This window comes from Azospirillum aestuarii, assembly GCF_016632405.1.
GTDB classification, from domain to species: Bacteria; Pseudomonadota; Alphaproteobacteria; order Azospirillales; family Azospirillaceae; genus Azospirillum; species Azospirillum aestuarii.
In genome coordinates this window covers 852,648-908,077 of record NZ_JAEPIV010000001.1, presented here as the reverse complement: position 1 = coordinate 908,077, position 55,430 = coordinate 852,648, and the positions used below count along the sequence as shown (strand labels likewise).

General features: G+C 68.9%; 53 protein-coding genes (2 of these 53 cut by a window edge). 35 read left to right on the top strand and 18 right to left on the bottom strand.

Features of this window, described 5'->3' with window-relative positions; all coding sequences use genetic code 11:
* The 4 genes from JJL56_RS04175 to JJL56_RS04160 all read right to left on the bottom strand — a co-directional run.
* Positions 1-772, bottom strand: the 5' portion of a protein-coding gene (locus JJL56_RS04175; protein ID WP_145623454.1) for a hypothetical protein. 230 nt of this gene lie to the left of the window's left edge; only the first 772 of its 1,002 coding nucleotides appear in the window; the start codon lies at positions 770-772; the stop codon falls past the left edge of the window.
* A 30-nt stretch (positions 773-802) separates the two neighbouring features.
* Positions 803-1,798, bottom strand: a complete 996-nt coding sequence (locus tag JJL56_RS04170; protein ID WP_145623455.1) for a hypothetical protein — start codon at positions 1,796-1,798, stop codon at positions 803-805.
* Positions 1,799-1,908: 110 nt separating this feature from the next.
* Complete coding sequence (locus JJL56_RS04165; protein ID WP_200484255.1) at positions 1,909-2,748, bottom strand: 23S rRNA (adenine(2030)-N(6))-methyltransferase RlmJ; 840 nt, start codon at positions 2,746-2,748, stop codon at positions 1,909-1,911.
* Positions 2,749-2,831: 83 nt separating this feature from the next.
* Positions 2,832-3,497, bottom strand: coding sequence for a transglycosylase SLT domain-containing protein (locus JJL56_RS04160; protein ID WP_145623457.1), 666 nt, complete (start codon positions 3,495-3,497; stop codon positions 2,832-2,834).
* A 579-nt stretch (positions 3,498-4,076) separates the two neighbouring features.
* On the opposite strand from JJL56_RS04160, the gene JJL56_RS04155 reads away from it, so the two are divergent.
* Positions 4,077-5,378: a tetratricopeptide repeat protein gene (locus JJL56_RS04155; RefSeq protein ID WP_211111743.1), complete on the top strand. Its 1,302-nt coding sequence runs from the start codon at positions 4,077-4,079 to the stop codon at positions 5,376-5,378.
* Between the two features lie 30 nt (positions 5,379-5,408).
* Here the strand turns inward: JJL56_RS04155 and JJL56_RS04150 are convergent, their stop codons facing one another.
* Positions 5,409-6,347 carry a LysR family transcriptional regulator gene (locus tag JJL56_RS04150; protein ID WP_200484253.1) on the bottom strand — a complete coding sequence of 313 codons (939 nt, stop codon included), beginning with the start codon at positions 6,345-6,347 and terminating at the stop codon, positions 5,409-5,411.
* 127 nt (positions 6,348-6,474) lie between these two features.
* Here JJL56_RS04150 and wrbA point away from each other — a divergent pair, with 127 nt between their 5' ends.
* Positions 6,475-7,077 (top strand): NAD(P)H:quinone oxidoreductase, encoded by a 603-nt coding sequence (gene wrbA / locus JJL56_RS04145; RefSeq protein WP_094302591.1) that lies wholly within the window; start codon positions 6,475-6,477, stop codon positions 7,075-7,077.
* A 64-nt stretch (positions 7,078-7,141) separates the two neighbouring features.
* Positions 7,142-8,089, top strand: coding sequence for a glutathione S-transferase family protein (locus JJL56_RS04140; RefSeq protein ID WP_200484252.1), 948 nt, complete (start codon positions 7,142-7,144; stop codon positions 8,087-8,089).
* Positions 8,090-8,122: 33 nt separating this feature from the next.
* On the opposite strand, the gene JJL56_RS04135 is transcribed toward JJL56_RS04140, so the two are convergent.
* The 3 genes from JJL56_RS04135 to JJL56_RS04125 all read right to left on the bottom strand — a co-directional run bounded on the left by JJL56_RS04135 (position 8,123) and on the right by JJL56_RS04125 (position 9,437).
* A complete protein-coding gene (locus tag JJL56_RS04135) occupies positions 8,123-8,503 on the bottom strand; it encodes a hypothetical protein (RefSeq protein ID WP_200484251.1) in 381 nt (126 codons plus the stop codon).
* Between the two features lie 98 nt (positions 8,504-8,601).
* The gene (locus JJL56_RS04130; RefSeq protein ID WP_247889278.1) at positions 8,602-8,973 is read right to left on the bottom strand and encodes a response regulator; all 372 of its coding nucleotides are present in this window, start codon (positions 8,971-8,973) and stop codon (positions 8,602-8,604) included.
* A 74-nt stretch (positions 8,974-9,047) separates the two neighbouring features.
* Positions 9,048-9,437, bottom strand: coding sequence for an Hpt domain-containing protein (locus JJL56_RS04125; protein WP_200484250.1), 390 nt, complete (start codon positions 9,435-9,437; stop codon positions 9,048-9,050).
* 26 nt (positions 9,438-9,463) lie between these two features.
* Between JJL56_RS04125 and JJL56_RS04120 the strand changes: the two genes are divergently transcribed.
* On the top strand, positions 9,464-10,543 hold the full coding sequence (locus JJL56_RS04120) for an NAD(P)/FAD-dependent oxidoreductase (RefSeq protein ID WP_247890918.1): 1,080 nt from the start codon (positions 9,464-9,466) through the stop codon (positions 10,541-10,543).
* A 335-nt stretch (positions 10,544-10,878) separates the two neighbouring features.
* A complete protein-coding gene (locus tag JJL56_RS04115; protein ID WP_014198714.1) occupies positions 10,879-11,070 on the top strand; it encodes a hypothetical protein in 192 nt (63 codons plus the stop codon).
* Between the two features lies 1 nt (position 11,071).
* On the opposite strand, the gene JJL56_RS04110 is transcribed toward JJL56_RS04115, so the two are convergent.
* Entirely contained in the window at positions 11,072-11,440 is a 369-nt protein-coding gene (locus tag JJL56_RS04110) for a chaperone modulator CbpM (RefSeq protein WP_200484249.1), read from the bottom strand.
* Between the two features lies 1 nt (position 11,441).
* Positions 11,442-12,350: a DnaJ C-terminal domain-containing protein gene (locus tag JJL56_RS04105; RefSeq protein ID WP_200484248.1), complete on the bottom strand. Its 909-nt coding sequence runs from the start codon at positions 12,348-12,350 to the stop codon at positions 11,442-11,444.
* A 233-nt stretch (positions 12,351-12,583) separates the two neighbouring features.
* Between JJL56_RS04105 and JJL56_RS04100 the strand changes: the two genes are divergently transcribed.
* From JJL56_RS04100 to JJL56_RS04045, 12 genes are all read left to right on the top strand, one after another.
* The gene (locus JJL56_RS04100; protein WP_145623467.1) at positions 12,584-13,588 is read left to right on the top strand and encodes a zinc metalloprotease HtpX; all 1,005 of its coding nucleotides are present in this window, start codon (positions 12,584-12,586) and stop codon (positions 13,586-13,588) included.
* Between the two features lie 158 nt (positions 13,589-13,746).
* Positions 13,747-15,750 (top strand): PP2C family protein-serine/threonine phosphatase, encoded by a 2,004-nt coding sequence (locus JJL56_RS04095; protein ID WP_200484247.1) that lies wholly within the window; start codon positions 13,747-13,749, stop codon positions 15,748-15,750.
* A gap of 204 nt (positions 15,751-15,954) precedes the next feature.
* Positions 15,955-16,530 (top strand): cytochrome b, encoded by a 576-nt coding sequence (locus JJL56_RS04090; protein WP_145623469.1) that lies wholly within the window; start codon positions 15,955-15,957, stop codon positions 16,528-16,530.
* Between the two features lie 274 nt (positions 16,531-16,804).
* A complete protein-coding gene (locus JJL56_RS04085) occupies positions 16,805-18,592 on the top strand; it encodes an autotransporter domain-containing protein (protein WP_200484246.1) in 1,788 nt (595 codons plus the stop codon).
* Positions 18,593-18,721: 129 nt separating this feature from the next.
* Positions 18,722-19,549 (top strand): universal stress protein, encoded by an 828-nt coding sequence (locus tag JJL56_RS04080; protein WP_145623471.1) that lies wholly within the window; start codon positions 18,722-18,724, stop codon positions 19,547-19,549.
* Positions 19,550-19,642: 93 nt separating this feature from the next.
* Positions 19,643-19,894 carry a hypothetical protein gene (locus JJL56_RS04075; protein ID WP_014198724.1) on the top strand — a complete coding sequence of 84 codons (252 nt, stop codon included), beginning with the start codon at positions 19,643-19,645 and terminating at the stop codon, positions 19,892-19,894.
* 167 nt (positions 19,895-20,061) lie between these two features.
* On the top strand, positions 20,062-20,253 hold the full coding sequence (locus JJL56_RS04070; RefSeq protein WP_145623472.1) for a DUF2934 domain-containing protein: 192 nt from the start codon (positions 20,062-20,064) through the stop codon (positions 20,251-20,253).
* A gap of 33 nt (positions 20,254-20,286) precedes the next feature.
* Positions 20,287-20,694: an Hsp20/alpha crystallin family protein gene (locus JJL56_RS04065; protein WP_200484245.1), complete on the top strand. Its 408-nt coding sequence runs from the start codon at positions 20,287-20,289 to the stop codon at positions 20,692-20,694.
* 11 nt (positions 20,695-20,705) lie between these two features.
* Entirely contained in the window at positions 20,706-23,123 is a 2,418-nt protein-coding gene (gene lon, locus JJL56_RS04060; RefSeq protein ID WP_247890917.1) for an endopeptidase La, read from the top strand.
* 91 nt (positions 23,124-23,214) lie between these two features.
* Positions 23,215-24,090, top strand: a complete 876-nt coding sequence (locus JJL56_RS04055) for a DUF2076 domain-containing protein (RefSeq protein ID WP_200484243.1) — start codon at positions 23,215-23,217, stop codon at positions 24,088-24,090.
* 159 nt (positions 24,091-24,249) lie between these two features.
* Entirely contained in the window at positions 24,250-24,783 is a 534-nt protein-coding gene (locus JJL56_RS04050; protein ID WP_145623475.1) for a MarR family transcriptional regulator, read from the top strand.
* 78 nt (positions 24,784-24,861) lie between these two features.
* A complete protein-coding gene (locus JJL56_RS04045) occupies positions 24,862-25,266 on the top strand; it encodes a NifB/NifX family molybdenum-iron cluster-binding protein (protein ID WP_200484242.1) in 405 nt (134 codons plus the stop codon).
* A 4-nt stretch (positions 25,267-25,270) separates the two neighbouring features.
* Here JJL56_RS04045 and JJL56_RS04040 read toward each other — a convergent pair whose 3' ends face one another.
* Positions 25,271-25,963: a sensor histidine kinase gene (locus JJL56_RS04040; protein ID WP_145623477.1), complete on the bottom strand. Its 693-nt coding sequence runs from the start codon at positions 25,961-25,963 to the stop codon at positions 25,271-25,273.
* Positions 25,964-26,207: 244 nt separating this feature from the next.
* On the opposite strand from JJL56_RS04040, the gene JJL56_RS04035 reads away from it, so the two are divergent.
* Positions 26,208-27,230, top strand: a complete 1,023-nt coding sequence (locus JJL56_RS04035; protein WP_200484241.1) for an esterase-like activity of phytase family protein — start codon at positions 26,208-26,210, stop codon at positions 27,228-27,230.
* A 59-nt stretch (positions 27,231-27,289) separates the two neighbouring features.
* Here JJL56_RS04035 and JJL56_RS04030 read toward each other — a convergent pair whose 3' ends face one another.
* Positions 27,290-27,880 (bottom strand): LabA-like NYN domain-containing protein, encoded by a 591-nt coding sequence (locus JJL56_RS04030; protein WP_145623479.1) that lies wholly within the window; start codon positions 27,878-27,880, stop codon positions 27,290-27,292.
* Between the two features lie 297 nt (positions 27,881-28,177).
* Between JJL56_RS04030 and rpoZ the strand changes: the two genes are divergently transcribed.
* The 10 genes from rpoZ (at position 28,178) to JJL56_RS03980 (ending at position 37,784) form a co-directional block, all read left to right on the top strand.
* Positions 28,178-28,624, top strand: coding sequence for a DNA-directed RNA polymerase subunit omega (gene rpoZ / locus JJL56_RS04025; RefSeq protein WP_145623480.1), 447 nt, complete (start codon positions 28,178-28,180; stop codon positions 28,622-28,624).
* Positions 28,625-28,729: 105 nt separating this feature from the next.
* Positions 28,730-30,901: a RelA/SpoT family protein gene (locus JJL56_RS04020; protein WP_200484240.1), complete on the top strand. Its 2,172-nt coding sequence runs from the start codon at positions 28,730-28,732 to the stop codon at positions 30,899-30,901.
* 26 nt (positions 30,902-30,927) lie between these two features.
* On the top strand, positions 30,928-31,350 hold the full coding sequence (locus JJL56_RS04015; RefSeq protein WP_145623482.1) for an HIT family protein: 423 nt from the start codon (positions 30,928-30,930) through the stop codon (positions 31,348-31,350).
* A gap of 98 nt (positions 31,351-31,448) precedes the next feature.
* Positions 31,449-32,201 carry a pyridoxine 5'-phosphate synthase gene (locus JJL56_RS04010; RefSeq protein WP_200484239.1) on the top strand — a complete coding sequence of 251 codons (753 nt, stop codon included), beginning with the start codon at positions 31,449-31,451 and terminating at the stop codon, positions 32,199-32,201.
* On the top strand, positions 32,198-32,665 hold the full coding sequence (gene acpS / locus JJL56_RS04005; RefSeq protein ID WP_145623484.1) for a holo-ACP synthase: 468 nt from the start codon (positions 32,198-32,200) through the stop codon (positions 32,663-32,665). Before JJL56_RS04010 ends, acpS begins: the two co-directional genes overlap by 4 nt.
* Positions 32,662-33,432, top strand: a complete 771-nt coding sequence (gene lepB / locus JJL56_RS04000) for a signal peptidase I (protein ID WP_145623485.1) — start codon at positions 32,662-32,664, stop codon at positions 33,430-33,432. The genes acpS and lepB overlap by 4 nt, the downstream gene beginning before the upstream one ends.
* A 61-nt stretch (positions 33,433-33,493) precedes the next feature.
* A complete protein-coding gene (gene rnc / locus JJL56_RS03995; RefSeq protein ID WP_145623486.1) occupies positions 33,494-34,243 on the top strand; it encodes a ribonuclease III in 750 nt (249 codons plus the stop codon).
* Positions 34,236-35,264 carry a GTPase Era gene (gene era, locus JJL56_RS03990; RefSeq protein ID WP_145623487.1) on the top strand — a complete coding sequence of 343 codons (1,029 nt, stop codon included), beginning with the start codon at positions 34,236-34,238 and terminating at the stop codon, positions 35,262-35,264. The genes rnc and era overlap by 8 nt, the downstream gene beginning before the upstream one ends.
* Positions 35,265-35,343: 79 nt before the next feature.
* The gene (locus tag JJL56_RS03985; protein ID WP_145623488.1) at positions 35,344-36,759 is read left to right on the top strand and encodes a YcjX family GTP-binding protein; all 1,416 of its coding nucleotides are present in this window, start codon (positions 35,344-35,346) and stop codon (positions 36,757-36,759) included.
* Entirely contained in the window at positions 36,756-37,784 is a 1,029-nt protein-coding gene (locus JJL56_RS03980; RefSeq protein ID WP_200484238.1) for a YcjF family protein, read from the top strand. The genes JJL56_RS03985 and JJL56_RS03980 overlap by 4 nt, the downstream gene beginning before the upstream one ends.
* Positions 37,785-37,788: 4 nt before the next feature.
* On the opposite strand, the gene JJL56_RS03975 is transcribed toward JJL56_RS03980, so the two are convergent.
* Positions 37,789-39,273, bottom strand: coding sequence for a tetratricopeptide repeat protein (locus JJL56_RS03975; protein ID WP_200484237.1), 1,485 nt, complete (start codon positions 39,271-39,273; stop codon positions 37,789-37,791).
* 222 nt (positions 39,274-39,495) lie between these two features.
* Here JJL56_RS03975 and JJL56_RS03970 point away from each other — a divergent pair, with 222 nt between their 5' ends.
* Both JJL56_RS03970 and JJL56_RS03965 read left to right on the top strand, forming a co-directional pair.
* Positions 39,496-40,053 carry a hypothetical protein gene (locus JJL56_RS03970; RefSeq protein WP_200484236.1) on the top strand — a complete coding sequence of 186 codons (558 nt, stop codon included), beginning with the start codon at positions 39,496-39,498 and terminating at the stop codon, positions 40,051-40,053.
* Positions 40,054-40,105: 52 nt separating this feature from the next.
* A complete protein-coding gene (locus tag JJL56_RS03965) occupies positions 40,106-40,318 on the top strand; it encodes a hypothetical protein (protein WP_186452807.1) in 213 nt (70 codons plus the stop codon).
* Positions 40,319-40,433: 115 nt separating this feature from the next.
* Here the strand turns inward: JJL56_RS03965 and JJL56_RS03960 are convergent, their stop codons facing one another.
* On the bottom strand, positions 40,434-41,060 hold the full coding sequence (locus tag JJL56_RS03960; protein WP_145623492.1) for an ATP-dependent Clp protease proteolytic subunit: 627 nt from the start codon (positions 41,058-41,060) through the stop codon (positions 40,434-40,436).
* 260 nt (positions 41,061-41,320) lie between these two features.
* On the opposite strand from JJL56_RS03960, the gene JJL56_RS03955 reads away from it, so the two are divergent.
* Positions 41,321-42,181 carry a glycosyltransferase family 2 protein gene (locus JJL56_RS03955; protein WP_200484235.1) on the top strand — a complete coding sequence of 287 codons (861 nt, stop codon included), beginning with the start codon at positions 41,321-41,323 and terminating at the stop codon, positions 42,179-42,181.
* On the opposite strand, the gene JJL56_RS03950 is transcribed toward JJL56_RS03955, so the two are convergent.
* Positions 42,139-42,954, bottom strand: coding sequence for a phosphodiesterase (locus JJL56_RS03950; protein ID WP_200484234.1), 816 nt, complete (start codon positions 42,952-42,954; stop codon positions 42,139-42,141). The genes JJL56_RS03955 and JJL56_RS03950 overlap by 43 nt on opposite strands.
* A 166-nt stretch (positions 42,955-43,120) precedes the next feature.
* Here JJL56_RS03950 and JJL56_RS03945 point away from each other — a divergent pair, with 166 nt between their 5' ends.
* The 3 genes from JJL56_RS03945 to JJL56_RS03935 all read left to right on the top strand — a co-directional run bounded on the left by JJL56_RS03945 (position 43,121) and on the right by JJL56_RS03935 (position 47,879).
* Positions 43,121-43,489 (top strand): hypothetical protein, encoded by a 369-nt coding sequence (locus JJL56_RS03945; protein WP_200484233.1) that lies wholly within the window; start codon positions 43,121-43,123, stop codon positions 43,487-43,489.
* A 142-nt stretch (positions 43,490-43,631) separates the two neighbouring features.
* Positions 43,632-44,753, top strand: coding sequence for an efflux RND transporter periplasmic adaptor subunit (locus JJL56_RS03940; protein WP_200484232.1), 1,122 nt, complete (start codon positions 43,632-43,634; stop codon positions 44,751-44,753).
* A gap of 3 nt (positions 44,754-44,756) precedes the next feature.
* Entirely contained in the window at positions 44,757-47,879 is a 3,123-nt protein-coding gene (locus JJL56_RS03935) for an efflux RND transporter permease subunit (protein WP_200484231.1), read from the top strand.
* Between the two features lie 53 nt (positions 47,880-47,932).
* On the opposite strand, the gene JJL56_RS03930 is transcribed toward JJL56_RS03935, so the two are convergent.
* The 3 genes from JJL56_RS03930 to JJL56_RS03920 all read right to left on the bottom strand — a co-directional run bounded on the left by JJL56_RS03930 (position 47,933) and on the right by JJL56_RS03920 (position 54,957).
* Positions 47,933-48,877 (bottom strand): transglutaminase family protein, encoded by a 945-nt coding sequence (locus JJL56_RS03930; RefSeq protein ID WP_145623498.1) that lies wholly within the window; start codon positions 48,875-48,877, stop codon positions 47,933-47,935.
* 13 nt (positions 48,878-48,890) lie between these two features.
* Positions 48,891-51,422, bottom strand: coding sequence for a circularly permuted type 2 ATP-grasp protein (locus JJL56_RS03925; RefSeq protein ID WP_345772542.1), 2,532 nt, complete (start codon positions 51,420-51,422; stop codon positions 48,891-48,893).
* Positions 51,423-51,612: 190 nt separating this feature from the next.
* Complete coding sequence (locus tag JJL56_RS03920; RefSeq protein WP_200484230.1) at positions 51,613-54,957, bottom strand: transglutaminase family protein; 3,345 nt, start codon at positions 54,955-54,957, stop codon at positions 51,613-51,615.
* On the opposite strand from JJL56_RS03920, the gene JJL56_RS03915 reads away from it, so the two are divergent.
* Positions 54,956-55,430, top strand: the beginning of a protein-coding gene (locus JJL56_RS03915) for a hypothetical protein (RefSeq protein WP_247890252.1). It continues 713 nt past the right edge of the window; the window shows 475 of its 1,188 coding nt (coding positions 1-475); the start codon lies at positions 54,956-54,958; its stop codon lies beyond the right edge, outside the window. The two genes, JJL56_RS03920 and JJL56_RS03915, sit on opposite strands and share 2 nt — an antisense overlap.

The following is a 55,430-nucleotide window of genomic DNA, read 5'->3' as shown; positions in this document are numbered from 1 at the left end:
TGGCCTGATGGTCGTCGGCCTCGATGTGGCCGGCCCCCATGAACTGGCACAGCATGCCCAGGCTGCCCATGGCGAGCGGCAGCACCTGCTTCAGGCTGCGGCGCGACAGGTCGTCGTATTCGGCCGGGGTCAGGCCGGGCTTCAGCATCGGCGCCGACTCGCACAGGTTCCAACAGACGTGGAGCGCCGTGTGGCTGCCCGTCTTGGTGATCGACAGCATGTCGTAGCCGGACGGGGCGTGCAGCACCGACGCCTCCAGCGTGTTGGCGAGGACGAAGCTGGCCCCGGCGAGCGGGGTAATGGTGCCCTCCGCCCGGCAGCGCTCCTCCTCCAGCGTCACCTTGATCGCCCAATCCTTGATGATGGCGTCCAGCAGGTGGCACACGCTGTCGCGCAGGAACCCGATCAGCGTCTCCGCCGGGGCGGCCTCCAGCCCGGCGGCGTCGGCCACATCCAGCCCGTGCGGCGAGTCCGGCGGGTTGCACAGCAGCAGATGGCCCTCGGCGTCCAACGGCATGCGGTTGGTGATGTGGTCGCGCAGGTCGTTGTAGAGGAAGGCCAGCAGCGCGTTGATGGCGACCTTCTCGTAATCCTCCTTGCGGGTGTCCGCATGGGCCGGGCAATGGCCGGCGAGGCGCTGAAGCTCCTCGGTGAAGAGGTAGTTCGGGTCCTCGGTGATGCGGTGCAGGATCGGCGCAAGGTTGAGCCGGGTCATCCCGGCCTCCTCATGCGCGGCGAGATAGGTCAGGGCGAAGTCGTTGGAGCGGGCCATGATGGGCGTCAATCTCGTGAATGAGGACGGTCAGCGGTCGCGAAGCCGGTCGTAGACGCCGTAGTCCATGGCGATGCTGGCCACGATGTCGAGATACAGTTTGATGAAGCCGGGCGTGTAGAAGGCCGGGCAGCCGGTGTAATGCCGCTCCTCGGGCTTGGCGAAGCGGGTGATCGGCTCCGGGTTCAGACAGATCAGCCCGGCCTCGTCGAGGACGAAGGCCGTCTGGTCCTTGGGCAGCAGATGGATGGCGAGGCCGTCATGGGGTTCGATCCCCGACGCCTCCATGTAATGGACCAGCATGCCCAGGCTGGCCATCGACAGCGGCACCACCTGCTTCAGGCTGCGCCGGACGAGGTCGTCGTAGGCCGCCGCCTCCTGCTTCGGCACCAACAGGGGGGCGGCCTCCACCATGGCCCAGCAGATGTGGATGGCGGTGTGGCTGCCGGTCTTGGTGATCGACAGCATGTCGTAACCGGCCCGCTGGTAGAGGGGCGAGTCCTCCAGCGTCGTGCGCAGGATGAAGGTGGCGGCGGCGGCGGCGGAGATCTCCCCCGTGCCCTGGGCGCGGTAATGCTCCTCCTCCGACAGCAGGTCCGCGGCCCAGCCGGTGATGAGGCCGTCCAGCAGATGGCAGGTGGCGTCGCGCAGGACCGAGGCCATCACGTCGAGCGGGGCCGCCGCCACCGCCGCGCGGTCGGCCGGGTCGATGCCGTGCGGGGAGCGCGGCGGTATCGGCAGCATCACCTGCCCGCGCTCGTCCAGCGGCAGCTTGGAGGCCACATGGTCGCGCAGCCGCTCGAACAGGTAGGCCAGCAGCGTGTTGACCGTCACCTTGTCCGCGTCGTCGGTGTTGGGGGCGGCGTGCATGGGGCACTGGCCGCCGCCGCGGCGCAACTCCTCGCTGAACAGGAAGGCGGGGTCCTTCTGGATGGTCTGGAGGATGTGGGCGACCGACACGCGCTCCAGCCCGGCATCGGCGTGGGCCTTGGCGAAGTTGCTGGCGAAATCGTTGGAACGGGACATCGTGGCCTTGCCGGAACGGAGTAATCCCGTTCAGCCTAGGGCGAGTGGCGGGGCCGTTGCAACGGCAACCTCTGTGACCGGTTGCCGCTTCTCCGTTGAAATTTGCGGTTTTACCCCTCGGGAACCAGCCAGTCGACCGTGCAGCCGCCGCCGGTGGAGGGCAGGGCGGCGTGCAGCGCCGGCAGCATGGAGCGCAGCGTGTCGTCCAGCGTCCAGGGAGGATTGACGATCAGCAGCCCGGAGCCGTTCAACCGCAGATGCGTGTCCTCCGGGTGCCAGGTCAGCTCGACGGTCAGGATCTTACGGATGCCGGTGTTTTCCACCGCCTCCTGGAAGCGCCAGACGGCGGCACGTTCCTTGATCGGGTACCACAAGGCGTAGACGCCGGTGGACCAGCGCTTGTGCGCCGCCTTCAGCCCCTCGGCCATGCGGGCGAACTCGTCCGGCTTCTCGAAGGGCGGGTCGATCAGGACGAGGCCGCGCTTCTCCCGCGGCGGCAGATGGGACTTCAGCGCCTGATAGGCGTCCGTCCTGAAGGTCGAGACCTGACGGTCCCCGGCGAACTCCGCCTTCAGGGTCTGCCAGTCGTCGGGATGGAGCTCGTTGAGGAGCAACCGGTCCTGCTCGCGCAGCAGCGCACGGGCCAGCCGCGGCGATCCGGGGTACCAGCGCAGACGCCCGTCCGGGTTCAGCGCGGCCACCGCGTCGAGATAGGGCTGCAGCGCCGGGTGTGGCGCCGGCCGGCCGAACAGCCGTCCGATTCCGTCCTGGAACTCCAGCGTCTTGCGCGCCGGTTCGGAGTCCAGGTCGTAGCGCCCGATGCCGGCGTGGGCGTCGAGCACGCAGAAGGGCGCCGGCTTGGCGCGCAAATGATCGATGATCAGCGCCAGAACAGCGTGCTTCATCACATCGGCGGGGTTGCCGGCGTGGAAAATGTGACGGTAGTTCATGGTGCAGGGATTTAGCCCATCGGGGCGTTCCGCGCCATCCCCTGCACGCGCCCCCGATCAGTCGCTCCGGTCAGCCGACCCGGTCAATCGAGAGAGGCGACCTGCTGGGCGTTGCGGAAGGTGCGGCGGGTGCTCGGCGCGATGCTGGCCGGCTCGGAGTCGCCGCAGCGGGCGGATTCCAGCAGCTTGGCACTCTTCGGGTCCAGCTCGTTCAGGTGCTGCCAGATCTTGCAGACGTAGTTCTGGGCCTGACGGGTGGAGCCGCCGTTGTAGCGGGCGACGGCGGTCTTCCAGCTTCCCTGCTCGCCGTGAAGACGAAGGAGCAGGCGGCCGGCGTAGTTGACGTTCTCGCGGGGGTCGACGATCCGCTCCACCGGCTGGAACTCGCCGCGATGGGTGCCCAGCGAGATCTGCATGCAGCCGACATAGACGTTCTGGCGAAGCTGGCCGCGCTTGTCGCGGAGGTGCCGGGCGGCGTCGTTGGCGTTGCGGGCGTAGACCGGACGGCCCTCCACGCTCATCGCGAAGGGGGTCGGAGCGCCGTCCTGGCCGCTTTCCACCAGGGCGATGGCGACGAGAAGACCGGAGGGAATGTTGAACTTGCGCTCGGCCTCCACGGCGTGGGAGACGCAGCTGCTGTCCTGGGCGGCGGCGGGCTTGGCGAGGAGAACCGGAGCGGCGGCTAAGCCCAGCGCAAGAGCGATCCAGCCGCCATACGTGCGTCGCACGCGCTGAGTTCGATCCTGCATGTCCTCGGTCCCCTCTTCGTTGCCGGGGTCATCCGGCTTCGTTTTGGCCCCCCGCGCGGGGCCGCCTTTACCGGTCACCGAGTCGCTTACGGTGACCGCCTCCTACCCGAAAGTTCAGCGCCCACCATCGGGCGCCGAAGCCACACTTCCAAAAATTTTATACAGCGTCAATCTATTTGCTGCCCGGTAATACCACGCCTTTCGATCGAACGATGTCACAAGGCGGCGGGAGAAACCCGCTCAGGACCTCGGTCTTAGCCATCAAGGCACTGATTCCGAAGCGCTTTGAAAAACCGAAAGGGGTGGATTGTGCGAAAGGCGTACAAATCCGTCCAATCGGCCTAATGCGACGATCTGAAGCTCGATTCGCTGCCGAACGACCTCCTTCGGATGCCTCTTGCGCGCGCACACAAGCTGGTGCAGGAGTTCGTGTCCTCCCTCGCCTTCCGGAGTCTCCCGGAGCAGGGGCGGCGACAGCGCATCTCCCATAGCGAAGTGATCGTGGATCGCGATTCGACGGCTCAAGCCGACCGGGAGGGGGCAGGCCCCCTCGTCCAACCCGGAGACGTTCCGGGCATTTTGTTTCAGACTGGCTATGACCGACTCTACGCCGCCGACGCGGCGGGGGCCGCGCGTGCCTTCCGGCTCGCCTGCGCCGCCGACCCGGCATCGGGCGAAGCCTGGGGCGCCCTGGCCGACAGCACGCGGGATGCCGGGGAGGCCGCCGGGGCGCTGGCCGCCTGCGGGCGGGCGGTGGCGCTCGACCCCGGCGTGTGGCCCTGGCGGGTCGCTTTGGCCGAGTCTCTGCGCACCGCTGGCCGGTTCGAGGAGGCGGTGACCACCGGGCAGGTGTTGACGGCGGAACGGCCGGACTCCGCGACGGCCCGGCTCGTTCTCGCCCGCGCCCTGGCGGCGGCGGGCCGGCGGGACGCGGCGCTGGAGGAGTACCGCGAGGCCGTGGCCCTGCGCCCCGGCGACCGCGAGGCGGCTCTGGAACTGGCCGTCCTGCTGGTCGAAGCCGGCGACGCGCTGGGCGCGGTCGAACTGCTGCAGCCCTTGTCCCGCCGGGACCCGGAGGACGCGGAGCTGCATGTTGCCATCGGGCGGGCCTGGATCGCCTTGCAGGAGCCGGCGAAGGCCCTGACGGCGCTGCGCCGGGCTCAAGGGCTCGACCCGCACGGGCGACTCGGCTGCGCGGCGCTGATCATCGCGCTGGAAAGCGGCGCGGGGGAGGACCTGTCGGCGGCCTATGTGCGCGCCCTGTTCGACCGCTACGCCGACCGCTTCGACCAGGATCTGGTGGGCAAGCTGGGCTACGCCGCGCCGGCCCTGCTGCGCGAGGCGGTGGACCGGCTGGCGCCGGCATCCGAACTTGGGGCTCCTGGGTTGCGGGTGCTGGACCTCGGCTGCGGCACCGGGCTGGCGGGCGTGGCCTTCCGCCCCTTGGCCGCGCATCTCGCCGGGGTCGATCTCGCCCCGCGCATGATCGAGAAGGCCCGCGTCCGCGCCCTCTATGATGAGTTGTCGGTTGGCGACGTGGTCGCGACGGTGGCGGCGGCGCCCGAGGCGTGGGACCTGCTGGTCGCCGCCGACGTGCTGGTCTATCTCGGCAACTTGACCGCCCTGTTCGAGGGCGCCGCCAAAGCCCTGCGCCCGGCGGGCCGCTTCGCCGCGACGGTGGAGCGTCTGGAGGGCGAGGCGGCGGGCACCGGCTACGCGCTCGGCCCGTCGCGCCGTTATGCCCACACCGAAGCCTATCTCCGAGAGACGGCGGCGGCGGCGGGCCTGACGGTGCTGCTGATGGAGCCCTGCTCCCCCCGCCGGGAGAAGGGCGTGGGCGTGCCGGGTCTGCTCTTTATAATGGAGAAGCCGGCGGGCTGACGGAAAGGCTGTCCGGGACGGGGGCGTCCGTCACGCCTCCGTCCGGAAGGGCTGCAGGCTGAGCAGGGCACAGTCCCAATAGGGCCGTGGGCCGAAGCGTTCGGCCAGGAAATCGACGAAGACGCGGACCTTCGGCGACAGGTGCCGGTTCTGCGGGTAGACCGCGAAGACGTTCGATTCCGCCATGTAATAGTCCAGCAGCAGGCATTGGAGCTGCCCTTTTGACAAAGCCTCCCCGCACAGGAAGGTGGGCAGCACGATGATGCCGACCCCGGCGATGGCGGACTCGCGCAGCAGGTCGCCGTTGTTGGTGCGCAGCGACCCCGACACACGGACCGACCGCATGGCGTCGTTGACGCGGAACTGCCACTGCTCGGCGGTCGGGATGTTGGTGTAGATCAGGCAGTTGTGGTTGGTCAGCTCATCCGGCGTCTGAGGTGTCCCGTGCTTCTCCAGATAGGCCGGGCTGGCGCAGACCACCTGCCGGTTGGGGGCCAGGCGCTTGGCGATCAGCGAGCTGTCGCGCAGCCGCCCGATGCGCACCGCCAGATCGTAGCCCTCGTCGATCAGGTCGACGTAGCGGTCGTTCAGGTCCATCTCGATCTCGATGGACGGGTAGCGTTCCAGGAACTCGGCCACCGCCTTCGCCAGATGCAGCAGCCCGAAGGACACCGGCGCGTTGACCTTCAACCGCCCGCGCGGCGCGGCGTGCAGGTCTGCGACGGCCTGTTCCGCCTCCTCCAGGTCGGCGATGATGCGGGTGCAGCGCTCGTAATAGGCCTGCCCGACCTCGGTCAGGCTGAGCTTGCGCGTGGTGCGGTTCAGCAGCCGCGCTCCCAACCGGTTCTCCAACTCCGCGATGCGGCGGGAAACCACGGACTTGGACAGGTTCAGGCGCTCCGCCGCGGTGGTGAAGCTCTTGGTGTCCACGACCTTGATAAAGGCCATCATGTCGTCGAGGCGATCCATGTCATTGTTGTACACCGGGGAACAATGAAGTTCCAGCGCCCTGGATTTGCTGGAGCGCGGCAACGCGCTATCTCTTTGGGACGCCGCAGCCTCCAGCGCGGCCGCAACAACAGAGGGGAGACGAGACATGGCGAAGGTTCTGGTTCTCTACTACAGCAGCTACGGCCACATCTCCACCATGGCGCAGGCAATGGCCGAGGGCGCGCGTTCGGTTCCGGGAACCGAGGTGACGGTGAAGCGCGTGCCGGAGTTGGTCCCCGAAGAGGTGCGGCAGAAGGCGCACTTCAAGGAAGAGCCGAACATTCCCATCGCCGACCCGAACGAGCTTGCCAACTACGACGCCATCATCCTGGGCGTGCCGACGCGCTACGGCAACATGCCGGGCCAGATGAAGAATTTCCTCGACCAGACGGGCGGCCTGTGGGCGAAGGGCGCGCTGGTCGGCAAGGTGGGTGCCGCCTTCTCCTCCTCCGCCACCCAGCATGGCGGGCAGGAAAGCACGATCCTCACCACGCACACCGTGCTCCTGCACCTCGGTATGGTGATCGTCGGTCTGCCTTACAGCTTCCAGGGCCAGATGGGCGTGGACGAGGTGATGGGCAACAGCCCCTACGGCGCCAGCACCATCGCCGGCGGCGACGGCTCCCGCCAGCCGAGCGCGGTCGAGCTGGACGGCGCCCGCTATCAGGGGCGGCATGTCGCGGAGATCACCAAGAAGCTGCACGGTTGAGGCGGAGCACCCTCTCCCGCCGTCCGGGCGGGGGAGGGATGCCGCACAAAGGGGAGTTCAGGGCATGGGCCTGTTGATCGACGGCCGCTGGCACGACCAGTGGTACGACACCAAGAACAGCGGCGGCGCTTTCGTCCGTCCGGAAACCCAGTTCCGCAATTGGGTGCGGGCGGACGGCTCGACCCCGTTCCAGCCGGAGGCCGGGCGCTATCACCTGTTCGTGTCGCTGGCCTGCCCCTGGGCGCACCGCACACTGATTTTGCGCAAGCTGAAGGGGCTTGAGGACGCCATCGGCGTCACCGTGGTCGATCCGCTGATGCGGGAAGAGGGCTGGACCTTCCCCGAGCCCGATCCGATCACCGGCTCCACCCGCCTGCACGAGGTATACACCAAGGCCGATCCCACCTACTCGGGGCGCGTCACCGTTCCCGTGCTGTGGGACAAGACGACCGGGACCATCGTCAGCAACGAATCCGCTGAGATCGTCCGCATGCTGAACCGGGAGTTCGATGCCTTCGGCGACGCCTCGCTGGATTATTACCCGGCGGAACTGGCGGAGGAGATCGACCGGCTCAACGCCTTCGTTTACGACCGCGTCAATAACGGCGTCTACAAGGCCGGCTTCGCGACCAGCCAGGAGAAGTACGAGCAGGCGTTCGACGCCCTCTTCGCGGCGCTCGACGAACTGGACGAGCGGCTGGCCGGGCGGCGCTATCTGCTGGGGAACCGGCAGACCGAGGCCGATTGGCGCCTGTTCACCACGCTGGTGCGGTTCGACGCCGTCTATGTCGGCCACTTCAAGTGCAACCTGCGCCGCATCGCCGACTATCCGAACCTGTCCGGCTATCTGCGTGACCTCTATCAGGTGCCCGGCGTGGCGGAGACGGTCGATTTCCACCACATCAAGCGGCACTATTACGCCAGCCACACCATGATCAACCCGACCGGCGTCGTGCCGAAGGGGCCGGCGCTGGATCTCGACTCGCCGCACGGCCGTGACTCGGTGGGATGACGGGGTAGGATGACGGGGTGGGGTGACCGGGCCTCAGGGCTTGTAGCAGCGGGCCATGTCCTGGTTCTGACCGATCATCTCGCACTGGAAGCTGTTGGAGAACTTGAAGCGGAACGGCCCGGTCTTGCGTACGCTGACCAGGGTCTGTCCGGTGGGATTCTTGAAGGCCACCCAGGCCGAGGAATCGAAATGGGTGGTGATCCCATTGCTCAGCCGCACGCGGCCCTGGTTGTCCTTGATGACCTGCACGCCAGTGTTGAAGGCCATGACGCCATTCGGCGTCTCGGACGCCACGGCGAGGCCGTTCGTGCAGTTGACCCCCTCCGGCTGCACCGCGACGCACTCATAGGGGCGCGGCTGCGACGCGGTGAGCACCATGGCGTAGATCGCCACTTCCAGAACATTCATGGGCATGCGGAATCTCCCGGCAATCCGCACAAGGGTGCAGCAATGCACCGTGTACAGAATAATTCCGCCGTGGTTACAAAAAGTATAATGTCGGGGTCAAGGTTCTACCCTTTCGCGGCCAGCGCTTTTTCCAGCTTTTCGCGCAGGCCGAGCGGGGTCAGCGGCTTCACCAGATAGCCGGTGGCCCCGGAGCGCAGGGCCGAAAGGACGACGTCGGACCCATCGTGCTTGGTCAGCATGATCACCGGTGCCCGCTTGTCCAGGGCCTCCAGAAAGGCCAGACCGCCCATCGGCGCCATATCCACGTCGCAGAAGATCGCGTCGAAATCGACCCGGTTGCAGCGGGCCAGAGCCTCCGCCCCATCGGCGGCCTCGATCACCGTGCCGACGCCAAGCTGTTTCAGCAGCCGCACCGAGACGCTGCGGGTCACCACCTCGTCCTCGACGACCAGCACCGCGCACGAATTGAACGACACGGCCACCCTCGCGCTTCGTCCTGTGGGTCACCCTGATGGGTTACACCGGGATGATATATCAGCGCGAAAGAAACTCAAATGCGTGCGATCAAAATTTTCACGTCGGCGATGGCGCGGTCGAGGGCCGCCGAATCCCGCCGCGCCATCGCCGCGTCGCCGCGCAGGGCCGCCTCTTCCACCGAGCCGAAGAGGTCGGCGAGCCGTCCGGCCCCCGCGGTGCGGGCGGCCCCCGCCGCCGAATGGGCGGCCAGCCGGACGCCATCCAGGTCGCCGAGCGCCAATCGCTCCTTCAGAGCACGCGACAGCTCATCGGCGTTTTCCAGGAACAGGGCGTAGAGCATCGTAACGGTGGGGCCGGGGCCGCCGAAGTTGCGCAGCATCGGTTCCATATCGAGGATGTCCCGTTCGCACGGAGTGGCGATGGCGAAAGGCGTATCGAATCGGCTGGACGGCGGCTGGGGCACGGCTGCGGCTCCCGGCAGGACACGGTATGGCGGTACAGTGCGCGCGGCAATTCAACCCAGTCAAGCTGAGCGGGCGCGGCGAATGGACGCTTCGGCGCCGCAGCATGCGGGCACGGAACCGGGTGGCGCGCCGCCTGTTCCCCAACGTCGTCAATCATCACCGGAATGCCCGCGCGATGACCGCCGCAACGGAAGAACTGCCTTTGGACACCCTGATCGTCGGCGGTGGCCCTGCCGGGCTGACCGCGGCGATCTATCTGGCGCGCTACCGCCGCCGCTTCCTGGTGGTCGATTCCGGGGCCAGCCGGGCTTCCTGGATTCCGCTGTCCCACAACCATGCGGGCTTTCCGGACGGGGTGACCGGCGACGAACTGCTGGCCCGCATGCGCGCCCAGGCGGAGCGCTACGGCGCCCGGATCGTTCCGGGAACGGTGACGTCGGTGGAGCGGGGCGGCGATGGCTACCGCGTGCGGACGGAGGACGGGCGGGTCTTTCGTGCCCGCACCGTGCTGGCCGCGACCGGCGTGATCGACCGCGAGCCGCAATTGCCCAACCTTTATCAGGCGGTGCAGCGGGGGCTGGTCCGCCATTGCCCGATCTGCGACGGCTTCGAGGTGACCGGCCACCGCATCGGCGTGATCGGCCACGGCACCGGAGCCTTGGGAGAGGCGCTGTTCCTGCGCACCTATTCCCGCGACATCACCGTCCTGACGCTGGGCGAGCCGATGAATTTGGAGGAGCGGGAGGAGCGCCGCATGGCCGAAGCCGGTCTCCGCGCCGTCGAGGACCCGGTGGTGGAAATTCACACCGAGGCCGGGAGGATCGCCGCCCTGACCACGGCGTCCGGCGAGCGACTGACCTTCGACACGCTGTATTCCGCCCTGGGCTGTCACCCGCGCGTCGAGCCGGTGAAGGGGTTGGGCGTGCGCATCGGCCCGGACGGACGGCTGGTCACCGACGGGCATCAGCAGACGGGGATCGAAGGGCTTTACGCCGCGGGGGACATCGTGGAGGGCTTGAACCAGATCTCGGTCGCCATGGGGCAGGCCGCGATCGCCGCCACCGCGATCCATCGCCGACTCCTGGCGGAGGACGGGGATCTCTGATGGCTGTTGCATCCCTGTCCGGCCATCCGCACCGGCGGGCAAAATGTCGCATTTGACATTAATGAGCGGTAATACCAATCCAAAGGGTGAGGCTATGCTCTTGGATTGATGGGCATTCCAGGAAAGGCATAAAGGGTTATGTCTTTTGGGCTCGGCCGGACGTTTACACCTGATTAAGAATTTGCGCCTTAGGACTCTCGCCATTGCGAAAGGCGGTCCGTGCGGCGGGTGTGGCCCGGCGCACAGCGGGACGAGCGAGAGGGCGGCATGATGACGCCATCGATCAACCCGCCGATCAACCCGGGCAGCCTGCCAGAACGAACGGAACCCGCTCCATGGCCCAATCCGTGACCCGCGCGCTTCAAGCCATCAAACGCCACAACGCCAAGCCGGAGCAGATCGACCACGCCATTCTCAGCGCCATCAATGTGACGCTGTGCATGCAGTCCGGCGGCAACGACCGGGTCGCGGAAGGCTTCAACCAGGACATCGCGCTGAGCGGACGGGCCTTCGGCGTCCGGAGCTGACCTACTCCTCCTTCTCCTCCCGCTTCCGCAGCTCGTCCTGCAGAAGATAGCGGGCCTCCGGCGGCAGATCGCCAATGGCTTCGGCCAACACGCGCAGGCGCCGCCGCAGCCCGTAGACGGTGTCCAGCAGCGACAGCACGACCGGCATCGCCTCGTCGTCGAGCGCCAGATCCTCCCGCAGATCGCAGATCAGCTCCAACCGGGCCATGTCGGCCGCGCTGAAGACGAAACTTGTCCCCTCGTGCCGCGGCCTCAGCCAGTGCCGCTCCACCCACACCGTCAGCTGGGTGGGGGAGACGCGCCGGCAGGTGGCCAGCACCTCCTCGGTCCGCCATCCCGCTCCGTCCCGATCCATGTCGTCGTGGCCCATCTCACGCGGCCTCCATGTCCCGTCTCGGGTTGTGGTCGGTCTTCCAATCCCGGACGAACGCCTCCAGCGCCGGGTCGGGTGCGTCGGGCAGGGCGATGCGCAGGGTCACATACTGGTCGCCGCGCGCGCCGTTCGCTCCGGGAAGGCCCTTGCCCTTCAACCGCAGCCGCGTGCCGTTGTTCGCCCCCTTTGGGACGGTCAGCATCACCGGTCCGTCGATGGTCGGGACGCGCACCTTGCCGCCCAGCACCGCCTCGGCCAGGGTCACCGGCAGGGCGAGCTGGACGTCGTCGCCGTCGCGCCGGAACCAGGGATGGGGAGTGACCTTGACGGTCACCAGCGCGTCGCCGGGCGGACCGCCGCTGCTGCCGGGCAGGCCCTGGCCCTTGAGGCGGATGGTGCCGCCGTCCTCCAGCCCGGCGGGAAGGTCGATGTCCAGCGTGCGTCCGTCCGGCATGGTGACGCGGCGCTTGCCGCCCTTGGCCGCCGCCAGGAAATCGACCGTCAGCGCCATGCTGAGGTTGCCGCCCTTCATCGGCATGGCGCCGCCGCGGGCGAAGCCGCGCCCGCCGAACAGGTCGGAGAAGATGTGTTCCAGATCGTCCGACGCGAAGCCCTCGGCGTGGGCGTAGCGGGCGCCCGCAGGGCCTTCCGCGAAGTCGCGGTAATACTGACGCTGCGGCCGTTCCTGGCCCGAGGCGTCGATCTCCCCGCGGTCGAAGCGGGCGCGCTTGTCGGGATCGGACAGCAGGCTGTGGGCGGCGCTGATGTCCTTGAAGCGCTGCTCGGCGTCCGCCTTGCCGGGGTTGAGGTCGGGATGGTGCTTTTTGGCCAGCTTCCGGTAGGCCTTGCGGATCTCGTCGTCCGAAGCGGTGGGGGATACGCCCAGAATCTCGTAAGGATTGCTCATGGCGGTGACCGTCATTGGAAAGCGGGGGTCAGCGGCTGAAGGGTGAGCACGTTCGACGTGTATGTGTTCGACGATCCCCCGCAAATCAAGAGGGCCGCCCTTCCATCCGGCGCACGTCGCCTGTGCTTGCGGCCGGGATGACGAGGCGGAGGGGAGCGCCAATATGAGGCGGGCCGGAGTTGGTTCCGGTTGAACGGTTTCAAAGGGAGATGGTTAGGGAGGGAGCCCCCGTCATGCCGCACACGCACCGATCCTTCATGCCCACGGATCAGACGGCCGCCGATCTGCGGCGGCGCCACAAGTTTTCCAACGTGCTGCAATCCCTCCTCCTGCTCGGCGGGATGGTGCTTCTGCTGGCGCTGTGCGGGATGATCCTGGCGGGGGTGGAGGGGGTGCTGTGGGCGCTGCTTGGCGGCGCCATCAGCCTGCTGTTCAGCCCGCGCCTGTCGCCGCGCATGGTCCTGGGCATGTTCGGCGCCCGCCGCCTGACCCACGCGGAGGCCCCGGTCCTGTTCGACGCGCTGGCCGCCATCGCCCGCCGGGCGGAGCTGCCCGCGGTGCCGGAACTGTGGTACGTCGCCAGCCCGGCGTTGAACGCCTTCGCCGTGGGCAGCCGCCGCCGGTCGGCCATCGCGGTCACCGACGGGCTTCTGCGCGCGCTCAGCCTGCGTGAACTGGCCGGCGTGCTGGCCCACGAGGTCAGCCATGTGCGCAACAACGACCTGTCCGTGATGGGGCTGGCCGACACGGTGACCAATTTGACCCGGCTGATGTCGGTCTTCGGCATGGCCCTGCTGATTCTCAACCTGCCCCTGCTGATGATGCGGCAGGAGGCGGTTCCCTGGCTGCTGGTGCTGCTGCTTATCGCCGCACCCTGGATCGGCGTGCTCCTGCAGCTTGCCCTGTCGCGCACGCGGGAATTCGACGCCGACCTGGACGCCGCCCATCTGACCGGCGATCCGGAGGGCGTGGCCTCCGCGCTCGCCCGGATCGAGCGGCTTCAGCACAGCCCGTGGGAGGGGCTGCGCTTTCCCGGCCGTCGCCGGGCGCAGAGCATCCCGTCCCTGCTGCGCACCCACCCGGACACCGAGGAGCGCGTGCGCCGCCTGATGGCGCTGCGCACCCCGCCGCCGGTCCTGCCGGGGCTCGAAGCCTACCCCCTTCATGCCCGGCCGCACCTCGCCATGCCGGCGGCGCTGCGGCGCCCGCGCTACCGGATCGGCGGTTACTGGTATTGAAGGTTACAGGGGGCTGGTGTCCGCCTCTCCTGGACTCGGGGTGCCCGGCTGGGTAGAACCGACGGGCGCGGTCGGGCAATTTTCCCAAATCCCAGGCTTGTCCGGGGAAAGCGGAGCGCCCGCAGCGGTCGGTTGGCTACAGAAGGCGGGTCCCCTCCATGACCTTTCAAGGGCGTTTGGTCCTCCTGATCTCCGGGCTGGTGACGCTGGCGGTGGCCGTGGTCACGGTCCTGCTGGCCTGGACGACCCATTCGGCGATCGAGTCGCGGGTCGAAGCGGACGGCCGCATGGCGGCGACCCTGCTGGCCCGCACCGCCACCCTGGCGCGCGAGGTTCCGCGCGACGTGGAGGCGCTGCTCGGCGACCGGCTGCTGTCGGAGGCGACGCTCGCCGCCCACCTCGTCGCGGTGATGGAGGCCGGCAAGGCGCCGATCAAGGCGGTGACCGACCGGCTGAAGGCCGTCGCGGACGGCGGCGGGCCGGATGAGATCTGGGTCACCGACAACCGGGGCCGCGCCTATCTGCACAACATTCCCGGCCCCGACATCACCTTCGGCCCAGATGGTCGGGCGCAGCCGCGCCAGGCGCCCTATTACGGCCTGCTGAACCGCGCGCCGGAGAAGGTGGTGACCGACGCGGCCACCGAAGGCGGCAAGCTGATGAAATTCGCCGGCGTGGCCGGTGTGGACAAGCCGCGCATCGTCCAGGTCGGGGCCGACGTGCGCCGGCTGGGCGACATCGCCCGCAAGGCCGGGGTGGACGGCGTGATGGCCTCCCTGCTGGCCGGCGGCACGGTGGAGGGCGCGTGGCTGCTGGAACGCGACGGGCGCCTCGCCGTGCACGCCACCGGCCCCAGCGCCGGGCCGCTGTCGGAGCGGGCGGTGGAGGCGGCGAAGGCCGCGGCGGCGGCCGGCGAGACCGGCCTGCTGCGCGAGGGCGACCGCCTGACCGCCTTCGCCCCGGTGCCGGCGATGGCCGGGCAGGGGGCGGCCGGGCAGGGGGCGGCCGGGCAGGGGGCGGGGATCGCGGTGGTCCGCCTGCCGGCGGAGGACCTGTCCTCGGTCGTCGGCCGCCATGTCAAGATCGGCGTGCTGGTCGGGCTGCTCGTCCTGGCGGCGGGCGTCTACGGCGCCGTCCGCTTCGCGCGCAGCCAGATGGCCCCGATCGAGCGGCTGGGCGAGGCCGTCGCCGCGGTGGAGGCCGGGCGCTTCAACCCCTTCACCCTGAACGAGGCGATGGAGCGCAACGACGAGATGGGCCGCCTCGCCCGCGTCTTCCGCAGCATGGCGCTGGAGGCGTCCTACCGCGAGGAGACGCTGGACGCCCAGCTTCTGATGCGCACGGCTGAGCTGGAGACCCGCACGGAGAAGCTGGCCGCCGCCGAACACCTGATCGAGGAGGAGCAGCGCGCCGCCCGCGACGTGCAGGCGAACCTGCTGCCGCAGCAGCTTCCCGCCGGGCGCGACAGCCAGTTTTTCGGCCTGTTGGTCCCCGGCCCGGCGGTCAGCGGCGACTTCTACGACGTGATCGAGCTGGACGAGCGCCATTGCCTGCTGGTGGTGGCCGGCGTGTCCGGCTGGGGCGTGCCGGCGGCCTTCCTGATGCTTCTGGTGCGCGGCGCGATCCGCGAGGCGGCGGCCCGGCCCGGCATGACCCCCGCGGCCATCCTGGCGGCGGCCAACGACCGGCTGTGCGGGCAGAGCCCCTTCGACGGGTTCGCCACCGCCTTCGTCGCCCTCTACGACCGGGAGACCGGAACGCTCAGCCATTCCAGCGCCGGGAACCGCGCCCCCTGCCGCATCCAGGCGGACGGCAGCGTCCTGACCCTGGCCGACGCCGGCGGCCCGGCGCTGGGCGTGCGCAAGGGCATCCCCTACGGCGAGGCGGTGACCCGGCTGGAGCAGGAGGACACGCTGTTCCTGTGCACCGAGGGCGTGCTGCGGGCGGTGAACGCCCAGCGCGAGCCCTTCGGGGAGGAGCGTCTCGCCGCCGTCCTGCACCAGGGCCGCGGCCTGTCGGCGCGCGACCGCTCCGAACTGCTGCTGCGCGCGGTGGAGGCCCATGTCGGTCCGGGCGGACAGACCGGCGACATCGTCTGCCTGACCGTCCGCCGCCTGCTGCCCGCGTCCGAACTGGCGCCGGAATCCGAAGCGGCGGTGTGACGCACTTCGGCAAGGTCAGGGATCGCAATCGTTTCCTCTGATCGGGGTGACCCGGCTGGCGCGCCGGGTCACCCGTGCGACCACGGCGCGGACCCGTCCTGTACCCCCCATCTCAGGCTTGGGTTCCGCCGTTCAGCTTCGGTTCAGTCGCCCCCGGACAGGATCGGCAGGACTTGCCTGTTTCTGCCGATGAGGGGACTTCCGATGTCCAACGCTTACTCCGAGGCCGCCACCCGGCCGCCCGTCAAGACCCGCTACGACGGGGTGACGCTGTTCCTGCACTGGAGCGTCGCCCTGCTGATCCTGGTGGCCTTCGCCATCGCCCAGGGGCGCGGGCTGGTGCCCCGTGGGCCGGAGCGGACCGCCCTGATGGACCTCCACCGCTCGCTCGGCGTCCTCGTGCTGGCCCTGGTGGCGCTGCGCATGGTCTGGCGCGCCATCAGCCCGCCGCCGCCGATGCCCGCCGACACCGCTCCGCTGCTCCTGCTGGCCGCGAAGGCCGGGCATCTGGCGCTCTACGCCCTGATGATCGCGGTGCCGCTGGCCGGCGTGCTGATGACCCAGGCCAACGGCCATCCCGTCTCCGTCTTCGGCCTGTTCACGCTGCCCGCGCTGGTTGGTGAGGACAAGGCCTTCGGCCACACGCTGGAGGAGGCCCACGAGCTGCTCGGCACCGCCATCATCGTGCTCGCCGGCCTGCACGCGGTGGCGGCGCTGGTCCACCAGTATGTCCTGAAGGACGGGACGCTGAGCCGCATGCTTCCCTGGGGAAACCGCTGAGCGGAAAAGGGCGGGCGGCGTCGGCACCGGAATACCGATGGGCGCCGCCCGCCGAGTGGCGAGGTCCTGCCTCCTCCATGGGACAGACCCTGCTCGGGTCTCCCATGGTTTGATGAACCCGCCCAAGCGGCATCTCTTCCCGGCGCAATGGCGGTACCGCCCCCCGCTTTGACGCACCACCCCTGTTTTCCGGCTGTCCAGCGGGGGAGGTGACGCGGTGACGGGCAAAGCGATTCGTTTGGCGGGAATGCGTTTGGCGGCGGGAGCCGCGCTGATGGCGTCGGCGCCCGCCGGGGCGGTGCCGTTCGACCGGGTGTTCGTCTTCGGCGACAGCCTGTCCGACACCGGCCGTGTCTATGAGCTGACGCGCGGCGGCATTCCGCAGAGCCCGCCCTACTACGACGGGCGCTTCTCCAACGGCCCCGTCTGGGTCGAGCGGCTGGCGCCGCTGATCGGCAGCCAGCCCGACCAGAAGACCAACTTCGCCTATGGCGGCGCGGAAACCGGCACCCTGTCGCAGACCGGCGTTCCCGGCATCCAGGGGCAGGTCGGGCAGTTCCTGGTCAGCCGCCCCAGCGGCACCGGCGGCGGGCTGTTCGCCGTCTGGGCGGGCGGCAACGACTATTTCAACCGCGTCTCCGCCGGGTCGGACCCCGCGGGCCTCGTCACCCAGACGGTCGGCAACATCGTCACCACGGTGGAGCGTCTGGCGGCGCTCGGCGGAAGGACCTTCCTGGTGCCGAACCTGCCGGACCTCGGCACCATCCCCGACACCCGCAATTCCGACCGCGCCGCCCTGCTGAACGCCGTCACCGCCTCCCACAACACACTGCTGTCGCAGGCGATGGCCGACGTGGAGAAGCGGCTGGGAGTCACCGTGGTGGTGGCGGACGTCAACGCGCTGTACCGCGCGGTGGCGGCCAATCCGACGGCCTACGGCTTCACCAACACCGTGACGCCCTGCGTGTCGGACAATGCGCCGACCGGCGCCTGCGGGACCGAGGCGCAGGCCGACCAGACCGTATACTGGGACGAGATCCACCCGACCCGCGCCGCCCATCTGTTGATCGCGCAATACATGCAGGGCGCCCTGCTCGCCCTGAACGACGCGGCGGAGACGGTGGCGATGCAGCCGGAACTGGCCTTCGAGGCGACGCGGAGCTGGCACCGCGCGCTGCTCGGCTCCATCGCCGGTCCTGCCGCCACGCGGGTGGAGGCGCCGCTCGGCTCCGGCGAACTGAGGGCCTTCCTGATCGGCGACGCCGCCTGGGGCCGTCTCGGCGGCACGGCGGAGCGCCAGGGTTTCCGCTTCAACACCCAGTCAGGCGGCGTCGGCGCCGAACTGCCGGTCGGCCCGGCCTCGCGAGTCGGGCTGTCGGTCGGCGGGTCGCGCGGCCACGCCAAGCTGGACGAGGGGGCGGGCACGCTGGACATGACCAGCACCATCATCGGCCTGCACGCGGTGACCGAGGCGCAGGGCTTCCAGCTGGCCATGGCGGGCAGCGTCTCCTTCGACCGCTACGGCGACATCGACCGGATCACCGGCTTCGCGCCGTTCCCCAACGCCTCGGCGGAGACGGACGGGCGCACCTACGCCCTGTCGGTCGCCGGGGGCTACACGGCGCAGCTCGGGCCGGTGGCGCTGGGGCCGCGGCTGGGCCTGCGCTACATCCACACGCGCATCGACGGCTATCAGGAGAGCGGCGCCGGCCTGCTGTCGCTCGGCGTCGAGCGGCAGAGCGCCGAATCGCTGGAGAGCAGCGTGGGCGCCGAGGCCTCCACGGTCGTGGAGATCGGGCGGGCGATCCTCCAGCCCAGCCTGGGCATCGCCTGGGAGCACCAGTTCGCTGAGGACGCGCGCACCGTCACCGTCCGTCTGCCCGGCGGGGCCGCCAACAGCGTGAGCCCCAGCGGCGACGGTCGCGATTCCCTGGTGATCGGCGCCGGCCTGTCGGCCCAGCTCTGGCAGGCGGTCGGCGCCACGGTCGGCTACCGCGGCGAACTGTCGGGGGCGGACGGACATAACCACGCCTTCACCGCCCGCTTGCGGATGAGCTTCTGAGGAAACGCCTATTCCATCCTTCCGGAAGGCTTTTTCCTGCTGGCGTTGCGGCGCCGCAAGAGGAACAATCGGTGCCGGCGCGTCGCCCCCGGGCACGCCCGCCCGAACAAGAACAACGGGAGGAGTTTCATGGCCTACAAGCACATCCTCGTGCATCTCGATTCCGGCCCGCAGGTGGAAACCCGCCTCGACGCGGCCATCGCGCTGGCGAAGACCAGCGGCGCCTTCCTGCGCGGCCTGTTCGCCCAGCCCGACCGCAGCGCCACCAGCGTCATCGCCCGCCGCTCCAGCGACCATCTGGAGCAGGCCGCCGCCCGCAGCGAGGCGATGTTCCGCGACAAGCTGCAGGCGTCGGGCCTGCAAGGCCAGTGGCACGGCCTGACCCATGGCGAGCACAACCACGTCATCCGCGAGGTGATCATCTGGTCGCGCTTCGCCGACCTGACGGTGCTCGGCCAGTTCGACCGCAGCGCCGCCGCCGATGGCGTGGCGCCGGAGGAGCTGAACGAGCAGGTGGTGCTGAATTCGGGCCGGCCGGTGCTGGTGCTGCCCTTCGCGGGGACCTTCCCGGTGATCGGCAAGCGCGTCGCCGTCGCCTGGAACGCCGAGCGCGAGGCCGCCCGCGCCCTGTCCGATGCCATGCCCTTCCTCCAGGCTGCCGACGAGGTCACGGTCATCACCGTGCTCACCCAGGCCGCCCCGCCCGCTGGGACGGAGCCGCAGCGCATCGGCCTGCTCGACCATCTGGCGCTTCACGGCGTGACGGCCGACCAGACGCATTTCACGGTGACCGACATCGGCGCCATGGACGCGCTCCTGGCCCGCAGCATCGATTCCGGGGCCGATCTGCTGGTGATGGGCGCGCACGGCCATTACGGCTTCCCCTTCCTGCACCGCGGCGGCGGAACGCGCCATGTCCTGCGCACCTGCCCGGTGCCGCTGCTGCTGTCCCACTGACGCCGTCCGGTTGACGGAAACAGGCGGCGGGCTTTCCTCCGCCGTGCCGGGCGGCCATGTAGAGGCTGTCCCGGCACCGGCTGGAGAGCGTGCATGTCCTGGCTCCGCGTTTTCCTGATCGCCTGTCCCGTCATCGTTCTGGCGGCGCTGTTCGCCGCCTGGGCGGCGACGGGCTTCGACCTGTTCGGCCTCAGTCTGCCGGGCCTGCTCGCCCTGGTCGGCGGCGCCGTGCTGACCAGCGCCGTCGCCATCGGGCTGATGGCCCTGGTCTTCCTCAGCAACCGCAGCGGCCACGACGAGGCGGCGGGCCGCCCCGATCCCACGGACGGGCCGGACCGGCTCTAAAGCCCCGACATCGAAAGGGGCCATTTGCCCGTTCTTCCGTCTGATGTCCGCAAGGTCGGCGGAACGCCTGCAACTCCCCGCCGTTGGTGAAAGGACGAAGGAGCCCCGGCTCTTGCGGCCGGATCGGCCGTGCCTGCGGCCGGGACGGGAAGGAGGGGAACGCCGCGATGGACGAACACCGCATCCGCCACCGTGCCTATGAGATCTGGGAGCAGGAGGGGCGCCCCGAAGGCCGTCGCGCCGAGCATTGGGAGCGGGCCTGCCGCGAACTCCGGGAGGAGGACGAGCGGGCGAAGGAGGACGTCCCCGAACCGCGCGACCCCGCCCGCGCTTCAGCGGATACCGGCGCGGGCATCTGACGTCCATCACACCCTTTCCTCCAAGGAGACGCCATGCCGCCCCGCCGTGATCCCGCGTCCTTCATGTGGTCGGAGGCCGTCGAGCTGCTGGACCGTGCCGAGCGGCTGCACCGCCAGTTCTTCCGCCCGGCCCCGCCCGGTCCGCGCCGCGCCTGCTGGATTCCGCCCATCGATGTCTATGAGACGGAGGACGCGGTGACCATCGTGGTCGCCCTTCCCGGCGTCGGCGCGGACCAGCTTCACGTCGCCGTCGAGGACGGCGTTCTGGTGGTTGCCGGCGAGCGGACCCTGCCGTTGGGCTGCGACGGGATCATCCACCGGCTGGAGATTCCCCACGGCCGCTTCGAGCGGCGGATCGAGCTGCCCGCCGGGGCCTTCCGCATGGGACGGCGCGAGCTGTCGGCGGGCTGCCTCGTGCTGACGCTCGACAAGATGGGATGAAGGACGTTCGAATGACTGATGAGCACGCTGCCGAAGAGACGCCGACTCCCCAGACGCCATCCGCCTCGCCGCCCGCCTCCGGGTTGCCGGAGGATGTGATCCCGGTCATCCCGGTGCGGAACCTCGTGCAGTTTCCGGGGGTGGTGCTGCCGGTCACCGTCGGGCGGGCGCGCTCGGTCGCCGCGGCGCAGGAGGCGGCCCGCACCGAACGGCCGGTCGGCATCCTGCTTCAGCGCGACGAGGCGGTGGAGGACCCGACCGGCGCCGACATGCACCGCGTCGGCACGACCGCCACGATCCTGCGCTACGTCACCACGCCCGACGGCTCGCACCATCTGGTGTGCCAGGGGCAGCAGCGCTTCCGCATCGTCGAGTGGGTGCCGGGCCATCCCTTCATGGCCGCCCGCGTCGAGATGGTGGAGGAAAGCGACACCGCCACGCCGGAAGTCATGGCCCGCTTCCTGAACCTGCGCAACGAGGCGGTGGAGGCGCTGCAACTGCTGCCCCAGGCCCCACAGGAACTGCTGGCCGCCGTGCAGGCGATCGAAAGCCCCGGCGAACTGGCCGACATGACGGCCAGCTACATGGACCTGAAGCCTGCCGAGAAGCAGGAGGTGCTGGAAACCGTGGATCTGCCGGAGCGGCTCGACAAGGTTGGCGGCCTGCTCGCCCGGCGGATCGAGGTGCTGCGGCTGTCGCGCGACCTCCGCGAGCGCACCCGCGAGGCTATGGACGAGCGGCAGCGCGAGTATCTGCTGCGCGAGCAGCTGCGCGCCATCCAGAAGGAGCTGGGCGAGGCCGACGAGGGCCGTCAGGCCGAGATCGGCGAGCTTCAGGACGCCATCGCCAAGGCCGGCATGCCGCCCGACGTCCGCGAGCACGCCGAGAAGGAGCTGCGCCGGCTGGAGCGCATGCCGGAGGCGGCGGCGGAATATTCGATGGTGCGCAGCTACCTGGACTGGCTGATCGAGATGCCGTGGGACCGCCGGTCGGAATCCCGTATCGACATCGCCGAGGCCCGCCGCATCCTCGACGAGGACCATTACGGGCTGGAGAAGGTCAAGCGCCGCATCCTGGAGTTCCTGGCGGTGCTCAAGCTGAACCCGGAGGGGCGCAGCCCCATACTCTGCTTCGTCGGTCCGCCGGGGGTGGGCAAGACCTCGCTCGGCCAGAGTATCGCGCGGGCGACCGGACGGGCCTTCGCCCGCGTCTCGCTGGGCGGCGTCCATGACGAGAGCGAGATCCGCGGCCACCGCCGCACCTATGTCGGCGCGCTTCCCGGTACCATCGTCCAGGCCATCCGCAGGGCCGGGACGCGCGACTGCGTGCTGATGCTGGACGAGATGGACAAGCTGGGGCAGGGCTTCCACGGCGATCCGTCGGCCGCCCTGCTGGAGGTGCTGGACCCGGAGCAGAACGCGACCTTCCGCGACCATTACCTGGGCGTGCCCTTCGACCTGTCGAAGGTGATGTTCATCGCCACCGGCAACATGCTCGACACCATCCCCGGCCCGCTGCGCGACCGCATGGAGGTGATCGAGCTGTCCGGCTATACCGAGGACGAGAAGCTGGAGATCGCCAAGCGCTACCTGCTGGCCCGCCAACTGGCCGCCAACGGTCTGACGGCGGGCCAACTGGTGATCCCCGACGACACGCTGCGAGCGATCATCCGCGACCACACGCGGGAGGCCGGAAACCGCCAACTGGAACGGCTGATCGGCGCGGTCGGACGCTACGCCGCCGTCCGCATCGCCGAGGGCGAGGTGGAGCGGATGCGGGTCGAGCCGGCGGACCTGACGGCGATCCTGGGGCCGCCGCGATTCGAGAACGACGTGGCGATGCGCACCAGCGTGCCCGGCGTGGCGACCGGCCTTGCCTGGACCCCGGTCGGCGGCGACATCCTGTTCATCGAGGCCAGCCGCTTTTCCGGCTCGGGACGGCTGATCCTGACCGGCCAGCTGGGCGAGGTGATGAAGGAGAGCGCGCAGGCCGCCCTCAGCCTCGTCAAGTCGCGGGTGAAGGACCTCGGCCTCGACCCGGAGGGGCTGGATCGCTTCGACATCCACATCCACGTCCCGGCGGGGGCCATTCCGAAGGACGGGCCGTCCGCCGGGGTGGCGATCTTCACGGCCCTGGTGTCGCTGCTGTCCGGGCGCTGCATCCGTTCCGACACGGCCATGACCGGGGAGATCAGCCTGCGCGGGCTGGTCCTGCCGGTCGGCGGCATCCGCGAGAAGGTGGTGGCCGCCCAGCGCGCCGGGCTGAAGACGGTGATGCTGCCCGCCCGCAACCGCAAGGATTTCGACGACATTCCCGCGGCGGTTCGCGAGCGGCTGAGCTTCGTCTGGCTGGAACGGGTCGACGACGCCGTCCGCGCGGCCCTGGTGTCGGAGCCCTCCGCGGAGGCGGCGGAGCGCAAGGCCGGGTAGCGTCTCCGCCGGGGCCGGGACCCTTGCGGACCGGGGGTGCGGTGCGCCACATGAAAGGCGCGCCCGCTTGGAGCGCGCACAGGAGACGACCATGACGCCCGAGGAACGCACCCTCCTTTCCGATCTGTTCACGCACCTGCGCGAGGTGGAGAACCAGCCCCGCGATCCGGAGGCGGAACGCTTCATCCAGCAGATGATCCAGGGCCAGCCCGCCGCCGCCTACTACATGGCGCAGTCGGTCCTGGTGCAGCAGCAGGCGCTGACCGCCGCCCAGCAGCGCATCGAGGATCTGGAGCGGCAGGTGAGGGAGGCGCAGGCCCGCGCCCAGCAGGCCCAGCAGGCCCAGCCGCAGCCGTCCGGAGGCAGCTTCCTGTCCAACGCGCTCGGGCTGGGGCGCAGCCCGTGGGCCGGCGGGGGCAACCGCCCGGCGGAACAACAGCCCGCTCCGCTTCCCCAGTCTCCCCAGGGGCCGGCCTACAACCCCATGCAGCCGCCGATGCCGTCTCCAATGCAGGCCCCCGCGGCGCCGTCGCGCAACCCGTGGGGCGCCGCTCCGCAAGGCGGTGGGCAACCTGGCTATGGTCAGCCCCCCTATCCGCCTCAGCCCGGTTACGCACCGCAGCCCGGCTTCGCCCCGCAGGGCTACGCGCCGCGCGGCGGCGGGTTCCTGAGCGGAGCGGCCCAGACCGCGGCGGGTGTCGCCGGTGGCATGCTGGCGGCCAGCGCCATCTCCTCGATGCTCAGCCACTCGCCGGGACCGTTCGGCGAGGCCGCCGGGGCGGCGGGGCAGACGGCCAGCCATGGCGAGACGACCATCAACAATTACTACGGCAACTCCGCCGACCAAGCCGCGGACCAGGGCTTCCCGCCGGAGGACAACAACCTCCAGAACGTCGATTATAAGACCGATGATTCCTCGTTCGATGACGGCGGCGGCGATTCTGGCGGAGACGACAGCTGGATCTGACCTTATCCAGTCCTTTGCGGAAGGCGCGCCAACCTTTTGGAAAGGTCCGGTGCGCCTTCACGCCGCCATCACAGTTAATATAAATTAAACAGTTAGGTCCCTACGGTGCGTTGGGCAAGGCAGGCCGTACTCCCCGATCCCCACGCAGACCCGAGGCCCATGACGACGCTCGTTCAGCCCCAGCCGACCGAAGACGCCGAGCGCAGCGACGCTGAGCGCAAGGCCTCCGCGACCCAGATGTACCATGAGGTGGCGCGGATCATCGAACGGATGCACCGCCGGTTCCTCGACGTTCTGCGAATCGAGCTGTCCCGGATCGGCATCGACGACATCAGCCCGGTGCAGGTCATGATGCTGTTGAACATCTCCAACGGCGAGATCAGCGTGCGCGACCTGATCGAGCGCGGCTACTACCTCGGCTCCAACGCCTCCTACAACCTGAAGCAGCTGGTGGACAGCGGCTATGTGGACCGCTCCGCCTCGCCGCGCGACAAGCGCGCCGCCCGGCTGAAGCTGTCGGCAAGGGGGCTGGAGTTGTGCGAGCGGTTGCGCCACATGGCCTCGGTCCATTCCGACGGCCTGATCCGCAGCGACGGCGACAGCCAGGACTTCGAGGTCACCTACCGTACGCTGCGCCGTCTGGAGCGCAAATGGACAGACGTCATCCGCTCTGACGAAACGGAAATCCTGTAACGCGCATTGACCTCCCTCAGTGTGCGCGGCGGTTGGCCGTGCCACGGTAAGGCCGCTGAGCCTTTAGGGGGATGTGGGATGAAGTTCGCCATCGGCACCCAGGATTACCGCAGCATCGCCACACATGGCGGCCGCACCCGCCGCTTCCTGGTCTTCGAGGCCGAGGCGGGCGGCGACCCCGTGGAGCTCGGGCGGATCGATCTGGCGGAGGACGAGGTGCTCCACCTCGCCGGCGATGGGCGCCCGCATCCCATCGACTCGGTGCGGGTGGTCATCACCGGCTCCTCCGGCCAGGGATTCATCGATCACATGAAGCGCCGCGGCATCGAGCCGGTGACCACGCTGGAAACCGACCCGGTGCAGGCGATCCGCGATTACTTCGCGGGCACCGTCAAGACGGCTCCTCCGCCCGAGCATCCGCACGACCATCACGATCACGGCCCCGAGGACGCCCCGCAGGAGTGTCACGGGGCGTCCGCCTGAGTCGTCAGACGGGAAAAGACACGCTGGCGGTCGTTCCGGCGGCGTCGCTTTCCGTGTTCAGCGTGTCGCCGAGCTGGGCGGCCAGCGCTTCGGCCAGCATCAGCCCGTCCTCCGCCGTCGTGTCGAAGCCGGCGGGCAGGGCGCGCCCGTTGTCCTCGACGATCAGGCGGGCACGCCCATTGTGCTCCTGCGTTACCGACACGCGAATCCAGCCCTGCTCCGGATAGGCGTGGTGCAGGCTGTTGGTGATCAGCTCTGCGGTGATCAGGCCCAGCGGCATGGCCTCGTACAGGCCGATCTGGATGGGATCGCTCTTCACCTCGATGGGCACGTTGGCGAGGCCGCCGGGGGTCCCGTGCTTCACCGCGTCGGCAAGGGATTCGATGTAGCGGCCCAAATTCACGTGGGTGCCGGTGCCCGATTCGTGGAGGTGGCGATAGAGGATCGCCAGCGCTTCGATGCGGACCAGCGTCTGTTCGTAGGCGGCGCGGGCGTCCGGGTCGCGGATGCGGCCCGTTTGCAGTTTCAGCAGGCTGATGACCAGCTGAAGGCTGTTCTTGGCCCGGTGCTGAAGCTCGCGCAGTTCGGCCTCCAACTCGCGGATGCGTTCCGCGATTGGGTCCTCCGGCGCTCCCGAACCGGTGGCGGGGCGATCAGCAGGCAGGGCGACCGGCTGGGACCGGAGGGGATTGGGCATCACGCGATTCTCGGCTGAAGCTGGGCAATGTTTTCCTTAGGTACAGAACAATTTATGCGCTTGAACCCTCTCCCGAATTGGTTCTGAGGAAGTAACCCTCTGCGCATATCCAATTCGTTCGTTCACGTTCGGACGGAGGGGGAGGGCTTATGAGCCGGGCGGACGAAGGGTTGGAATCGCGGGCAGGCGGGGCAAGCCGGAAAATGCGTTCCCCTGGCCGCCCCGTCGTGGCATGAGTGCCGCCATGCGTTTGAGAACCCTGGTGATTCCCTTCTGTGCCCTGCTGGCCGTGGCCGGCGGCTGCGCCGCGGTGGCCGGAAACGGCGGGCCGGTCAGATCTTCCCTTCCGATTGCGCTGGACCCGGACCGTCCCGCTCTTGCGGAGGTGGGGGCTCTGCGATTTCGTGGCGCCCTCCGTCTGCCCGGTGGAGCGGGTGTGGGAGGCTTGTCCGGCCTTTGGGTCAGCGACTCGGGTGATCGTTTCGTCGCGGTCTCCGACAACGGGAGGAGCGTCACGGGACGGCTGTCCTATGACGCCCAGGGGCATCTGACCGGTGCCGGACGCTACGATGTCCACCCCCTGGTCATCGACAAGGCCCCGGATTACCGTGGCCGGCTCAATGACTCGGAGGACCTCGTCCGCCTGCCGGACGGAGGTTGGCTGGCGCCGTTCGAGCGCAACCACCGCATCCTGCGCTACGGCGGCTCCGACCGGCCCGAGGGAACGCCGCGGAAGCTTCCGACGCCGCCCGGCCTGGAGGAGGCTCCATCGAACGGTGGAATCGAGGCGCTGGCCGCGCTGCCGGATGGCCGCATCCTGGCCATCGAGGAGGGGGATGACGACGGGGTCCGGGAGCGCAGCGCCTGGATCGCTTCCGCCGAGCTGAAAACACGGGGAGACTGGCAACCGCTGACCTACCGCGCGGCGCCGCGGTTCCGCCCCACGGCGGCGGCGGCTCTGTCCGACGGCGGGGTGCTGGTGCTGGAGCGGCGGGTGTCGCTGCTGGGCGGATGGGCGGCGCGCATCGTCCATGTGCCGGCGGATTCGCTGCGCGGCGGCGCAACGATGGATGGCGTCGAACTGGCGCGGCTGGAGCCGCCTTTGCTGACCGATAATTTCGAAGGAATGGCGGTGCGGTCCGGCCCGGACGGCGACACGCTGCTCTACATCGTTTCCGACGACAACCGCAGTCCGCTGCAGCGGACCTATCTGATGATGTTCCGGCTTCCGGCCGGCGCCCTGAAACCCACCATTGCGGGGCGCTGACCGGAAAGCGCGCCCCGCGGTGAGCGATATCGCTCAAAAGTTGCTGTAAGCGGTACCGCTCAGAAGTTGGCGTAGGGACCGCCCTGGCCGGGCATGTCCGGCACGCCCGGAGCACCTGGAGCGCCCGGATTCCCCATCGATTCGCGGTGGTGATGGACGCGGGCGATGCTGGGGGCGAGATCCTGAAGCTCGATGAAGTTGTCGGCCTGACGGCGCAACTCGTCGGCGACCATCGGCGGCTGGGAGCGCACGGTGCTGATGACGCTGACCCGCACGCCCTTGCGTTGCACCGCCTCGACCAGCCGGCGGAAATCGCCGTCGCCGGAGAAGAGCAGGATGTGGTCGACGCGCTCGGCCATCTCCATCACGTCGATGGCCAGCTCTATGTCCATGTTGCCCTTGATCTTGCGCCGACCCGAGGCGTCCGTGAACTCCTTGGTCGGCTTGGTCACCATGGTGTAGCCGTTGTAATCCAGCCAATCGACCAGCGGACGGATCGGCGAATATTCCTGATCCTCCACCAACGCGGTGTAATAGAAGGCGCGCACCAGCCGTCCCTCGGAGGCGAAGCCGTCGCGAAGACGCTTATAGTCGATATCGAAGCCTAGGGACCGGGCGGCTGCGTACAAATTGGCGCCGTCGATAAACATCGCCAGACGCTCTTCCTTATAAAAGAGCTTCGTAACATCTTTCGGCAAAGTCGTATTCCGATCCAATTCCGTAATCCTTCCACGATGGATTGAATTATATGTCAGGCATACGCGAAATTGCGATTCACCAGATAAGTAAAGTAGGGGGTCGTCTTCGCGCGAGCAAGGGGGAGCGCGGGCATGGGCGCGCCGCGGGCGGGGTACGGCGGGCGGAGCCGACAAGGCTCGAAGCGCTTGCGCAGGCGCGAACGCATCAATATATTCGGATGCCTTCGCAGATCCCGGAGTTGGTTTGGTATGGCTCGCGTTACCGTCGAAGATTGCGTCCTCAAGGTTCCGAACCGGTTTGAACTGGTTATGATGGCGGCCCAGCGCGCGCGAGAGATCGCGTCCGGTGCCCCGCTGTCGATCGATCGCGACAACGACAAGAATCCGGTCGTTGCCCTGCGCGAGATCGCCGATGAGACGGTGATGCTGGATCATCTGAAGAACGCCCTGATCAAGGGCCACCAGAAGCACGTCGAGCCCGACGAGCCCGAGGAGGAGATCGTCGAGCTGATGGCCGGCGAACACGACTGGGCCGCCCGTGGCGACACGTCGCTGGAGGACGAGGACGGGATGAGCGAGGCGGAAGAGGTCGGCGAAGGCGACGACCTGCTGTCCGATATGGAGAGCGACCCGGCGGCGGCCTTCGGCGACACCGAGGACGACGTCGTCGGCCGCGATGCCGACGGGGATCTCTGACGCTGACCGACAGCGACCGGCTGTGGGGGCCGACGGCCCCCCTTTCCGTCGACCAACCAATCGTTTGCGAAACTTCATGGCGCACGCTGCGCCGGGTCGGGTGCCATGATCCGGCAATATGAGCTTGTCGAACGCGTCAAGGCGTACGACCCCTCGGCGGACGAGGAGTTGCTCAACCGCGCCTACGTCTTTTCCATGAAGGCGCACGGCTCGCAGACCCGCGCCTCGGGCGATCCCTATTTCCTCCACCCGCTGGAAGTCGCCGGCATCCTGACCCAGCTCAAGCTGGACGCCGGGACCATCGCGACGGCGCTGCTGCACGACACGGTCGAAGACACGGTCGCCACGCTGGAGGACATCGAGAAGCATTTCGGCAAGGAGATCGCCCGTCTGGTCGACGGCGTGACCAAGCTGTCGCGCCTGGAACTGCACAGCGAGCAGGCCAAGCAGGCCGAGAATTTCCGCAAGCTGGTGCTGGCGATGTCGGAGGACATCCGCGTCCTCCTGGTCAAGCTGGCCGACCGGCTGCACAACATGCGCACGCTGTTCCATCTGAAGAACCCGGACAAGCGCAAGCGCATCGCCCGCGAAACCATCGAGATCTACGCCCCCCTGGCCGAGCGCATCGGCATGCATCAGGTCAAGGACGAGCTGGAGGATCTTTCCTTCGCGGAGCTGAATCCGGACGCCCGCGACAGCATCCTCGCCCAGCTCTCCCGCCTGCGGACAGAGGGCGAGAACCGGGTCCAGCGGATCATCCAGGAACTCCGCGGCACGCTGGCGGAGGAGGGGCTGCCCAACGCCGGGGTCACTGGGCGCGAGAAGACCGCCTATTCGATCTGGCGCAAGCTGCAGCGCAAGAATGTCAGCTTCGAGCAGCTGTCGGACATCATGGCCTTCCGGATCATGGTGGACACGGTGCCGGAATGCTATCAGGCGCTGGGCGTCATCCACGCCCACTACCCGGTCGTTCCGGGGCGCTTCAAGGACTACATCTCGACGCCCAAGCCCAACGGCTACCGCTCGCTCCACACCGGGGTGATCGGTCCGGAGCGCAACCGGATCGAGGTGCAGATCCGCACCAGCGACATGCACGAGATCTGCGAACTCGGCGTCGCCGCCCACTGGGCCTACAAGCAGGGCGAGCCGCGCACCCAGCAGGGGCGCGAGTACCGCTGGCTTCGCGAGCTTCTGGACATTCTGGAGCACGCCCAGAAGCCCGAGGAGTTCCTGGAGCACACCAAGCTGGAGCTGTTTCAGGACCAGGTCTTCTGCTTCACGCCCAAGGGCGACCTGATCGCGCTGCCGCGCGGGGCGACCCCGGTTGACTTCGCCTACGCCGTCCATTCGGAGGTCGGCGACCATTGCGTCGGCGCCAAGATCAACGCGCGGATGCTGCCGCTGCGCACGCAGCTGCAGAACGGCGATCAGGTCGACATCATCACGTCCAAGGCCCAGACCCCGGTTCCGGGCTGGGAACGCTTCGTCGTCACCGGCAAGGCGCGGGCGCGCATCCGCAAATTCCTGCGCACCCAGCAGCGCACCCAGTACATCGAGCTGGGCCGCGCCATCCTGCAGCGCCAGTTCAAGTCCGAAGGCTACGAGTTCTCGGAAAAGGCGCTGGAAGGCGTCGTCAAGATCTTCCAGCAGCCGAGCGCCGACGACCTGCTGGCCAGCGTCGGGTCGGGCCTGCATTCGGGCCGCGAGGTCTTCCACGCCGTCTTCCCCGGCCACAAGCCGCATGTGGCGACGACCAAGGAAGGCGACGACAAGAACGCCATCACGGTGCCGAAGCCCAAGCCGAAGGCGAAGGGCAACAACGCGCCGCTGCCGATCCGCGGCCTGATCCCCGGCATGGCGGTCCATTACGCCCGTTGCTGCCACCCGCTGCCGGGCGACCGCATCGTCGGCATCGTGACCACCGGGAAGGGCGTGACCATCCACACCATCGACTGCGAGACGCTGGAGAGCTTCCACGAGTCGCCGGAGCGCTGGATCGACGTCGCCTGGGACATCGGGCCGGACAGCCCGGAGGAGCATGTCGGGCGCATCTCGCTGGTGGTCAACAACGAGCCGGGCTCGCTCGGCACGCTGTCCACGGTCATCGGCAAGAACGGCGGCAACATCACGAACCTGAAGATCACCAGCCGCAACACCGACTTCTTCGAGCTGCTGATCGACATCGACGTGAAGGACGCCAAGCATCTGACCAACATCATGGCGGCCCTGCGCGCCACCCCCGCCATCAACGCGGTGGAGCGGGCGCGGGGGCGGTGAGCCTGTCCGTCAGGAGCGAGGGAAGCATGTCCAGCCCGACCATCTTCAGCCGCCTGATCGCCGGCGAACTGCCTTGCGCCATGGTGTACGAGGATGCGACGACCTTCGCCTTCATGGACGCCGGGCAGGTAAACCCCGGCCATGTGCTGGTCGCGCTGAAGCGCCCGGCCCCGACCATCCTGGATGTGACGGAGGACGAGGCGGCGGCCCTGTTCCGCACCGTTCACAAGGTCGCCCGCGCCGTCCAGGCGGCCTTTTCGCCGGAGGGGATCACGCTTCTCCAGACGAACAAGCCGGCGGGCTGGCAGACCGTTCCGCACATCCACGTGCATGTGGTGCCGCGCTACGAGAACGATGGTGCCGATCTGGTCTGGCCGCGCCACGACCCGCCAGTTGAAGAATTGAAGGCGCTCGCCGCGCGGATCGCCGCACATCACGTCGTCGAATGACGGCGTGACGCGACGCCAAGCCGCCGCTATATAGCAGGAGAACCGGTGCCCGCCGGATGCAGGATGCGGGACCGGCGCGACACCGGAGTTTCGAGCCTATGCCCCGCCCTCTGCGCCTCGGCGTGAACATCGACCATGTGGCGACCGTCCGCAACGCGCGGGGCGGGCGTCATCCCGATCCCGTGCGCGCGGCGAAGCTCGCCGCCGAGGCCGGGGCCGACGGCATCACCGCCCATCTGCGCGAAGACCGCCGCCACATCATCGATTCCGACATCGAGCGGCTGATGGCGGAGATCCGGCTGCCGCTGAACCTGGAGATGGCGGCGACGGACGAGATGCTCGCCATCGCGTTGCGCCACACGCCGCACGCCTGCTGCCTCGTCCCGGAGAAGCGCACCGAGGTCACCACCGAAGGCGGGCTGGACGTCGCCGGGCAGATGAACAATCTGAAGCGCTACGTCGGCGACCTCGGCGCCGCGGGCATCCGCGTTTCCCTGTTCATCGATCCGGAACCGGCGCAGCTCGACGCCGCCAAGGCTCTGGGCGCCCCGGTGGTGGAACTGCACACCGGCGCTTACTGCGAGGCGCCCGCCGGGGCGGAACGCGCGGCGGAGCTGGAGCGCATCGTCCGGGCGGCGGCCCACGCCGAGGCCATCGGCCTGGAGTGCCACGCCGGCCATGGGCTGAGTTACGAGACGGTCGGGGCGGTCGCCGCCATCCCGACCATCGTGGAGCTGAACATCGGCCATTTCCTGATCGGCGAGGCGATCTTCGTCGGGCTGGGCAACACGCTCCAGCGCATGCGCGCCGTCATGAAGGACGCCCGCTTGGCGAGTGGAGGCGTCTCATGATCCTCGGCATCGGGAACGACCTGATCGACATCCGCCGGGTCGAGCAGTCGCTGGACCGTTTCGGGGACCGCTTCATCGCCCGCATCTTCACCGACGTGGAGCGCGCCAAGTCGGAGCGCCGCGCCGGCGCCGCCGGCAAGCACAGCGCGCGGGCCGCGACCTACGCCAAGCGCTTCGCCGCCAAGGAGGCCTGCTCCAAGGCGCTGGGCACCGGATTTCGCGACGGTGTGTTCTGGCGCGACATGGGGGTGGTGAACCTGCCCTCCGGCCAGCCGACCATGCGCCTGACCGGCGGGGCGCTGGAGCGGCTGCAGGCGATCACCCCGCCGGGCATGCAGGCGCGCATCCACGTGACGCTGACCGACGAGTATCCGATGGCCGAGGCCTTCGTCATCATCAGCGCCGAACCGGCCGACACGTCCGCCAACACCTCCATCACCACCCCCACGGCACCCTCCGCATGACCATGAACAGAGAGACCGCCTTGACCGGCAAATCCAAAGAGACAGGCGGCTTTGCCGAGACGGTGAAGACGGTCTTCTACGCGGTCATCATCGCCTTCGGCGTGCGGACCTTCGCCTTCGAGCCCTTCAACATCCCATCCGGGTCGATGATCCCGACGCTGCTGATCGGCGACTACCTGTTCGTGTCCAAATTCTCCTACGGATACAGCAAGTACACGGTCGGCTTCGGTCTGCCGCTGTTCGAGGGCCGCATCATGGGCCACGCGCCGGAGCGCGGCGACGTCGCCGTCTTCAAGCTGCCGCGCGACAACAAGACCGACTACATCAAGCGCGTCATCGGCCTGCCGGGCGACACCGTCCAGGTGACCGGCGGCGTGCTGCACATCAACGGCCAGCCGGTGAAGCGCGAGCGGATTGAGGACTATGTGTCCCGCGACGCGCTGGGCCGCGAGGTCCGCATCGCGCAGTTTGTCGAGACCCTGCCGGGCGGGCGCAGCCACCGCATCATCGAGGAATCGGACAACGGTCCGCTCGACAACACCCCGGCTTTTAAGGTGCCGGCGAACCACCTGTTCATGATGGGCGACAACCGCGACAACTCGCTGGACAGCCGCGTCCCGTCGCAGGTGGGGTATGTCCCGATGGAGAATCTGGTCGGGCGCGCCGAATTCCTGTTCTTCTCTCTGGAGGACGGGACGCGCTTCTTCGAGGTGTGGCGCTGGCCGGCGGACCTGCGGTTCAGCCGCCTGTTCAACGCCGTGAAGTGAGCCCCGCACAGCACCGGGGCGCGGAGACCGTATTGTGAGCCCTGAAGAACGGGGGACCCCCATGGCGTCCGATCTGGACGTGAGTGCCGATTCCGCAGACCTCGCGGAACTGGCCGCGGCCGTCGGCCACCGCTTCGCCGATCCGCAGCGGTTGGCCGACGCAGTCACCCACCCCAGCCTGATGGGGCTGGAGCGCAGCGTTCACGGCGGACGGCCCGAGCAGGGCCCTGGCCTGGCCTATGAACGGCTGGAGTTCCTGGGCGACCGGGTGCTCGGCCTCGTCATCGCGGAATGGCTGCTGGAACGCTTCCCCGACGAACGCGAGGGCGCGCTCGCCAAGCGGCACGTCTCGCTGGTCCGACGGGAGGCGCTGAGCCGCGTCGCCGACGCGCTCCAACTGGGCCGCTACCTGCGCCTGTCCCCTTCGGAGGCGCAAGGCGGCGGGCGGAGCAACCGCACCATCCTGGCCGACGCCTGCGAGGCGGTGATCGGGGCGCTCTATCTGGACGGCGGCATGGCCAAGGCGCGGGACTTCATCCGCTCCGCCTGGGCCGGGCAGATCGACCGTGCGGAGCCGCCGCCGCTGGATTCCAAGACGGCGTTGCAGGAATGGGCGCAGGGCAACGGGCGTCCCCTTCCCACCTATGAAATGATCGAGCAGAGCGGCCCGGCGCACCAGCCGGTGTTCCGCATCGCGGTCCGGTTGAAGGGCATGGAGCCGGTGACGGCCACCGGCCCGTCCAAGCGGGTCGCCGAACGGAAAGCGGCCAGCGCCTTGCTGCGCCAATTGGGAGTGCAGGTCGATGACTGACGGCCGCGACAAGTTTGAAGACGACGATTTCGACGATAAGGACGAGGGCGTGAGCGAGAGCGTGGACGAGGGTGCCGACAATGGTGCCGAAGAGGGCGCTGAAGAGGCCGCCTATGTGCCGGAAAATCCGCGCTGCGGCTTCGTCGCCCTGGTCGGTGCGCCGAACGCCGGCAAGTCCACCTTGCTGAACGCGATGGTCGGCTCCAAGGTGTCGATCGTCAGCTCCAAGGTGCAGACCACCCGCACGCGCGTCCTGGGCATCACCATCGCCGGCGACAGCCAGATCATCTTCGTGGACACGCCGGGCATCTTCAAGCCGAAGCGCCGTCTGGACCGCGCCATGGTGGCGGCGGCCTGGCAGGGGGCGGAGGACGCCGATCTGGTCGGCCTGCTGTTCGACGTGTCGCGCCGTGGCATCGACCAGGACACCCAGGGCATCATCACCCGCTTGAAGGAGCAGGGCCGCAAGGCCATCCTGATCCTGAACAAGATCGACCTCGTGCCGCGCGAGAAGCTGCTGGGCCTCGCCGACAGCTTCAACCAGGAAGGCATCTTCACCGACATCTTCATGCTGTCCGCCTCGACCGGCGACGGGGTCGAGCATCTGCGCGGCTTCCTGGCCGCCCGCATGCCGGAAGGCCCGTGGCACTACCCGGAGGACCAGATCTCCGACATGCCGATGCGCCTCCTGGCGGCGGAGATCACGCGTGAGAAGCTGTTCCAGCAGCTTCACCAGGAACTCCCCTACGCGGCGACGGTCGAGACCGAGCAGTGGGAGGAGTTCGAGAACGGGTCGGTCAAGATCTCCCAGGTCGTGTATGTCCAGCGCGACAGTCAGAAGGCCATCGTGCTCGGCAAGCAGGGCACCCGCATCAAGGCGCTGGGACAGGCCGCCCGCACCGAGCTGGAGGAGATGCTGGAGCAGCGCGTCCACTTGATGCTGTTCGTCAAGGTGCGCGAGGACTGGGAGAACGACCCGGAGCGCTACGAGGCCTGGAACCTCGACTTCGGCGCGTCCTAAAGCACCGGTCAGGGTATAGGCGTGGGCGGACGGTCCCCCATATAGAGGGGCGATCGTCCCCTACACGGACCGGCTGACCGTGCGTGTGCCCATTTTCAACGACCTGTACGACGCCGGCTCGCGCCTGTTGGGGCGGGCCGGCGATCTCGTTTCCGGCGGCATCCTGGAGCAGGACGTCCGTCTCGGCGTCACCGGGTTGCGGAGGGCCGGCAAGACCGTCTTCGTCACCTCGCTGGTCGACAATCTGCTGAAGGCCGGGCGGCTTCCTTTCCTGGACGTCGTGTCGTCCGGGCGCTTCCAGGCGTCGCGCCTGCGGCCCCAGCCCGACGCCCAGGTCCCCCGTTTCGAGGTGGAGCAGAGGCTGGCCGAACTGACCGGCCCGGCGCCCCATTGGCCGACCGAGACGCGGGGCATCAGCCAACTCCGCCTGTCCATGCGCTACCGCCCGAACGCCGTGCTGAAGCGCACGGTGCAGCCGGTCGCCACGCTGAATCTGGACATCGTCGACTATCCCGGCGAGTGGCTGCTCGACCTGCCGCTTCTGCACCAGTCTTTTGCGGAATGGAGCGCGCTCACCCTGGAACTGGCCGGGCGGGCGCCGCGCGACGAGCTGTCGGTGTCCTGGCGCGGCTGGCTCGCCACCCTCGACACGGCGGCTCCGGCGGAGGAGGAGCAGGCGCGGCGCGGCGCGGCGCTGTTCACCGATTACCTGCACGCCTGCCGCCGCTCCGACAATCTGCTGAGCCTGATCCAGCCGGGGCGCTTCGTCGAGCCGGGCGACATGGCGAACGCACCGCTGCTGACCTTCTGCCCGCTGCCGGGCGAAAGACCGCGCGCGCGCGGCAGCCTGTGGGCGCTGATGGAGGACCGCTACGAGGCGTACAAGACCAACGTCGTCCGCCGCTTCTTCGCCGACCATTTCGCCCGGCTCGACCGGCAGATCGTCCTGATCGACGTGCTGGGGGCGCTGAACTCCGGCCCGGCGGGCATGGCGGACATGAAGCGGGCGCTGGAACTGAGCCTGGAGCCGTTCCGCCACGGCCCCAGCAGTTGGCTGGACTGGCTGCTGGGGCGGAGGATCGACCGCGTGCTGTTCGCCGCGACCAAGGCCGATCATGTCGCCTCGCACCAGCACAACAGCCTGCGCCATCTGCTGGACCGTCTGGTGTCCGACGCCCGCGCCGGCATCCGCTTCGAAGGGGCGCAGGTGGAGACGATGGCCATCGCCGCCCTGAAATCGACCGAAACGGTGGTGACCGAGCATGAGGGGCGGCAGTTGCGCTGCGTGCGCGGCGTGCCCATCGGGCGCGACCGCCCGACCGTGCTGTTCCCTGGCGAGATTCCGGAGGACGCCGACTTTCCGCCGGGGCAGGAGCGGCCCTACAACTTCATGTCCTTCCTGCCGCCCGCCGACCTCGCCCGCGAGGCGCGCGGCCTGCCGCACATCCGGCTGGATCAGGCCATGCAGTTCCTGCTGGGGGATTATCTGGAATGAGCGAGCGCACCCGCGACCGCCACTGGGTCCCGCCGATGGAGCTGGACCCCACCCGCGCCGCCGCCGTCCCCGCGGCGGAGGAGGAGGCGATCATCGCCGGCCCCCTGGCGGGTTCGGCGGCGGAGCGCCTGCCCGCGCTGCTGGCGGAGGACTGCCCGAGAAGCCGGCTCGGCCGCTGGCTGGCCGGCTCGGTCGCCGCGCTGGTGCTGATCGCGCTGAGCTTCGACACCTGGGACCTGTTCAACCGCGCCTTCGCCACCAGCGCCGCGCTGGGCGTGCTGGTGGCCGCTGCCGTGACAGTGGCCGGTGGGGCGGCGCTGGCGATGCTGCTGCGCGAGCTGCGCGCGCTGCGCCGCCTGCGCAAGATCGAGGAGTTGCGGGGCGAGGCCGGTCGCCTGTCCACGGAGATCGTGACGCAAGCCGGGGAACCGGGCCACGCCGAGCGTTTCGCCGGTTCGCTGACTCGCCTCTATGAGGGCCGCGCCGATCTGGCGCCCTCGCTGGAGCGGGTGCGCGACCATGTGACCGATGCCCACGACGACGCGGAGATTCTGCGCCTGCTCGACCGCGAGGTGATGGTGCCGCTGGACCGCCGCGCCTACCAGACCGTCCTGCGCGCGTCGCGCGACACGGCGGTGGCGACGGCGCTCAGCCCGGCGGCGATCGTCGACCTTGCCGTGGTGCTGTGGCGGAACCTGAAGCTGGTGCGGGAGATTGCGGCGCTCTATGGCGCGCGGCCCGGCTATGTCGGGTCGCTGCGGCTGTTGCGGCGGATGCTCGCCAACCTCGCCGTCGCCGGGGTGGCGGAAAGCGCCCACCACGTCGCCGTCGAGGCGCTGGGCGGCTCCATCGCCGCGGCCATTTCCACCCGCATGGGGCAGGGGGTGATCAACGGGCTGCTGACCGCGCGGGTCGGGCTGACCGCCATGCATCTGTGCCGCCCCATCGCCTTCGGCCCCGACAACCGCCCCAGCATGGGTCAGATCCGCAAGGAGCTGCTGTCCCTGCCGAAGCAGGTGCTGTAGCCGCTTACACGATGGGGAAGGGCAGGCCGTGCCGGGGGTGGGTGCGGTCATGAATCAGGGCGCGGTCGCGAATCATCGGCCAGACGATGCGGCGCAGGAACCGGTGATCCTGCGCCCGGTCCGCCTCGGCGGCGGCGTGGCGCTCGGCCAGCGGCAGCAGATCGGGCAGCAGCCCGGCGACACCGCCCCAGTGACCGCCCGACATCACCTCGGTGTGCAGCACCCCGTCGCGCAGGACGTGGAAGGGCAGGCCCGAGGCGACCCAGGCATCGACGGCGGCCTTCCCCTCGGCGGAGGGCAGGGCGTCCCAATCCCGGCAGAGGAACCGTGCCACCGTAGGGTCGTCGGCGGCGGCCAGACGCCAATAGGGGCCGCCGGTCGGCGCGTCGGAGGCCGCCGCCACGAGGTCCGCCCCCGCCGCGGCCAGTTCGGCCAACCGGTCGGCGGTAGGACTGCCGTCGTGATAAACCCGGCAGGTCCATCCGGTATACAGAGCCACGGTTTGCCGCAGAATCTCCGCCGGGTCGTGGGTGCCGGCGGGTTGGCCGCTCCACAGGCTGAAGGCGATGACGTTGCACCGCCGCCGCTCCGCGCCGCGTGGCCGGGCGGACAGCGGGGGAAGGGCGGGCGCCGTGGCCATGGCCGTCCGGTCCTTCAAGTCCAGCGCGCGTTCGCCCCAAGTGGCGGCCTCGTCCTCCCGACCGAGAAGGGCGAGGGCGACGACCAACCGGTCGATGGCGTCGAGATGGCGAGGGTCCAGACGGGCGGCCCGTTCCAGCGCGCGGGCGGAGTCCTCCAACCGATCCACGACCCCGAACGCGACCCCCAGATTGAAGGCGGCGGACGGAAAATCCGGCGTGATGGCCAGGGCGTTGCGGTAGGCGAGGGTGGAGTCTTCCCGCAGTCCCATCGCGAACAGCGCGTTGCCGTAGAGAAAGGCGACGTCGGCGTCCAGCGGCAGCAGTTCGGCGGCACGGGCGAGCGGGCGAAGGGATTCGGTGCCGCGCCCCTGCTCCACCAGCAGGCGGCCTTCCTCGTGCCGCAGCGCGCCCAAGCGTTCCACCGCGACGGTGAGGGTGGGGGCGGAGGCGACGGCGCGCTCCAGCGCGGTGACGGCCCCGGCGGAGCGGCCCAGGGCACGCAGGGCGTTTGCCATGTCGGTCCAGGCTTCCGCGAAATCGGGCTGGAGGGCGACGGCGCGCCGGTAATCCTCCACCGCCGCCTCCGGTTGTCCGGAGGAGCGGCGGATGTTGCCGCTGTTGGCGTGGATGTCCGCCGCCTCGGGCCGCTGGGCGATGGCGCGGGCGATGAGTTGCAGGCCAAGGGCCTGCTCCCCCACCTGCCCGGCCAGGACCCCAAGGAAATGCAGCGCGTCCGGCTGATCCGGGTCCACATCCAGGATGCGGTGGTAGAGCTGTTGGGCCTCGGCCAGCCGGCCGGCCAGATGGTGGTCCAGGGCGAGCGTCAGCGCTTCAGCGATCGTAGCCATGCATACAGGCTTAAGCGCCCCGACGCCCCTCCGCAAGCGTCACGGCTGTGAGAAGGGTGGGCGACGGCTCCAATGGTCCTGGAATGCGAAGCTTTGGTGCCGGAAACAGCCTATGGGGTTTCGTCCTTTGGCATAGCCGGAAAAAAGGTGAACGAACCCTTTACAATGCACGAGTGCAGCTGCAATATATGATCTGGATTGTCCAATCATCGGTGTAATGTCATGAACGTGGCCATCGCCACCGCAACGGCTGCAAGGCCGTTGGCCTTCATGACGGCCCGCAACAGCGACGCTGTTGAAACCGGGGCCGACACCGGGACTCCGCCCGCGAAGGACCCCGTCACCGACCAGTCCGAACCCCTTTCCGGACGCTACACGAAGACCGCGTACCGCTACGACGCCGACGCGTCGCGGCTGGTGCTGCTGTTCCGCAGCCCGGAGGACGGGGCGACCCTCGATCAGATTCCGACCGAGGCGGCGTTGCGGCAATACCGCGAAGCGCAGAAGGACCGGAAGGGCGGCAAGGCGTCGCTGGAATTGCTGGTCGGCGGTTCGGACGGACAGGGCCAGCAGAATGGCTCCGGGCAGAGCGCAAGCTCCCAAACCGGGGCGCCCGTGCACCGGTGGGCGTCGGGCCACGTCGGGACCGGTGCGGGCCGATCCAGCGTGTCACAGGGGACTTCCGCCCCCACGCCGCCGGTGGTAGCATCGACTCCGATGACGACTCAAGCGGTTGCCACCCCATCGTCGGGACCCGGCTCCGTCAACGTGGTCATCTGACCGGCGGAAAGCAGACCCACCTGCCGGCTGTTCCTTGTGAAGGCATCCTCCGATGGCTCTCGATGTTTCATCCTCCACCCTGGGCGCTGCGATCGGTTTGCGGCAAGCGCAGGGGCAGATGGATTTCGGCGTGAAGACGCTGAACCAGACCGCGCAGCAACAGGACCAAGCGATCGCCACACTGCTTCAGGGCGGTTCGGACAGCTCCTCGGCCGGTGGCAACGTCACGGCCACACGTGGGCAGAATCTGAACATCGTTGTGTAAGCGGTTGATCCGTTCGGCTTGATCGCGCACGTCAAGCCACGGCCATAAAAAAAGCCCCTCTCGCTGGAGAGGGGCTTTGCGCGTTCCGGCGGTCCGCCTGCTTCAACTCGTTGGCTTATTTCAGCTCGTCGAAGGTCTCGATGATGTGGCTGACGATGCCGTATTCGCGGGCCTCGTCGGCCAGCATCCAATAGTTCCGGTCGGTGTCCTTGGAAACCTTCTCCACCGACTGGCCGGTTTCGCGCGCGATGATGCGGTTCAGGCGCTCACGCATGCGGATGATTTCCTTCGCCTCGATGGCGATGTCCGTCGCCCGGCCACCGGTGCCGCCCAGCGGCTGGTGGATCAGGAAGCGCGTGTTCGGCAGGCAGTAGCGGTCTTCCTTCTTCGCGGCCAGGAAGATGTGGCAGCCGGCGCTGGCGACCCAGCCGGTGCCCAGCATCTTCACGCGCGGCTTCACGAAGCGGATCATGTCGTGAATGGTGTCGCCCGCCTCGACGTGGCCGCCGGGGGAGTTCACCACGACCGTGATGTCGTCGTTGCTCTCGTGGGCCAGCGCCAGCAACTGGGCCGAAACGGCCTGTGCCAGCTTCATGTCGATCTGCCCGAAGATCAGCACCGTGCGCGCCTTGAACAGGTTCGACTGCACGGCAGCGAACGGCGGCGGGGCGCTTTCCTTCGACTTCTCGTCCGGCTCCTGCTCGGGCTCGTCGTCGAAGCGGGTGTATCCGTCTTGCGCCATCGTTTTTGAACTCCCTGAGGTCGGCGTGTCTACCGGGGGGCTTTGGCTTGCGGGGGCCTGGGATGTCGGATGGGGACCGAACCACGCCACTCGTTTCTCCACATAGCCCGTATCGGTTCCTTGTTCAACGGGCCGCGACGCCAAATCCCACCCCGGCGCCGTCATAGTCACGCTCAGGTTGGCTGCCGGGGCGTGGGCCGGCTCTTGCGGACCCGTGCCAAGGGACGCACACTGCCCCTTGCACAATCGGAGGGCGGTGCATGGATGGCGGCAGCGGGATCGGCGTCTCGGTCATCATACCGGCCTTCCGGGCGCAAGGCACCATCGCCCGCGCCGTGGCAAGCCTTCTGGCGCAGAGCTTTCGCGATTGGGAAGCGGTGGTGGTCAGCGACGATGGCGTCGATTACCGCGCCCTTCTGGAGGCCGCCGGCATCGTCGATTCGCGCCTGACCTTCACCGGAACCGGCCGCGTCGGGTCCGGCGCTCCGGCGGCGCGCAACGCCGGGCTGTGGTGCGCCGGCATGCCGCTGATCGCTCCGCTGGACGCCGACGACCGGTTCGAGCCTGACCGGTTGGCGCGCTTGGTCCCGCTGGCGGTGGCGCAGGGGGCGGCGGCGGACAATGTGGCGGTTGTGCGCGACGGCGACGGCTCGCCGCTCTCCACCCTGTTCCCGCCGGGTGCCGGGACCACGACGCTGGACGCCGCGGCCTTCTTGGAAACTTCCGTGCCGATGTTCTTCGTGGTCCGGCGGGACCTCGTCCCCGGCTGGGAGGAGGGTGTCGACTTCTGCGACGACGTGGTCTTCAACGTCCAGGTCCTTGATCGGGTGGGTCGTCTGCCGCTGGTGCTGGAGCCGCTGTACGAATACCGGCAGCGGGAGGGATCGATCACCTGCTCCGCCGACAGCGGTTCGCGGGCGGACCTCTGCTACCGCCATGTTCTCGACCGCTTGGACGGCGACGGGTTGCGAATCGCCGACGCCGCGCTGCGCCACCGCTTCGCCGCCGCCCTGGACGCCAAGCGCGCCCTGAACGCCGCCTACATGACCGCGCGGGCCGCCGGACGCTGTGCCAATTTTCAGGAGTTCCTGGCCTTGCGGGAAAACTCCCTGCCGGGGTAGTCGCCGATCACGCTCAGATGCGTGACCACCGTGCCATCCGGACCGAACCGGTGGAGGGCGAGCGCGGACGGCTCGTCCGTCCAGCGGTAGGGCGGTTCCGGCGCCAGATCCAAGGCGATCTGGTAGGCCACCGATGGGGCGACATAGCCATGCGCCCCGTTCCAGGCGACCGCGGTCTGGCGGTGGGTGTGGCCGCTGAGCACGGCGCGGACGTTCGGACGGCTCCGCACCAGCCGTCCCAACTCCTCCGCGCCCTCCAGGCAGCGCAGCGTGTCCAGGAAGGCCAGCCCGGTGTCGAAGGGCGGGTGGTGCAGCGCCAGCAGGGTCGGACGCTCCGGCTGCTCGGCCAGACGCTCCGCCAGCCAGGACAGCCGGTCGACGCACAGGCCGCCCACCGCCATGCCGGGGATCACCGAATCGAGCATCAGGATGCGGACCGGAAATTCCTCCACCACGTAGTGGATGAAGGGACCCTCCATGGGCATCCAACCGGTGCCGGCGAAGGTCCGACGCAACCGGTCGCGGTCGTCGTGGTTGCCCGCCAGCACGCGGAAAGGAATGGCGAGCGGTGCCAGCAGGTCGGACAGCGCCTCGTACTCGCCGGGCTTCGGCCCGTTGACGAGATCCCCGGTGATCAGGACGAGGTCGGGGCGCGGCACCAGCGCGTTCAGATGGGCCACCGCGGCGGCGAGCCGGGCGTTCGTGTCGTACGCGGTCGTCGGGGCGGTGCCGGGGGCCGTCACATGCAGGTCGGACATCTGGGCGATCAGCATCGGGCACCCCTTGGGACACGGCAGTCTGAGGACCAAGGATTGTCACATCGCCGATTTTTCGGATGTCTTCAAGAGTCCAACCGGTGCAAAACTTCCTTTACGCTTCCGTGACAGGCTGAGCCATCGGCCGAACGACAGTCTTGCCGCCACAGCATCGGATCGGGGAATGAGCGCGTCCACCTCCTCCTGCCTGCTCGCGCGATTGCTGGCGTCCGGGAAGTTCTGGCTGAAGCGCGCGCGCATCGAATCCCCGGACCTTGGCGAGGGCACCCCTCCACCCGGCGCGGACGGCGCCTTGCTGGCCGATCTTCGCATTGAAGGCGATCGGATTCGTGCAGTTCTACCGGCGGGCGAGGCGCCCTGTTGCGCGCCCGGCCTGTGCCTCGATGGCGGGCCGGTTCGTCCACGGGGCGGCTGCAATGCGGTCGGCCCCGGTCAACCCGCTGATCTGACGGTTATTCTTCCCGATGGGGCGCGGCTGGAGATGGAGAAGGGCCGGGTTGTGCAACCCGAACCGCCGCCCCCCAGCGCCTGAACCATTGCAACCGTCTCGACTCCGGAACTGAACTGAACGATATAGTTCAGTTTACCGCCCGCCCTTCACAGCGGCCCGGTTGACACGAAACGCCCCGCGCGCCCGTCCGGCGGGCCGGCGGGCCTGTGCGGGTTCCGTATCCATGCGCCACACGCTTCGCATCGTCGCCCTTCTGGTCCTGGTCGCTCTCGGCGGCGGCGCCTACTGGTACTTCGTCAAGCAGGGCGGAACCCTCAACACGCTGCTCGCCGGCAAGGTTCCGTCTCCCGGCGGCGCGTCGTCCGGTACTCCGCCGGCGGGCGGCCCGCCGCCGACGCCGGTCGAAGCCTTGCCGGTCAAGATCGGCACCGTGTCGCGTCAGGTCACCGCGGTCGGTTCGCTGCTGTCCAGCGAATCGGTGGTCATCCGGCCCGAGGTTGCGGGCAAGGTCTCCGAGATCGCCTTCCAGGAAGGGCAGGCGGTGAAGAAGGGGGCGGTGCTGATCCGGCTGGACGATTCCATCGCCCGCGCCACGCTCGCTCAGGCGCAGGCGAGCATCGCCTTCTCCCGCGCGGAGCTGAGCCGCGCCGAGGAACTGTACCGCCAGCGCACCGGCCCCGCCCGCAACCGCGAGCAGGCGCTCGCCAAGCTCCAGTCCGACGAGGCGGCGGTGCAACTGGCCAGGGCGCAGCTGGAGAAGCTGACCCTGACCGCCCCTTTCGACGGCGTGTTGGGCCTGCGCAAGGTTTCGGTGGGCGACGTGGTGGCGGCGGGCAAGGACATCGTGAACCTGGAGGCCATCGACACCCTGAAGCTCGATTTCCGGGTGCCGGAGCTGTATCTGCCGACCGTCCGCACCGGCCAGACCCTGAAGGTCGCCGTGGACTCCTTCGGCGGGCGGACCTTCGACGGCACGGTCTACGCCATCGACCCGCTGGTGGACGTGAACGGCCGCGCGGTGGTGATCCGCGCCCGCGTCCCCAACTCCGACGGCTCGCTGCGCCCCGGCCTGTTCGCGCGGGTGGCCCTGACGCTGGACCAGAATCCGAACGCCGTGCTGGTGCCCGAGCAGGCGGTCAGCGCCTTCGGCAACAAGCAATTCGTCTTCAAGGTGGTGGATGGCAAGGCGGTGCAGATCACGGTCACGCTGGGCGAGCGCCGCAACGCCGAGGTGGAGATCACCGCCGGCCTGCAGCCCGGCGACGTGGTGGTGACCGCCGGCCAGCTGAAGATCCGCGATGGCGCGCCGGTGGTGGTTGTGAACAACAAGCCGGCGGGGAGCTAATCCATGGTCCTCTCCGACATCTCCATCCGCCGGCCCGTCCTGGCGACGGTCATGAGCCTCGCGCTCATGCTGATCGGCATCGTGTCGTACCAGCGCCTGTCGGTGCGCGAGTATCCGAAGATCGACGAGCCCGTCGTCACGGTGGAAACCACCTACAAGGGCGCTTCGGCCGAGATCATCGAAAGCCAGGTCACCCAGATTCTGGAGGACTCGCTGTCGGGCATCGAGGGCATCGACGTGATGTCCTCGATCAGCCGCGCGGAGAAGAGCCAGATCACCCTGCGCTTCCGCCTGGACCGCAACGTGGACACGGCGGCCAGCGACGTGCGCGACCGCGTCGGCCGCGTGCGCGCCCAGCTTCCCAACGAGATCGACGAGCCGGTCATCGCGAAGGTGGAGGCCGACGCGCAGCCGATCATCTATCTGGCCTTCTCCTCCGACCGCCATTCGCCGCTGGACGTGACGGACTTCGCCGACCGCTACGTCAAGGACCGCTTGCAGAACCTGCCTGGCGTGGCCCAGGTGCGCATCTTCGGCGAGCGGCGCTTCGCGATGCGCCTGTGGCTCGACCCGCAGCGCATGGCCGCCTACCGCGTCACCCCGCAGGACGTGGAGAACGCGCTGCGCAAGCAGAACGTCGAGATCCCGGCGGGCCGCGTCGAGAGCAAGGCGCGGGAGTTCACCGTCGTTTCCGAGACCGACCTGCGCACACCGGAGGAGTTCGACCGCATCATCCTGCGCGACGACGGCGGCTATCTGGTCCGGTTGAAGGACGTCGGCCGGGCCGAGCTGGGCGCGCGGGACGAGCGGGTCAGCGCCCGCTTCAACGGGCGCGGCGCCGTCGCCATCGGCGTGGTCAAGCAGTCCACCGCCAACCCGCTGGACGTCTCCAAGGCGGTGAACGAGGCGCTGCCGAAGATCCGCGCCGCCCTGCCGGAGGGCATGGGGGTGGATGTCGGCTACGACAGCTCCGTCTTCATCGCCAAGTCCATCGACGCGGTGTTCAGCACGATCTTCGAGGCCATCGTCCTGGTCGTGCTGGTCATCTTCGTGTTCCTGCGCAGCTTCCGCGCCACGCTGGTGCCGCTGGTGACCATTCCGGTGTCGCTGATCGGCGGCTTCGCGCTGATGTACGCCTTCGGCTTCTCGGTCAACACGCTGACGCTGCTGTCCATGGTGCTGGCCATCGGCCTCGTCGTGGACGACGCCATCGTGATGCTGGAGAACATCTACCGCCACATCGAGGAGGGCGTGCCGCCCTTCCAGGCCGCCTTGCAGGGATCGAAGGAGATCGGTTTCGCGGTCATCGCGATGACCATCACGCTGGCCGCGGTCTACGCGCCCATCGGCTTCATGACCGGCCGCACCGGCCGCCTCTTCTCCGAATTCGCGCTGACGCTGGCGGGGGCGGTGATCGTGTCGGGCTTCGTCGCCCTGACCCTGTCGCCGATGATGTGCTCCAAGCTGCTGAAGCACCAGACCAAGCACAACGTGCTTTACAACGCCATCGAGCGGCTGCTGAACGGGCTGACCAACGGCTACCGCGCGCTGCTTCGCGTGTCGCTGAAGGCGCGTCCGCTGGTGCTGCTGGTCGGCGCGGTGGTGGCGGGGCTCAGCTACACGCTGTTCACCGGGCTGAAGTCGGAGCTGGCGCCGGTCGAGGACCGCGGCACCATCGTAGGCATCGCGATCGCGCCGGAGGGCTCCACGCTCGACTACACGGAAAGCTACGCCAAACGGATGGAGGAGCTGTTCCGCCAGATTCCGGTGGTGGAGAAGTTCTTCGTCGTGGTCGGCTTCCCGGTGGTGAACCAGGGCATCTCCTTCGTCCGCCTGAACGACTGGGACGAGCGTGACGTGAAGCAGCAGGCGATCACCGCCCAGCTCTTCCCCAAGATGTTCGGCATCCCCGGCATCCTGGCCTTCGTCACCAACCCGCCGTCGCTGGGCCAGAGCCCGGTGGACAAGCCGATCAATTTCGTCATCCAAAGCTCGCTGCCCTACGACGAGCTTCAGAAGATGGTGGACGGGCTGATGGCCGAGGCGCGGAAATTCCCCGGCCTGACCAACCTCGACACCGACCTGAAGCTGAACAAGCCGGAACTGCGCATCACCATCGACCGCGACAAGGCCGCCGACCTCGGCGTCGATGTGGAGACGGTGGGCCGCACGCTGGAAACCCTGCTCGGCGGGCGGCAGGTCACCCGCTTCAAGAAGGAGGGCAAGCAGTACGACGTGGTGGTCCAGGTCGGTGACGTCGATCGCCGCAACCCGGACGACATCGCCTCCATCTATGTCCGCGGCACGCCGACCGCTGCGGCGGAGGCCGGGGTCGCCACCAGCACCGGGGCGATGATCTCGCTCGCCAACCTCGTCCACATCGAGGAGCGGGTGGCGCCCAAGGAGTTGAACCACTTCAACAAGCTGCGCTCCGTCACCATCACCGCGACGCTGGCGCCGGGCACCTCGCTGGGCGAGGCGCTGGGCTATCTCCAGGAGGCGGCGAACCGCGTGCTGCCGGCCACCGCGCAGACCGACTATGCCGGGCAGAGCCGCGAGTTCCGGGAGTCGGCGACCGGCCTGTATTTCGTCTTCATCCTGGCGCTGGCCTTCATCTATCTGGTGCTGGCGGCGCAGTTCGAGAGCTTCATCGACCCCTTCGTGATCATGCTGACGGTGCCGCTGTCGATGACCGGTGCGCTGGCCGCCCTGCATTTCACAGGCGGGACGATGAACGTCTACAGCCAGATCGGCTTGGTGACGCTCGTCGGCCTCATCACCAAGCACGGCATCCTGATCGTGGAGTTCGCCAACCAACTCCAGCGCGAGGGGGTGGACATCCGCAAGGCCGTGGAGGAGGCCGCCGTGCTGCGCCTGCGCCCGATCCTGATGACCACGGGCGCCATGGTGCTGGGCGCCGTCCCGCTCGCCAACGCCCACGGGGCCGGTGCCGAAAGCCGTCAGGCCATCGGCGCGGTGATCGTCGGCGGCATGCTGCTGGGCACCTTCCTGACGCTGTTCGTGGTGCCGACGGTCTACAGCTACATCGCCAGGAAGAAGCCCCTTCCCGCGGTGGACGGCTCCGCCGGCCACCCCACGGGCGCGCACCCGCAGCCGGCGGAGTGATCGTCGGTCGTGGATTTGAGACGGACGGTGAAAAAGAAAGCGGGGCGCCCGGATCAGGGCGCCCCGTTCTCCTCCAGCGGCTCGACATCGACGCTGACGGACAGAGTGTGGCCGGCGGCGCCCATGAGGACGCCGCGGGCGGGGCTGACGTCGTCGTAATCGCGACCCCAGGCGATGGTGATGAAATCCTGGTCGGCGCGGCGCGCGTTGGTCGGACAGACGTCGATCCAGCCGGTTTCGGCGCCGCACCAGACGGAGGCCCAGGCGTGGCTGACGTCGGCGCCGACCAGGCGCGGCCGGCCCGGCGGGGGTAGGGTGCGCAGATATCCGGAAACGTAGCGGGCCGGCAGCCCCATCGCCCGGACGCAGCCGACCACGATGTGGGCGAAGTCCTGGCAGACGCCGCGGCGGTGCCGCATCACCTCGGCCATCGGGGTGGCGATCGTCGTCGCGGTGGGGTCGAAGGTGAAGTCATCGTGGATGCGCTGCATCAGGTCCAGAGCGGCCTCCGCCGCAGGGCGGCCGGGCGTGAAGGACTGCGCGGCGTACTCCTGCAGCGCCGGGCTGGCCGCCACCAGCGCGCTGTCGAAGCGGTACTGGACCACGTCCGCACCGTCCTCTGGGCCGGTCAGACCGCCCAACGACTCCTGCACATGTTCCCAAGACGGGGTGGACGCGGCGTTCAGCGGCGGGGGCGGGCCGACCTCGACCTCGCTTTCCGCCGTGACGACCAAGCGCCGGTGCGGCTCCTGCATCGCGACGTAGGTGACGGTGTTGCCGAAATAGTCGGTGTGGGACGACTGCACCGCCGGGGCCGGCAGGATGGTCAGCGCGCTGCGGTGGACGCGCTGGCGCGGGTGCGGGCGGGCCGTCAGGTGCAGCAGATGGTGCGACACCGACACGTCCTCGGCATAGTCGTAGCCGGTCGTGTGGCGCACGCGGAAGCGCACGCCGAAACGGTCACCGGAGTGCTCGTCAGCGGAGGCCGCGCCGGCCATGGTCGGGGAAAGGTCAGGCCGGTCGGGCAAAGGCATGGCTGAAATAGGCGTGGGTCAGGAGGTTGGATATCTCGGGCAGCGACAGGGCGAGCGAGTCGAGCAGCGTGTGCAGGGCGGTGCCGGACTCCAGCGCGTCCGGCGCGCGCAAGGAGGCACGGGCGGCGCCAAGGATGGAGCGGGCCGAGGCCGCCGTGTCGCCCGGCACGGCCTGCGACCCGCTGGGCAGGGCCGCGACATGCCGCTCCAGCGCCGCCAGCTGGAAATCCAGGGCGCGCGGGTTGGAGTCGTCGGCCAGCAGCAGTTCCAGCACCGGGCGCCGCCGCACGCTGGTCAGGTAGCGGGACCGGTAGGTCATCACGCTTTCCCCCAATTCCAGCAGAACGCTCAGCGTCGCGACCTGGACGGGCTCCTCCTGCCGTTCGAGCGCGTGGACCTGGATGCCGCGCATCACCGAAATGATGTGGAGCGCCCGCTCCATGCGCCGACCGATGTCGAGGAAGCGCCAGCCCTGGCCGCGCGTCATGCTTTCCTGCTCCAGACCGGCGATGGCGGCGAGGCTGGTCATCAGGTCGTCCAGCCGCAGCAGCATGGCGGCGGCGTCGAGCTTGTGCGCCGGCGGCTGGCTTTGCCGTTCCAGCATCGTGACGACCCGCCACATGTCGAGCGACAGGCGGTCGCGCACCGAATAGGCGGTGCGATGCACCCGCTGCACCTGGGCGCGCAGGCTGTTGGGATGGTCCGGGTCCACGACGGAGCTGTAGAGGGCGGCCCGCAACGCCCGACCGCCGCCGAGCGCGGTGACGCGCGTCAGGTCCCAGGGGATCATGTCCTCCCAGGCCATCAGATGGAGCAGCGGGCGGAGCTGCAGCGACGCGCCCGGCACGCTGCCGTCGGTCAGGCGGGAGTGGGTGGAGCGCATCAGGCGGACCGTGCCCTCCGACCGCTCGGCGTAGCGGCCCAGCCAATAGAGGCTGTCGGCCACCCGGCTGGGCAGGTCGGCGGAGGCCGCCCTGGGTGCCGGCTGAGGGTCCTGGGCCGGCTGCGGGCGCGGCGTCGCCGGCGTCGACTCGGCCCGGCGCCCGGACAAGATCCAGGTGTCCTTGCTGCCGCCGCCCCGCTGCATGGAGACGACCAGCTTCCCGGATTCGGTGGACACGCGGGTCAGGCCGCCGGGCATGACGGTGTAGCTGCCGTCCGGGCGGGCGCAGAGGAAGACGCGCAGAACCAGCGGGCGTGGCTGCAGCCGTCCGCCCTGCCAGACCGGTGCCGTGGACAGCGCCAGCCGCTCCTGCGCGACGTAGCACCAGGGGCGGGCCTTGATGCGCTCGACCAGGGCGGCGCGCTCGGTCGCCGACAGGTCGGCGCCGAAGATCGGCTCGAAGGACAGGGACGGGAAGGCCGGCTTCACCACCAGCCCGTCGAGATGCTCGATGACGTAGGCGCGCTCGTCGTCGTTGCCGCACCACCACACGGCCACGCCGGGCATCTTCAGCTCCTCGCCCAGCAGATGCCGGCAGAGCATGGGCAGCGACGGCTTGACCGCCATGGATTCCAGGAAGCCGGAGCCGAGCGAATTCGCCACGACGACGTTCCCGGCGCGCACCGCCTCGATCAGCCCCGCGACGCCCAGCGAACTGTCGGCGCGCAGCTCCAGCGGGTCGGCGAAATCGGCGTCCAGGCGGCGCAGGATGACGTCCACCGGCTCCAGCCCCGACAGGGTCTTCAGATAGACCTGACGGTCGCGGACGGTCAGGTCGCCGCCCTCCACCAGCGTGATGCCGAGATAGCGGGCCAGATAGACGTGTTCGAAATAGGTTTCGTTGTAGGGGCCGGGCGTCAGCAGAACGATCCGCGGCTGGTCGCGGTGCGGGCTCAGCGACAGCAGCGTTTCCTTGTACGCCTCGAAGAAGGGGGACAGATGCTCCACCTGGCAATGGCGGAAGCTGTCCGGCAGGACCTTCGCCAGCACCGCCCGGTTCTCCAGCGCGTAGCCGCTGCCGCTCGGCGCCTGGGTGCGGTCGGACAGCACCCACCAGCGCCCGTCCGGCGCGCGGGCGAGGTCCGCCGCGTAGAAATGCAGATGGATGCCGTTCGGCACCGGAATGCCGTGCACGGCGCGGCGGAATCCGGGATCGGCGTGGATGACCGCCGGGGACAGCCGCCCGCTGCGCGTCAGGGTCTGCGGCCCATAGATGTCCGCCAGCACCGCGTTCAGCAGCGTGGCGCGCTGGATCAGGCCCGATTCGACCGCCTTCCACTCGTGGGAGGGAATCAGCAGCGGCACCATGTCGAGCGGCCAGGGCCGCTCCATCCCCTTGGGATCACCGTAGATGTTGTAGGTGACGCCGTTTTGGTGCAGCAGGCGCCGCGCCTCCTCCCACCGCTCGGCCATCAACTCCGGGTCGAGGGGACCCAGCGTCCCCATGAAGGTCTGCCAGTGCGGGCGCAGGCGGCCCTGCCCGGTGACCATCTCGTCATAGACCTCGCCGCGGCCATAGCCCATGGCGTCGGCCTCGCCGAACAGCGACCCCTGAAGGAACGGCACCTGCCGCAGCCCCGGCGGAGGGGATGCGCTGGGGTCAAGAAAAGGGGATTCGCGGTCGGCCAAGGTCGGATCGTAGGTTCACGGCGGTGCAATGCACAGCGAGTGTGAACGCCCGGTCCCGCCGATGCAAGCGGCGCATCGGCGCCGCCCGGCCGAAAGGCGTATTCCGGCCGGGGGCGGGGACGCCCGATCAACCCCGCCGCAGGTCCAGCGTCATCGGAAACTGCGGGTTGCGCTCCTCCGCCGGAGTCTCCATCGGGCCGGGGGTGTGGCCGAAGGGGAAGAAGCGGGCGAGGCGCCGCCCCTCCGCCTCGTTGGCGTTGACCGGGAAGGTGTCGTAGCTGCGTCCGCCCGGATGCATGACGTGGTAGGTGCAACCGCCGATGGAGCGGCCCGCCCACTGGTCCAGGATGTCGAAGACCAGAGGCGTGTGCACCGGAATCGTCGGGTGAAGGCAGGAGGGCGGCTGCCACGCCCGGTACCGCACCCCGGCGACGAACTCCCCCTCCGTCCCGGTGGGGATCAGCGGCACTCGGCGGCCGTTGCAGGTGATGGCGTAGCGCGCGTCGGTCAGGCCGGCGACCCGCACCTGCACCCGTTCGACCGAGCTGTCGACATAGCGCACGGTGCCGCCGCCGCCCGGCTCCTCGCCCAGGACGTTCCAGGGCTCCAGAGCCATGCGCAGTTCCAGCGAGATGCCGCGCTGGTTGACGTGGCCGTAGACCGGGAAGCGGAAGTTCATGTGCGGGTCGAACCAGCGCTCCTCGATGGGATAGCCATGGTCGCGCAGGTCGGCGACGACGTCGGCCAGATCCTGCTGCACGAAGTAGGGCAGCATGAAGCGGTCGTGCAGTTCCGTCCCCCAGCGCACCAGCTTGCCCTTGTAGGGCGTCTTCCAGAAACGCGCGACCAGGGCTCGCAGCAGAAGCTGCTGGGTCAGGCTCATTTCGGCATGCGGCGGCATCTCGAAGGCGCGGAACTCAACCAGCCCGAGCCGCCCGGTCGAGCTGTCCGGGGAGTAGAGCTTGTCGATGCAGAACTCCGCCCGGTGGGTGTTGCCCTGCACGTCGGTCAGCAGGTTGCGCAGCACGCGGTCGACCATCCAGGGCGGGCAATCGCCCGTCGCGGCGGCCTTGTCGATCTGGTTGAAAGCGATCTCCAGCTCGTAGAGCGCGTCGTCGCGGGCCTCGTCCACGCGCGGCGCCTGGCTGGTCGGGCCGATGAACATGCCGGAGAAGGCGTAGGACAGGGACGGGTGGTTCTGCCAGAAGGCGATCAGGCTGCGCAGCATGTCGGGCCGCCGCAGGAAGGGACTGTCCGCCGCGGTGGCGCCGCCCATCACCACATGATTGCCGCCGCCGGTGCCGCAGTGGCGCCCGTCGATCATGAACTTCTCGGCGCCCAGGCGCGACTGGCGGGCATCCTCGTAAAGGTCCAGCGTGTTGCGGACCAGCTCGTCCCAATTGTGGGAAGGGTGGATGTTGACCTCGATCACGCCGGGGTCGGGGGTGACGGCCAGCGAGTTCAGGCGCGGGTCCTTCGGCGGCTGGTAGCCCTCGATCACCACCGGCATGTCCAGTTCGAGCGCCGTCGCCTCGATCTCCGCCAGCATCGCCAGATAGTCCTCCAGCGTGTTCATCGGCGGCAGGAACAGGTGGATGCGCCCGTTGCGCGCCTCGCAGGTCAAGGCGGTGCGGACCACCCACCAGGCGGACTTGCCGTGCTCCGGCATCTCGCTGCGCACTTCGGCCATGGCGCGCTGGACGCGCTCGTTCCGTCGGGAGGCGTCCTGGCGTCCGGCCTCCTCGCGCAGGGCGTGCTGGCGCAGCGGCACCCGGTTCGGCGGCAGCGGCGCCCGCTCCTCGAACGGGTCGGTCTCCCAGGAATAAGGATAGTCCTGCGGCGACACCCAGGGCAGGGAGCCGAGCGGCAGGCGGAAGCCGACCGGGCTGTCGCCCGGCATCAGCAGCAGCCGCTCCTGGCGCAACGGCCACGCGCTGGACAGCCAGACCGGCCCCTGCTGGGTCACCTTGCGGTTGATCGGCAGGGCGAAGCCGACCGGCTCGTTCAGGCCGCGGGTGAAGACGTGGGCGAGGCGCGCGCGCTCCTCCTTGTCCTCCAGCTTGCTGTCCAGCGGATCGACGTTGACCGGCAGCAGCGATTCGCGGCGCAGATAGTGCCAGGGGTCCTCGTAGGCCGCCAGCACCAGCGCCGGGTCCAGACCCAGCTTCTTCGCCAGGCTGACCAGGAAGGCGCCGGCGTCCTCCGCGGTGTGGCCGTAGTCGGTGTCCTCGCGGGCCAGCAGGTCGCTGTTCGCCCATAGCGCCTCGCCGTCGCGGCGCCAGTAGACGGTCATCGCCCAGCGCGGCAGCGACTCGCCGGGATACCATTTGCCCTGCCCGAAATGCAGCAGCCCGCCCGGCGCGAAGCGGTTGGCCAGCCGGTGCACGAGGTCGGCGGCCATCTTGCGCTTGTTGGGACCGAGCGCCGTGGTGTTCCACTCCGCCCCGTCCATGTCGTCGATGGACACGAAGGTCGGCTCGCCGCCCATGGTCAGGCGGACGTCGCCGGCGGTCAGCTCCTCGTCGATGCGGTGGCCCAGCGCCTCGATTTCCGCCCATTGCCGGGGGGTGTAGGGCTTGGTGACGCGCGGCGCCTCATAGATGCGGGTGACCGACATCTCGTGCCCGAACTCCACCTCGCACTCGTCGATGAGGCCGGAGATGGGGGCGGCGGAGGAGGCATCCGGGGTGCAGGCCAGCGGGATGTGCCCTTCGCCGGCCAGCAGGCCGGAGGTGGGGTCGAGGCCGACCCAGCCGGCGCCGGGCAGGAAGACCTCGGTCCAGGCGTGCAGGTCGGTGAAGTCCTCTTCGGGACCGGACGGGCCGTCGAGCGCCTTCTGGTCGGCGGTGAGCTGGATCAGGTAGCCGGAGACGAAGCGCGCGGCCAGACCGAGGTTGCGCAGGATCTGCACCAGCAACCACGCCGAATCGCGGCAGGAGCCGGTGCGCTTGCCCAGCGTCTCCTCGCAGGTCTGGATGCCGGGTTCCAGGCGGATGACGTAGCCGATGTCCGTCTGGAGCCGCTGGTTGATGTCGACCAGGAAGTTGATGGACGCCGCCGGTTCCCGCGAAATGCCGGTCATGTAGTCGGCCAGCAGCGGCCCCGGCTCCTCCACCTCCAGATAGGGGCGCAACTCGCGCTCCAGCCAGGGTTCGTAGGCGAAGGGGATGGTCTGGGCCTTTTCCTCAAGGAAGAAGTCGAAGGGGTTGATCGCCGCGATCTCCGCGACGAGATCGACCTCGATCACGAATTCGCGGGTCTTTTCCGGGAAGACGAAGCGGGCCTGATAGTTGGACTGCGGGTCCTGCTGCCAGTTCAGGAAATGGTGCTTCGGGGTGACGCGCAGCGAATAGCTGAGGATCGGGGTGCGGCAGTGGGGGGCCGGGCGGAGCCGGACGATCTGTGGCCCCAGATTGACCAATCGGTCGTAACGGTAGACGGTCTTGTGGTTGAGAGCGACGTGGATCGCCATGAAGTTCCACCCGTTGTCTGCGCTGGCCGGTCCCCTGCGGCTCTCCGCCGCACGGAGTGGGCATAGTACCATCGAAGAGTTCGCGCAGACCAGAGCGCCTTCGCAAACGCGGCACGAACTGGTTGCACAAAAAACAAGCAGATGCATATTGGACCGGTTGCGTCTTTCATCGCCGCCCGGACCGCTTTATAAAGACCCATCTCTGTCCGCCGGCCTTGTCCGTCGGACGGGAACGACGCAGGCAGAGTGTGCATCGGGAATGGCGACGCTGGCGGGCCTGTCCATGGGTGGCGGTGCTCCGGCGGGCGATGGGGCGCCCGGCGGTGCCACGCGCGGCGTCGTCACCGGAAAATACTTCAATTTCAACCCGCTGCCGCCGCCGCCGGACGTGCTCGGCAACCCGCTGGTCGTCGGCAATCTGCCGACCCACAAGGCGCCGAAGGAAACCTGGCGCAGCCGGTGGCAACGCCGTC

What these genes read in the sequence shown, in the direction of transcription:
- JJL56_RS04170 (WP_145623455.1), bottom strand. Translation starts at nt 1,798, where the DNA reads ATGTCCCGTTCCAACGATTTCGCCAGCAACTTCGCCAAGGCCCACGCC.
- JJL56_RS04165 (WP_200484255.1), bottom strand. Translation starts at nt 2,748, where the DNA reads ATGAACTACCGTCACATTTTCCACGCCGGCAACCCCGCCGATGTGATG.
- JJL56_RS04160 (WP_145623457.1), bottom strand. Translation starts at nt 3,497, where the DNA reads ATGCAGGATCGAACTCAGCGCGTGCGACGCACGTATGGCGGCTGGATC.
- JJL56_RS04150 (WP_200484253.1), bottom strand. Translation starts at nt 6,347, where the DNA reads ATGGATCGCCTCGACGACATGATGGCCTTTATCAAGGTCGTGGACACC.
- wrbA (WP_094302591.1), top strand. Translation starts at nt 6,475, where the DNA reads ATGGCGAAGGTTCTGGTTCTCTACTACAGCAGCTACGGCCACATCTCC.
- JJL56_RS04140 (WP_200484252.1), top strand. Translation starts at nt 7,142, where the DNA reads ATGGGCCTGTTGATCGACGGCCGCTGGCACGACCAGTGGTACGACACC.
- JJL56_RS04135 (WP_200484251.1), bottom strand. Translation starts at nt 8,503, where the DNA reads ATGCCCATGAATGTTCTGGAAGTGGCGATCTACGCCATGGTGCTCACC.
- JJL56_RS04120 (WP_247890918.1), top strand. Translation starts at nt 9,464, where the DNA reads ATGGCGGTACAGTGCGCGCGGCAATTCAACCCAGTCAAGCTGAGCGGG.
- JJL56_RS04115 (WP_014198714.1), top strand. Translation starts at nt 10,879, where the DNA reads ATGGCCCAATCCGTGACCCGCGCGCTTCAAGCCATCAAACGCCACAAC.
- JJL56_RS04110 (WP_200484249.1), bottom strand. Translation starts at nt 11,440, where the DNA reads ATGGGCCACGACGACATGGATCGGGACGGAGCGGGATGGCGGACCGAG.
- JJL56_RS04105 (WP_200484248.1), bottom strand. Translation starts at nt 12,350, where the DNA reads ATGAGCAATCCTTACGAGATTCTGGGCGTATCCCCCACCGCTTCGGAC.
- JJL56_RS04100 (WP_145623467.1), top strand. Translation starts at nt 12,584, where the DNA reads ATGCCGCACACGCACCGATCCTTCATGCCCACGGATCAGACGGCCGCC.
- JJL56_RS04095 (WP_200484247.1), top strand. Translation starts at nt 13,747, where the DNA reads ATGACCTTTCAAGGGCGTTTGGTCCTCCTGATCTCCGGGCTGGTGACG.
- JJL56_RS04090 (WP_145623469.1), top strand. Translation starts at nt 15,955, where the DNA reads ATGTCCAACGCTTACTCCGAGGCCGCCACCCGGCCGCCCGTCAAGACC.
- JJL56_RS04085 (WP_200484246.1), top strand. Translation starts at nt 16,805, where the DNA reads ATGGCGTCGGCGCCCGCCGGGGCGGTGCCGTTCGACCGGGTGTTCGTC.
- JJL56_RS04080 (WP_145623471.1), top strand. Translation starts at nt 18,722, where the DNA reads ATGGCCTACAAGCACATCCTCGTGCATCTCGATTCCGGCCCGCAGGTG.
- JJL56_RS04075 (WP_014198724.1), top strand. Translation starts at nt 19,643, where the DNA reads ATGTCCTGGCTCCGCGTTTTCCTGATCGCCTGTCCCGTCATCGTTCTG.
- JJL56_RS04070 (WP_145623472.1), top strand. Translation starts at nt 20,062, where the DNA reads ATGGACGAACACCGCATCCGCCACCGTGCCTATGAGATCTGGGAGCAG.
- JJL56_RS04065 (WP_200484245.1), top strand. Translation starts at nt 20,287, where the DNA reads ATGCCGCCCCGCCGTGATCCCGCGTCCTTCATGTGGTCGGAGGCCGTC.
- lon (WP_247890917.1), top strand. Translation starts at nt 20,706, where the DNA reads ATGACTGATGAGCACGCTGCCGAAGAGACGCCGACTCCCCAGACGCCA.
- JJL56_RS04055 (WP_200484243.1), top strand. Translation starts at nt 23,215, where the DNA reads ATGACGCCCGAGGAACGCACCCTCCTTTCCGATCTGTTCACGCACCTG.
- JJL56_RS04050 (WP_145623475.1), top strand. Translation starts at nt 24,250, where the DNA reads ATGACGACGCTCGTTCAGCCCCAGCCGACCGAAGACGCCGAGCGCAGC.
- JJL56_RS04045 (WP_200484242.1), top strand. Translation starts at nt 24,862, where the DNA reads ATGAAGTTCGCCATCGGCACCCAGGATTACCGCAGCATCGCCACACAT.
- JJL56_RS04040 (WP_145623477.1), bottom strand. Translation starts at nt 25,963, where the DNA reads ATGCCCAATCCCCTCCGGTCCCAGCCGGTCGCCCTGCCTGCTGATCGC.
- JJL56_RS04035 (WP_200484241.1), top strand. Translation starts at nt 26,208, where the DNA reads ATGCGTTTGAGAACCCTGGTGATTCCCTTCTGTGCCCTGCTGGCCGTG.
- JJL56_RS04030 (WP_145623479.1), bottom strand. Translation starts at nt 27,880, where the DNA reads ATGTTTATCGACGGCGCCAATTTGTACGCAGCCGCCCGGTCCCTAGGC.
- rpoZ (WP_145623480.1), top strand. Translation starts at nt 28,178, where the DNA reads ATGGCTCGCGTTACCGTCGAAGATTGCGTCCTCAAGGTTCCGAACCGG.
- JJL56_RS04020 (WP_200484240.1), top strand. Translation starts at nt 28,730, where the DNA reads ATGATCCGGCAATATGAGCTTGTCGAACGCGTCAAGGCGTACGACCCC.
- JJL56_RS04015 (WP_145623482.1), top strand. Translation starts at nt 30,928, where the DNA reads ATGTCCAGCCCGACCATCTTCAGCCGCCTGATCGCCGGCGAACTGCCT.
- JJL56_RS04010 (WP_200484239.1), top strand. Translation starts at nt 31,449, where the DNA reads ATGCCCCGCCCTCTGCGCCTCGGCGTGAACATCGACCATGTGGCGACC.
- acpS (WP_145623484.1), top strand. Translation starts at nt 32,198, where the DNA reads ATGATCCTCGGCATCGGGAACGACCTGATCGACATCCGCCGGGTCGAG.
- lepB (WP_145623485.1), top strand. Translation starts at nt 32,662, where the DNA reads ATGACCATGAACAGAGAGACCGCCTTGACCGGCAAATCCAAAGAGACA.
- rnc (WP_145623486.1), top strand. Translation starts at nt 33,494, where the DNA reads ATGGCGTCCGATCTGGACGTGAGTGCCGATTCCGCAGACCTCGCGGAA.
- era (WP_145623487.1), top strand. Translation starts at nt 34,236, where the DNA reads ATGACTGACGGCCGCGACAAGTTTGAAGACGACGATTTCGACGATAAG.
- JJL56_RS03980 (WP_200484238.1), top strand. Translation starts at nt 36,756, where the DNA reads ATGAGCGAGCGCACCCGCGACCGCCACTGGGTCCCGCCGATGGAGCTG.
- JJL56_RS03975 (WP_200484237.1), bottom strand. Translation starts at nt 39,273, where the DNA reads ATGGCTACGATCGCTGAAGCGCTGACGCTCGCCCTGGACCACCATCTG.
- JJL56_RS03970 (WP_200484236.1), top strand. Translation starts at nt 39,496, where the DNA reads ATGAACGTGGCCATCGCCACCGCAACGGCTGCAAGGCCGTTGGCCTTC.
- JJL56_RS03965 (WP_186452807.1), top strand. Translation starts at nt 40,106, where the DNA reads ATGGCTCTCGATGTTTCATCCTCCACCCTGGGCGCTGCGATCGGTTTG.
- JJL56_RS03960 (WP_145623492.1), bottom strand. Translation starts at nt 41,060, where the DNA reads ATGGCGCAAGACGGATACACCCGCTTCGACGACGAGCCCGAGCAGGAG.
- JJL56_RS03955 (WP_200484235.1), top strand. Translation starts at nt 41,321, where the DNA reads ATGGATGGCGGCAGCGGGATCGGCGTCTCGGTCATCATACCGGCCTTC.
- JJL56_RS03950 (WP_200484234.1), bottom strand. Translation starts at nt 42,954, where the DNA reads ATGCTGATCGCCCAGATGTCCGACCTGCATGTGACGGCCCCCGGCACC.
- JJL56_RS03945 (WP_200484233.1), top strand. Translation starts at nt 43,121, where the DNA reads ATGAGCGCGTCCACCTCCTCCTGCCTGCTCGCGCGATTGCTGGCGTCC.
- JJL56_RS03940 (WP_200484232.1), top strand. Translation starts at nt 43,632, where the DNA reads ATGCGCCACACGCTTCGCATCGTCGCCCTTCTGGTCCTGGTCGCTCTC.
- JJL56_RS03935 (WP_200484231.1), top strand. Translation starts at nt 44,757, where the DNA reads ATGGTCCTCTCCGACATCTCCATCCGCCGGCCCGTCCTGGCGACGGTC.
- JJL56_RS03930 (WP_145623498.1), bottom strand. Translation starts at nt 48,877, where the DNA reads ATGGCCGGCGCGGCCTCCGCTGACGAGCACTCCGGTGACCGTTTCGGC.
- JJL56_RS03920 (WP_200484230.1), bottom strand. Translation starts at nt 54,957, where the DNA reads ATGGCGATCCACGTCGCTCTCAACCACAAGACCGTCTACCGTTACGAC.